We start from the raw sequence: 57,150 nt of genomic DNA, 5'->3' as shown, positions 1-57,150 counted from the left end.
CATCCCACATGCCCGCCGCGCGCACTCGCCTGATAGGCGGAGAAGCTGTCCCGCCCTAGCACCTCGGCCCAATAGGGCACCATCACCGCATGCGCCGATCCGGTCACCGGATCCTCGGGAATGTCGAAATAATCGGTGAATACCCGGCTTACCACCTCCGCTGTCTCGCCGCGCGCGGCGACGATCAGCACATAGGGGCCCAGCGCCTTCACCGCCCGGCCATCGGGTGCGGCGGCGCGCACCGCCGCCTCGTCATCGACGATCACCAGCGCATAGCCCTTGTCGTGCCAAAGCGTTTCGCGTGCTTCAACGCCAAGCGCCGCGATGATAGCGTCCATCTGCTTGGGGTAAGGCTTCCAGGCCGGCAGCGCCATTTCATAGCCCGCGCCGCGTCGCGCGACCTCCAGCACGCCGGCCTGCCGCGTCGCGAAGCGCACCCGCTCGCGCGTCGTGTCCGACGAGAGCACGAAATGCCCGCTCGCCAGCGTCGCATGGCCACATAGCGCCACCTCGGCCGCCGGCGTGAACCAGCGCAGCTCGAAATCGGCCGCCTCGCTCGCCGGCACGATGAAGGCGGTTTCGGACAGGTTGTTCTCCGACGCGATCGCCTGCAGCGTCGCATCGTCAAGCCAGGCCGATAGCGGCATCACCGCCGCCGGATTGCCGGTGAAGGCAGCGCCGGCGAAGGCGTCGATCTGGGCGAAAGGTATCCTCATATGCGCTTTCCGAACCCCTGGCGCATCAGATGCGCTTCCCGAACTCCCGGCGCATCAAATGCGCTTGCCAAACCAATGCGGCGTCACGTCCGCCTCGACCAGCGGATTGTCGGTATCGACATGACCCTCCGGGTCGAGGTGGATCAGCACCTCCACACGCGGGAACACGTCGCGCAGCCGTTTCTCGACATTCTCGACGATGTCATGCGCCGCCGCCACAGTCAGGTTGCGATCCACCTCCATGTGGAATTGCGCAAAATCATGCGTGCCCGCGCGCCGCGTGCGGAAATCGTGGATGCCGCGGATGCCCGGCTGCCGTGCGGCGACCTCGATAAAGGCGGCGCGCTGCTCGTCGGGCCATTCCTTGTCCATCAGCATGTCGATCGCCTGGCTCGACGCGCCGAACGCGCCCCAGGCGAGCCACAAGGCGATGGCGATGCCGAACACCGGATCGGCGCCCGAAATCCCCAGATATTGATCAAGCACCAGCGCGCCGATCACTGCCATGTTGAGCAGCACGTCGGACTGATAATGGACATTGTCCGCCATGATCGCGACCGATCCGGTGCGCCGGATGATGCTGCGCTGATACGCGAGCAACGCCATCGTCGCCCCGATCGCCAGCACCGACACGCCGATGCCGAGCGAGGCATCCTCGTTCACCTGCGGATTGTTGAACCGCTCCACCGCCTGCCATGCGATGCCGATCGCTGATACGGTGATCAGCGACACCTGGAACAGCGCCGCCAGCGCCTCCGCCTTGCCATGGCCGAAGCGATGGTCGTGATCGGCCGGCTCGGCGGCGAGCTTGACGCCGTAGAGCGTCACAAGGCTGGCGAGCAGATCGAGCGCGGTGTCGGCCAAGCTGCCCAGCATCGCCACCGATCCGGTGTGCCAGGCCGCATAGCCCTTCAGCGCGAGCAGGAAGAGCGCGGTCGCGACGCTCGCCAGCGCCGCGCGGAGCGCGAACGGAACGATGCGCCGGCGTTCCTCACGCGTCATGGGTACAGCAGCCCTTCGTTCCAGCCGTCGCCTTCGCGGGTGAACAGCCGCCGCTCATGTAGGCGATGCGCGCGATCCTGCCAGAATTCGATCCGATCCGGCACCACGCGATAGCCGCCCCAATGCGGCGGGCGCGGCACCTCGCTCCCTTCGTAACGGAACTGCATCGCATCGAACCGCCCCTCGAAGATCGATCGCGCGGGCAGCGGCCGCGACTGTTCCGACGCCCAGGCACCCAGCTGCGAGTCGCGCCCGCGCGAGGCGAAATAGGCGTCGCTCTCGGCATCGGTGACGAGGCTGACCGCACCCTCGATCCGGATCTGCCGCCGCAGCGACTTCCAGTGAAACAGCAACGCCGCCTGCATGTTCGCCTTGAGGTCGCCCGCCTTGCGGCTCTCGCGGTTGGTGTAGAAGACGAAGCCGTCCGGCCCATGCCCCTTCAGCAGCACCATCCGCGACGACGGCCGGCCGTCCGCATCCGCCGTCGCCAGCGCCATGGCATTGGGATCGTTCGGCTCGCTCGCCTGCGCCTCGGCATACCAGGCGTCGAAGAGGGTGAAGGGATCGGTGCTCATCGGCGCGCCTTAGCACCGGAATAGCCGCGGAACGACTCCCGCCCCCGCGAATTGAATCGGCCTCGCAACGACGAAGGCGTATGATCATGGCGGCACGGGCATATTGGCAGGGACAGATCCGCCTCGCGCTCGTCTCGATTCCCGTCGAGATCTATTCCGCGGTGAAGTCCGGCGCGAGCGTCAGCTTCCGCCAGATTCACGAGCCCACGGGCAAGCCGATCAAATATGAAAAGGTCGCGGAGGGCGTCGGCCCGGTCGATCCCGACGACATCATGAAGGGCTATCAGATCGACAAGGGCGAATATGTCCTGCTCGATCAGGACGAGATCGATGCGGTGAAGCTCGAATCGAAGAAGACGCTGGAGCTCACCCAGTTCGTCGACGCGAGCGACATCGACGTGCTCTATTATGAAAAGCCCTATTTCGTCGTGCCCGCCGACGATCTCGCCGAAGAGGCCTTTATCGTCCTGCGCGAGGCGCTGAAGCGGACCAAAAAGGTCGGGCTCGGCCAACTCGCGATGCGCGGGCGCGAATATGTCGTCAGCTTGAAGCCGTGCGGGCGCGGGATGGTGCTGGAAACCCTGCGCTACGCCGACGAGGTCAACCGCGCGCAGGGCTATTTCCGCGACATTCCCGACGACAAGCCGGATAGCGAATTGCTCGAACTCGCCGAAGCGCTGATCGAGAAGAAGAGCAGCGCCTTCGACCCGCAGGAATTCCACGATCGCTATGTCGATGCGCTGAAGGACCTGATCGAGCGCAAGCGCAAGCAGAAGGGCAACCGCAAGATCATCGACGACAAGGACGAAGGCGGCGGGCGATCTGCCTCCAACGTCGTCGATCTGATGGCGGCGCTGAAGAAGTCGATGGAGAAATCGGGCGGCACGGCGCCGGCTAAGGCGCCCGCCAAGAAGCCGGCTGCGAAGAAGACCACTGCCACCGCGGCGAAGAAGCCGGCGGCCAGCAAACCCGCGGCGCGCAAACGTGCCTGACGCTGCCCCCAAGGTCATCCCCGCGAAGGCAGGGATTCATAAACGCCAATGTCGCGGCCCTTGCGAAGACCTGCGCGTCTGGATTCCCGCCTCCGCGGGAATGACGAAGATCAGTTGGGCGAGCGTCGCGGAATGAGCACCGACCCCCTCGCCCTCTACAATGCCAAGCGCGATTTCGCGAAAACCGCCGAGCCCGCCGGTACGCTCGCGCCGGGCAACGGCAACAGCTTCATGGTCCAAAAGCACGACGCGACCCGCCTCCACTGGGACTTTCGTCTCGAACTCGACGGCGTGCTGAAAAGCTGGGCGGTCACCCGCGGACCCAGCCTTGACCCCCAGGAAAAGCGCCTAGCCGTCCGCACGGAGGATCACCCGCTCAGCTACGCCACGTTCGAAGGCACAATCCCCAAGGGCGAATATGGCGGCGGCACGGTGATGCTGTGGGATCGCGGCACCTGGTCGCCGATCAAGGGCAAGTCGGCGAAGGATCTGGAGAAAGGCCACCTTCACTTCGTCCTCGACGGCGAGCGGATGAAGGGCGAATGGCTGCTCATCCGCCTGAAGCCACGCGGCAAGGAAAAGCGCGAGAACTGGCTCCTGCGCAAGATTGACGATGCCCACGCCGGCGGCACCGACACGCTCACCGAAACCGCCCTAACCAGCATCGAAACCGGCCGAACGATGCAGGAGATCGAGGAGGGCAAGAAGGCCAAGCCAAGCGCCAAACGCGCGCCCACCCAAGCCACAACCAACACGCAAACCGCGGAAGCAAAGCTCCAGCCGACGCCCAAGCCCGCCACTTCCAAACGCACACGCAAGTCGGCCAAGCCACCCGCCTTCACCGAACCCCAGCTTTGCACACTGGTCGACGCCGTCCCCAGCGGCACGGCCTGGATGCATGAGGTGAAATACGACGGTTACCGCGCCCTGATCGCGATCGGCGGCGGCACCGCCAAGGTCTACACCCGCTCCGGCCTCGACTGGACCGACAAGTTCCAGGCCATCGCGGACACGGCCGCCGCGCTCCCCGTCGACACCGCGCTCATCGATGGCGAGATCGTGGCTTTCAAGAACGGCCACCCGGACTTTTCGACGCTGAAGGACGCCATCTCCACCGCCGGCGACATGACTTTCTTCGCCTTCGACGTGCTGGAGCTGGACGGCGAAGACCTCCGCCCGCTCCCGAACGTCCAGCGCAAGGAGCGCCTCCGCCCGCTCATCCCCGGTTCCGAGCGCGTCCAGTTCAGCGAACACGTCCTCGGCTCGGGCGAACAGCTCTTCGAGAAAATGTGCCAGCAGGGCCTCGAAGGCATCGTCTCCAAACAGGCCGACGCCCCCTATCGCGGTGCGCGCACCAAGGCGTGGCTCAAGGTCAAATGCACCCGCCGCCAGGAATTCGTGATCGTCGGCTGGACCAAGTCGGACAAATCGCGCGGCTTCCGCTCGCTCCTCCTCGGCGTCCATGAGGACGGCAAATTGCGCTACGCCGGCAAGGTCGGCACCGGTTTTTCCAACGACCTGATGATCGAGCTCAGCGCCAAGCTTGCGAAGCTCGAACGCAAGACACCAACGGTAGAGATCCCCAAGAACCTCGGCCGCGCCGCCGTCCGCGGCGCACGTTGGGTCACCCCCAAGCTCGTCGCCGAAATCGCCTTCACCGAGGCCACCCCAGACAAGCTCCTGCGCCATCCAAGCTTCCTCGGCCTGCGCGGCGACAAGGCTGCCCAGGACGTGGTGGTCGAAGCGCCACAGCCCGTCCCCCAAGCCCCCGCGACTACGGTAAAGGTCAGCAGTCGCGACCGCCTGATCTTCCCCGAATCAACCGTCACCAAAGGCGACCTCGCCGATTATTACGCCACCGTCGCCGGCATCATGCTCCCGTGGAGCGGGCGCCGCCCGATCAGCCTCGTCCGCTGCCCGCAAGGTCGCGGCAAGAAATGCTTCTTCCAAAAGCATGACGCCGGCTCGTTCGGCGATCACGTCCATCAGGTGCCGATCGTCGAAAAAGACGGCTCGACCGAAAACTACCTCTGGGTCGATGCCGCAGACGGCCTCGTCGCTTGCGTCCAGATGGGCACGATCGAATTCCACGGCTGGGGCTCGACCGTCGACCATCTCGAACAGCCCGACCGCCTCGTCTTCGATCTCGATCCCGACGAGGGCCTCGACTTCGGCGATACCAAGAATGCTGCCGAGCACCTCAAGAACCAGCTCGCCGAACTCGGCCTCACCAGCTTCCCGATGCTATCGGGCGGTAAGGGCGTCCATGTCGTCGTACCGCTAACGCCGCAGGCAGAATGGCCCGCGGTGAAGAGCTTCGCCGACCGCTTCGCCCGCGCGCTCGCCCAGGCCGAACCTGACCGCTTTGTCGCCACGATGAGCAAGGCCAAGCGGACGGGGCGGATCTTCATCGACTGGCTACGCAACCAACGCGGGGCCACCGCCATCATGCCCTACGCCGCCCGCGCCCGTGCTGGGGCCCCGGTCGCCGCGCCGGTCTCCTGGACCGAACTGCGCGACATCGACACGGCGGCAAGATGGCACGTGACGGATGCCGCGGAACTGATCGACCGCGCGACCAGCCGCGCACTGGCGGGATGGGGAGTCGCGGACCAGATACTGCCGGATCTCTAGCAAACTCGGCCCGTTCGTGCTGAGCCTGTCGAAGCACGTGTGCTACAGGCGGCATCGTATGAGGCACGCCCTTCGATAGGCTCAGGGCGAACGAAAGATCTTCAACCCTCATCCCGTTCGTCCCGAGCGAAGTCGAGGGACAAGCCGCAAGCGTTACCTTGACTTGGCACGTACCTCGACTTCGCCCGGCACGAGCGGAGGAGGGGTGACCACCTTCCTTCCATCACGTGGAGCCGCCGCCCACACTTAACCGTTGCACCCCTGCCCCACCCCGCTAGGGTCCGCGCCGCCCGAGGGAGCCCGTTTTGGCGACACAGCCCGCCCTGTTCGATTCCGCCACCCACGCCCGTCGCTGGATCGACGACTATAAGGCTCACGCGGCCGCGCGCGGCGACGTGCTGTGCGGCGCCGAGGAAGCGCCTTGGCTGGCGATGTTCGAGGAACTCGCCGCTTTGGTCGGCGACGATCTCGCTCACGCCCGCGAACGCGTGCAACGCCACGCGGCCGACATTGGCACCGGCTTCCGCATCATCGGCGAGGCGGACGAGCGCCCCTGGCCGCTCTCCCCCGTGCCTCTGCTGATCGACGGCGACGAATGGGGCAGCATTGAACGTGGCGTTATTCAGCGCGCGGACTTGTTTGAAACGATCCTGGCGGATCTCTACGGTGAAGCGAAGCTAGTCGCGCGTGGCCTGGTTCCCGCCGCGCTCGTCGCCGGCAGCCCGTTCTTCCTGCGCCAGCTCGTCGGCCTGAACCCGCCGGGTGGCCACCAACTCCACTTCCTCGCCGTCGATCTCGGCCGCGGCCCAACCGGCGAGTGGCGCGTCCTTGCCGATCACCTGCGCTCGCCGACCGGCGCGGGCTATGCGCTGGAAAACCGCCTCGCCGTCAGTCGCACGCTCGGCGGCCTTCAGGCCCGCCTCAATGTTGCCCGCCATGCCCCCTTCTTTGCCGCCTTTCGCGACGGCCTTGCCGCCTCGTGCCGCCGCTCGGACCCGCGCATCGGCCTGCTCACCCCCGGTCGCTACAATCCCAGCTACCCCGAACAGGCGCATCTCGCGCGCTACCTCGGCCTGCTGCTGGTCGAGGGCGCCGACCTCGCCGCGTTGGAGGACAAGGTCTATGTCCGCACCATTGGCGGGCTGAAGCGCATCGACGCGCTCTGGCGCCGGCTCGATCCGCGCTTCCTTGATCCGCTGGCGTTTGACACCCATTCGAAGATCGGCGTTCCCGGCCTGATCGACGCCTACGCCGCCGGCAACGTCCTCTTGGCCAATACGCCGGGCGTCGGCGTGCTCGAATCCACCGCCTGGAACGCCTTCCTGCCGCAGCTCTCCACCCGGTTGACCGGCGCGGACCTTTCCCTTCCCAACATCGCCACCTGGTGGTGCGGCCAGCCGAGCGAGCGCGCCCGGGTCGAGGAGGATCTCGCCAACCTCCTCATCGCCCCCGCGTTTGGCAATGGCACGCTTGGCCTTCCCGCCGACGCTGCGATCGCCGGCAGCGACCTGACCGCCGAGCAGCGCGCCACGCTCCTTGCCGATCTCGCCCGCCGACCGCAGGATTATGTCGGGCAGGAGATCGTCCGCCTTTCCACCATGCCGGTGGTCGCTGGCGACACATTGGTCGCCCGCCCCTTCACCCTGCGCGTCTTCGCCGCCCGCGGTCCTGACGGCCGCTGGACCGTCCTGCCCGGCGGGTTCGCGCGAATCGGCGAGCATCCCGATCCACGCGCCGCGGTGATGGGGGACGGCACTTGGTCCGCCGATGTGGTCGTCCATGGCAGCAAGCCGGTCGATCTCGTCTCGCTGCTCCCGGCTTCCGATTCGCACCAGATCCGCCGCAATCCCGGCACGCTGCCGAGCCGCGTGGCGGACAATTTCTACTGGCTCGGCCGCTATCTGGAACGCGGCGAGGCGTTGCTCGCGGTCATCCGCGTCATGCTCGGCAATTCGATCGACGCCGATGGGGGCGCGGCGCTCGGCTCGGAGACGATCGGCCGCCTCGCCGGTCTGGTCGCCGCCGCCGGCGCTGCGCCCCTCCCGCTCGCGCTCCGCCGGTCAGACCTGACGCAAATGGCGCGCACCGCCATGGAGGCGAGCGATGGCTGGCAATCGGTGGCGGAGATCAACCAGCAGGCGCGACGCATCGGCAACGGCTCGCGCGATCGACTGTCGGCGGACATGGTGCGCCTGCTCGACGCGCCGTTCCCCTCGCACCGCGGCATGCTCGATCGCGCCGGCTCGCTCCAGCGCCGCTACGCCGCGATCGCCGGCCTCTGCGCCGAACATATGAGCCGCACTGCCGCCTGGCGCTTCCACGATCTCGGCCGTCGCATCGAGCGCGCGACCGCGATCGTCCGCGCCACCCGCACCTTCGGCCTCCCCGGCGCCTCGCTCGACGATCTGTCCACCCTCCTCGATCTCGCCGACAGCCAGATCAGCTATCGCCAGCGCTACCTCACCGGCCTCGCCCGCGTGCCGGTGGTCGATCTCGTCGCGCTCGATCCAGGCAACCCGCGCGCGCTCGCCTTTCAGGTCGAGCGGATCTGGGAGCATCTGTGTGCGCTCCCCGTGCTCGACGACGACGGCATGGCGGAGGAGCAGCAGGCCGAAGCGACCGAACTGAAGGCGCTGGTCTCGATCGCCCGAGCCGCCACGCTGGACGACGAGACGCTGGGCGCGATTGAGCGCCGCTTGTCGCGCCTCTCCGACGCGATCGCGCGCCGTTATTTCCTCCAGGGCGCCGAACCCTTGCGCGCTGGCGGGCTGACGCTGGCGTGACCCCGTTTCGTCATGCCAGCGAAGACTGGCATCGCCTGCCACCAGAGCGGGTCCCTGCGGCACGAGACCCCAGCTGGTGCTGGGGTGACGGTTAACCCTCATGATCTACGACATCACTCACGTCACTCGCTTCGATTACGGCACGCACGTTAAGTTCGCGCGCTGCAACCTGCGCCTCGAACCGATCGACTGGCCCGGCCAGCGCCTCGAATCCTACATGTTGCGCGTCTCTCCCGCCGGCCGCACCACGCCGGCGCGCGCTGAGGCCGGCCTTGCCAACGTCACTCGCCTCACCGTCGATGAACCGGTCCGCAAGCTGACGATCGAGAGCATCGCGCGCATGATGGTCGATCGCCGCGTGCCGGTCCCCGAAGCCGGCGACCCGACGCTCGGGGAGATTGCCGCGCTCGCCCGCGCCAGCCGCGATCTCTCCCCCGCCGGCCCTTCCAGCTACCTCTTCCCCTCCCCGCTGATCCCGCTGGACCACGCGATCGCCGCTTATTGCGCCCCCAATCTCGATCCTGCCCGCAACGCACTCGAGGCCGGCATCGAACTCGCCCGCCGCATTCAGCGCGACTTCGAATTCGACGCCGCCGCGACCTTGGTCGATACTCCCCCGCACGAGGCGTTCGCAAAGCGGCGCGGCGTGTGCCAGGATTTCGCGCAGATCATGATCACGGGCTTGCGCGCCGCTGGCCTCCCGGCCGCCTACGCCTCCGGCTATATCCGCACGATTCCGCCCGCCGGCCAGGAGCGCCTCGTCGGTGCTGACGCCACCCACGCCTGGGTGTTGCTATGGTGCGGCCCGGCCAAGGGCTGGGTCGGCCTTGATCCCACCAACGGCATTTGGATGGCGAGTGACCATATCGTCATGGCCATCGGCCGCGACTACGCCGAGATCGCCCCGGTCGATGGCGTTGTGCTCGGCTCCGGCGCACAGGAGATGGCGGTTTCGGTGGACGTCGCCCCGGTTGACGAGGGCTAGGCCTGATTAGCCTCAACACTCCGTCACCCCGGACTTGGTCCGGGGTCCCGCTTTCTCGCCGGTGACAGAAACGAAGCGGGATCTCGGGTAAAGCCTGGGATGACGATGGGGTGAACAACCCACACAATCGCTTGTCCTCGCCGCTTACCCCGCCGATACGGCCCCGCATGACCAGCCACCCCGCACCCTCCGGCATGCACCCCCGCGAATTCGTTGCCTTTGTCGCGGCAGTGATGGCGGTGAACGCGTTCGGCGTCGATCTGATGCTGCCGGCCTTGGCTGACATCGGACACGATCTGGCGATCAGCGCCGCCAACCACCGGCAGTGGATCATCACCGTTTATATGGTCGGCTTCGGCGCCGGCCAGCTCGTCTATGGCCCGCTTGCCGATCGCTACGGCCGCCGCCCCGTGCTGATCGTCACCCTTGCTGGCTTCGTCGCTGCCAGCATTCTCGCGGCCAGCTCCGCAAGCTTCGGCGCTCTGCTCGGCGCACGCCTGCTGCAGGGCCTCATGTCCGCTTCCACCCGCGTGCTGGCGGTCGCCATCGTGCGCGACGGGTCGTCTGGGCGGCAAATGGCCCGGACCATGTCGGTGGCGCAGATGATTTTCTTCTTGGTGCCCATTCTTGCGCCCTCGCTGGGGCAATTGCTGCTCGCTTTCGGCCCCTGGCGGTTCATTTTCTACGTGCTCGGCGCATTTGCCGCCTTTGTGCTCGCCTGGACTTTGATGCGCGTGCCCGAAACACTGCCGCCGTCGCGCCGGGTGCCCATCTCGCTCACCGCCTTGCGCGCAAGCTACCACCTGACGCTCACCAACCGTTATTCGATCGGCTATTCAGTTGCGGCCTCGCTCACCTTTGGCGGGATCATCGCCTTTGTCTCCCTATCGCAGCAGATCTTTGTTGATGAATTCGGCGCCGGCGATCGCTTCACCCTGCTGTTTGCGCTGTGCGCTTGCGCGATGGGCGCTGCCTCCTTCCTCAACAGCCGGTTGGTGGAGCGGCTCGGCACCCGGCTGATCACCCAGACCGCGCTGCTGATCCTGATCGCGCTGTCGATCGCGCATGTCGCCGTGATCGCTGCCGGCTGGGAAACTTTGTGGAGCTATGTCTTCTTTCAGGCGCTCAGCATGACCTGCATCGGCCTATGCGGCGCGAATTTCGGCGCCATGGCGATGGAGCCGGTCGGCCATATCGCCGGCACCGCTTCCTCGGTTCAGGGGTTCATCAGCAGCATCGGGGCGGTGATCGTCGGCTCGGCGATCGGGCAATCCTATGCCGGCACCACCACCCCGCTGGCGATCGGGTATCTGTGCATCGGCCTTGCCGTGCTCGCCATCGTCTGGGTGGTCGAGGGCGGCCAGCTTTTCCGCGCCCGCATGTCGTAGTCGGGGCTCTCCGTTCCTAGATCGCGCGCTCCAGCCTTGAGGGAGCACCAGCATGAAGCAGAGCGGTAACACGATCCTCATCACCGGCGGCGGATCCGGCATCGGCCGCGCACTGGCGCATCGCTTCCACGACGCGGGCAATACAGTGATCGTCGCAGGCCGGCGCCGCGAAGCGCTCGAGGAAACGATCGCCGGGCGTGACAACATGCACGCGATTGAACTCGATGTGGAGAGCGCTGGCGGCGTCGCCGATTTCGCCCGACGCCTCCTGGCCGATCATCCGGCAGTCAACGTCCTCATCAACAACGCCGGCATCATGCGCTTCGAGAAGCTGGATGAGCCCCGCGATCTCGCCGATGCCGAAGCGACCATCGCCACCAACCTTGCCGGCCCGATCCGCCTCATCGATGCTCTGATCGACCATCTCGTTCAGACGGCCGACGCTGCCATCATCAACGTCACGTCGGGCCTCGCCTTCGTCCCCCTCCTGGCGACGCCCACCTACAACGCCACCAAGGCCGCAATCCATTCCTACACCGTCGCCTTGCGCGAGGCGCTGGCCGGCAAGGTCGAGGTGATCGAGCTCGCCCCGCCCGCCGTCCAGACCGGCCTCACCCCCGGCCAGGAAACCCGCCCCGGATACCAGCCGCTTGATGAGTTCGCCGACGAGGTGATGGCGCTCTTCGCCCAGCAGCCGACCCCGCCCGAAATCCTCGTGGAGCGGGTCAAGTTCCTCCGCAACGCCGAAGCCGAAGGCCGCTTCGACGCTACCCTGCGTCAGCTCAACGACTTCGCCACCAAAACCCGCGAAGCCGAAGCACGTTGACCTTCGCGTAACACCGCTGGTCTAAGCGGCGGACATGCAGCTCGTCGCCTGGATCCTTCTCTTGTTGCCGGTGGCGATCTTCGCGGGCTACCCCGCGCTGGTGATCGCCGCCGCGGCAACACGCCCGCCACGTCGGCGCCCACCCGCCATCAGCCAGCAGCCATCGATTACCATCCTGATCGGTGCGCATAACGAGGCAGCGACGATAGGCGAAAAGCTCGCCTCGGTTACTGCCGCACTCACAACATGGCGGGGCAAGGCCGAGGTGATCGTAGCCGACGATGGCTCCGCCGATGCCACCGCCGCCATTGCGGAGGCGCAGGGCGCGCGCGTGATCCGCTGCCCGCGCGGCGGCAAGGCACGCGCACTCAACGCCAGCGTGGCGCACGCCAGCGGCGATATCCTCGTCATGACCGATGCCGATCCGCTGTTCGATCCCGATACGGTTCCTGCGCTCCTCGCCCCCTTCGCCGATCCGACGGTCGGCGCGGTGGCGGGCCGGGTCGAGACGATCGGGAAGCGCGGTCGCTTCGCCGCAGCAGATCGCGGGTTCCGCCGCTACGAATCCGCGTTGCGCGCCGCAGAGGATCGGCTGTTCGGCTGCATTTCGGCCGATGGCGGCCTCTACGCCATTCGCCGTGCGCTGATGCCGTTGGTGCCGCCCGACGTAACCGACGATTTTCACATCAGCACCGCTGCCGTCGCCGCCGGCTATCGCATCGCATACGCCGATGGCGCGCGCGTATGGGAGCATAGCATCGGCGGCGGCCGCCAGCAGTTCCGCCGCCGCGTGCGAATAACCGTGCGCGGCCTCACCGCTCTGTGGCGCCGCCGCGCCTTGATGAACCCGGCACGCACCGCCTGGTATGCTCCCGCGCTTCTCCTCCACAAGGTCGGCCGCAGACTCGCCCCCTTGTGCATCCCGCCGCTCTGGCTGGTCAGCATCCTTCTAGCCGCGCAAGGCTCGCTCTGGTGGGCGCTGGTCGCCGCGGGCATCACCGCCGCGGTCGGGGTCGCGCTCGCCGGTGCGGCCGGACTCAAGCTGCGTGGCCCGCTCAAGCTCGTCCACGGCGCGATGCTTCACCTCGCCGGCCTGTCGTTAGGCACGATCCTGTTCCTCGCCGGCCGCCGCTACGCGCAATGGACGCCGCAAAAACAGCCATGAAGCGCCTCCTTCCCCTGCTTCTTATGGGGGCGGCCAGCCCCGACGGCTTTTCCGAAGATTTTGAACGTCCAGTCCGCTTCGGCGCCGGCCCCTGGGCGCTCGCGCAGCAAGTGAACGGCCGCGTCGAGCGCGCGCCGGCTCCCAAGCGCGGCGGCCATGCCATGCTCGCCATCACCGGCCCTAAGCAAGGCGGCACCATCGCCAAGGCCGATCTCGTCGCACGCCCCGCGATGATGCCCGCCGGCACGCAGCTGACCGTCACCTTCGATATCCGCATGCCGGCGGACAGCCCGCGCAACTCGCTACAGCTCGTCGATATCGAATGCGCCACCTGTGGCGAGCGCGGCAACCCCGGCGCGCGACTATACCTGCGCCACGGCCGCCTGCGCGTTGATCGCTCAAAGATCGGCATCAAGCACGCCTGGACGCGCGACGATGCGCCGGCCCTCGCACCCGACCGTTGGCACCGAGTCACCTGGCAGCTACACCTCGACCCCGGCGATCAGGGGAGCAGCCGCGTGCTGCTCGACGGGGACGAAGTCCTCGCCGCGACAGGCGCCACGCTCGCGCCGCTCCAGCGAATCGGCGCGGATCGTATCCAGATCGGAATCACCGCCAATTCCAACCCGGTTCCGGCACGCGCCTGGTTCGACAATATCGCCGTCGCGATCACGCGCTGAGGCAGCCACCCACCGTTCGTGTCGAGCGAAGCCGAGACACCGGGCGCGGCGCGCGGCACCTCCCCCGACGACGCTCGGGGCGAACGAACATCGCAATTGCCCTCCTACTAATCAGCAGGCGCCGTCGCCCTTCTTGACGGCGTTGATAGTGCGCATGATCAGTTCCAGGTCCTGCTTGGCCGACAGCCCCTTGATATAACGCACGTCCAGCTCCGACCGCTCGTCGAAGTCGATGTTCGCCCGTCCGGAGACCTGCCACAGCCCGGTCAGCCCTGGCCGCACCGCCAGCCGCGGCAGATGCGGCATGCGATAGGTGCTGGCGTCAAACGAGGTCGGCCGCGGCCCCACCAGCGCCATCTCGCCACGCACCACATTCCACAGGTTCGGCAGCTCATCGATGCTGGTCTTGCGCAAAAATCGCCCGAGCCGTGTCACCCGCGGATCGTCCGCAAGCTTGAAGTCGGGTGAGTCAGCCGCATGGACGTTGTGCGCTCGCAGCTTCGCTTTCAGCGCCTCCGCATCCACCACCATGGTGCGAAACTTGAACAACCGAAACCGCTGGCCGAGATAGCCGGTGCGGTTCTGAATAAAGAGCACCGGCCCGCCGTCGTCCAGCTTGATCGCAATCGCCACGATCACCAGCAACGGCGATAGCGCAATCAGCGCCGCCAGCGCCACCGCCCCGTCGAACGCCGGCTTCAGCCGCCGCGCATAGCTGCCGCGCTTCACCTCCAGGTGCAGCGGCACGCCGCGCATGTCGCATTCGAACCGCACGCGCCGCGCCAGATCCTGGCGACGCTCGGGCCGGGTAGCAGCGGGGGGTGCGATATCGGTCATTGCGAAACGTGCTGTCCTAAATGGTCGATCGGGCCGCCCGCTCCTGCCGACTCTTGCGGCGCAAGGAACCCGAAAAGTGGGTTAACGGCCCCAGTCACGCGAAATTGGCGCCAAAACGATCGCGAAGTCTGAAAACAATCTTCCGCGCCACGTGCATCGGCGCGAGCAACAGGTACCAATAATGATTGCCCTGCATCAGCCGCACCGAGGCGCGCAGGTACAATGCCTCCGCTGCAAGCCACCGGAAACCCAGTGCGCGATCGTCCACATGAATGCGCGACAGCACCTCGGCCGATTCATCCGCGCCATTGCGACCTTGGCCGCCAGTGGTTGCACGATACCCCAGCCGCCGTGCGATCTGCCGCCCTTCGGGGTGCAGCTTGTTCTCGGGCCAGCAGAAGATCTGAGGCGCTTCGCCGAAGCGTTCCACGAACGCCGCGCGGCAGGCGGCCAGATCGCGCTCGATCCGCCCGGTCAGCGCCCCTATGTCTTCCTTCGCACCCCCACGCCACGCGCGCTCTGCCAGCGCCAGCCCGGAAGAAGGGATCGCGCTGCCCAGCGGCACCGCCGCCGGACTCGTCATCTGGAACCAGTCATGCTTCGGCCCCGGCGTCGCAGCCCATTGCAGCCACGCATGCTTGCGCCAGTTGGCGGCATTGAGCGTGCCGATCGCCCGATCGGATGTGGGAACCCGGGCGTGATCCACGCCGTGCGGCTCAACTTCGAACCCAGCCTGCCGAAGCTCGGCAAGTTCGGTCCACGACATATAGCCGGCGTCCGAACCGTCACGCCGCATGCCCGCGTAGGGCGAAATGAAGTCGAGCGACGGAAAAAAGGTGGCCGGCATTCCCTCGCGAAGTAGCAGCGGCATGGCGTGGCGATGATTGTCGAGATAGCCGTCGTCGAAATGCAGGATCACCGCGCGATCCGGCACCGCATCTGCCGCCGCGCGCCGCGTCACAAAGTCGCGAGTCGCGATCACCGCCGCGCCCATCCGCCGCAACGTTTCCAGATGCCTCTCGAAAGTGCGTGGATGGACCGCGATTTCGCGTGACCACGGCAGCCAGCCCGGCTCCGGGCTCACCGAATGATAGGTAAGGATCGCCACGCCGGGCGGCGCGATCATCGCGCCATGTCCAGCCACCACCCCTAGCAATACGGCCAGTGCCGCCGCGACCAGACCCAGCGTGCGCGGCAACAGCAGAGCGATCACCACCGCCGCGATCAATCCCGCCGCCACCATCGTCGCCCAGCGCAGCACGCGCGCCTGACGTTCCGCCTTGCGCGTCATGCCGCCGCCTCCCGCCGGCGGTCGCGCCACGCCTTGGCGCGCGCGCGCGCAACATCGCGCCCGTGCAGCAGCGCACCGCGCAGCCCCGGCGCATAAATCGTGGCGCGATACAAGGTGTCGCAATGATCGGCGAAGCGCAGCTTGTATTCGGCGGGGTGCATGCCGTTGCCCATCTTGTCGTACCAATGGATCGCCGGCTGTTCGCAGCAATGCCGGATGTGTTCGGCGGCCAGCAGATAACCGACGGACAGATCCGCATAACGCTCGTCATAGCCGACCTTCAACAGGAACAATCGTCCCTCCCCGATCACGCCGAATTCAAAGGCTGCCAGCGTGTCGCCATGCCACAGCAATGCGACCTTCAGCGCGCTGGCCGCCGCCGCGCGCTGCACCAGCGCAGTATAGAAACGCAGCTCGTCCGCATTGTCCCGGATCGCGGTGCCGCCGCGGCCCTTCCAGCCCGATTGCTCCACGTCCAGTATGCGCTCGAACAGATCGCTTTGCGTCGGATCGCCGCTGCGAAACTCCACCGTCATCCCCAGCGCGTCGAATACCTGCTTGCCGTGCCCGCGCAGCCGCTGGCGTATTCGCTTGCTGCGCGCCGCGAACCAAGTGTCATAGGACTGGCGGCAATCCACCACTGGCGTCAACGCATGCGGCGCGATGCGCACGCGAAAATTCGCGCTCCACCCCCGCGCTGCAGACAGCAATGCGGCATTCTCCGGCAGATAATCGATGCGGATGGAGCCGATCGCGCGCCCGGCGAACAAGCGCGCCGGCAGATCGCGCGGCAGCGCAGTTCCGGGCGGCGCATCATATCGCGCGCTGTGCGGATTGGTGGCGCTGCGCAAGCTTGGGATCTTGAAAAGGCCGATCCGCTCATGCGTTTCGCGCAGCGCGAGTGTTTCGGCGGTGATCACCGGGCCGAACCCGGCGGACCAGCAGGCGAACCAATCAGCGCTGAGATGAAATGGTATCCTCACCGCCGCCCCGACACTTAACTTCTCCGCAATCGACCCTTGTTAAGCGACGACCTACCCCTGGCGTCCGAAGATTTGATGAATGTCGCAGCTTCCAACATCAAGTCCGCTATCAGCCGCCGCGATGACGATTCGCTCGCACCTCGCTCACCGGCTCGACAGCGCCCAAGTGTCGCACGTCGCTGCCTTTCTGCGCGACAGCCCGTTCGGCGCCTATCAGCAATCATTGGCCTGGCCGCTCGTCGCGCCGCGAAACTCGCGCCGCGATTGGCGCTACTTCACCGCGTTTGACGGTGACGAGCTGATCGGCGCCTGTGTCGTGCGTACAACGCGGCTGGCGCTCGGCGCATGGCTGGGCACGGTTCAGCGCGGGCCAGTGGTCCATGATCCCGCGCGGCTGGGGCTGGTGCTAACCGAACTTCGCCGCACGCTGCGCCGGGCTGGATGCTGTTCCTTGACGATCGGCCCGCGCGTGCGCGGCCGCGCCTTGCCCGACATGGCCGAAGCGATGCGCGCCTCGGGCTTTGCGCCGCTGCCCGGGCACGAACAATCCCTGCACCATGTCACCGGCATCGTCTGGCTCGACAAGCCGGAGGAGGAGGTGCTCGCCGGCTTCAAGCAGCGCACCCGGCGCGCGCTGCGCCAGGCGGAAAAGGCGGGGATCACCGTGCGCACGGCGGAAAGCGCCGACGATCTCGCCACTTACCAGCGGCTGCTGGACGCCTTTCACAGGGCCCGTCCGGATTACGATCGCTCGGGCCAGCCGGATGCCACGGGCCAAGCGCAACTGATCGCTGCCTTAGGCGGCGCCATGCTGATCGCCGAGCGCGACGGCGTGCCCATCGGCGCCCATGCCTTTGTCCGCCAGGCCGATGAGGCGATCTGGCTGTCGCTCGCCACCGTCGATCGGGATGGCGCCTCGCCCGGCTATCCGCTGCTATGGGCAGGGATGCGCCAAGCCCGCGCCATGGGGGCGGTCGGCTATGATCTCGCCGGGCTGCCCGATGGTGAGCCCAGCGACCCCGGCGAGGCCGGCCGGCTCCAGTTCAAGGCCGGCTTTGCGCCGCATCGCCGCCAGATGCCGCCGATGCAGATCGCCGCACTCGATCCGCTGCGCCATGCGATGCTGCTTGGCGCGCGCCGCGCCTATCGCACCGTCCGCCGTCTGCGCCGCGCATATGGGTGACGGAAAGCTGCGCCGGCTGCGCCGGCTGCGCCGGCGCCTGGTGCGTGAAGGGCTCGGCGAGACGCTGCGCAAGGCCGCCGGCGATCATCTCTTTCGCAGCAGCGGCAGCGTGGTGATGGAACTGGATCTCATCGCGGCGCGTCTCGGCGCCGTGCGGCCGGGGCCCGGCATCACTTTTACCACGTTGGGCACGGGCGATCCCTTGCCGCCATTGTGCCCTTTCCTTGCCCCCCGCCGCAACGATTTCGCCGCCATGCTGGCCGCGGGCAAGATGGGCCTGTTCGTGCTCCGACAAGGCATTGCGACTGGCTGCGCGTGGATCGCCCTCACCGATCATCACGACGCACGCGTCCGCGAATTCTATCCGGTCGCCCCTGGCGAGGCCTATGGTTACAGCTGGCTGCTCGATCCCGCGGAGCGCGCGCGCGGCACGGCCTTGCTGTTCGTGCGCTGGGCGCTCTGCCTCTTGCAGAATATGGGGATCCGCCGCGTGTTCAGCGTGATCGATCGCAGGAACCGTACCTCCTATCTTATCCATCAGCATTTCGGCTATCGCGAGGCCGGCATGCTCGTCCGCCATTTTCACCTCTTCCGTGTCCGCTGGACGCGCATGTCCCCCTACGCCGGGACGCTCGGTCTCGCCGATCCCCGGCCTTCGCGATCGTACCGCCGCCCGGCATGACCGACGCGTCGGCAGAAGGACGACGGGCGCAGGCCACGTCGGGCAAGGCACTGGCGCGCTCGGCCGGCGTGGTGGTGGGGATTCGTGGCCTCGATTTCGGCCTGTCGTTTCTGGTCTCCGTGCTGCTCGCCAATCGCTTCGGCGCGTCGGGCCAGCTCGACGCATTCTTCCTTGCGCGTCGCACCACGGTCGGTTTCGCCGACACGATCCGAAAACTCGTCGGGCAGATCGTGCTGCCGCCAGTGCTTGCCGCCGTCGATCGTGGCGAGGCGCCATCGCTTCGGCATCTGCCGCGTCGCATGGCCTGGTTCTTTGTCGTCTTCGCTGGCGTGATGCTCGCCGGCATGCTCGTGCCAACTGTCTGGGCGAAGCTGTTCGCGCCGGGCTTCCGGGGTGAGCAGCAGGCGCTGACCGCCACCATGATGCGAATCATGCTGCCGCTGCTGCCGCTTGCGCTTGTCGCCTCCTTGCTCGCCGCCGTTCTCCAGGCCCGCCGCCGCTATCTGCTCAGCGAAGGCACCAACCTCGTCCAACGCGCCTTGCTGGTGTTGGTGCTTGCATTGTTCGTGCCGCCGCTCGGCATAATCGCCGGCGCCTGGACGATGCTGATTGCGGGCGTGGTGGGCTTCTTCATCCTGCTCGCGGGCGCTTGGTCGATCGTCCGCCCCCCGCCCGGCCACGCCCCTGCCGAACCGCCGGCCGACGTGCCGGAAACAAAGGGCGGAGGCCTCGCCGCAGCGGTCGTCATCAACGTCTATTTTCAGGCGACCGCCCTGCTCGATTTCGCCTTCGCCACCACCGGCGGCGACGGCGGGGTCGCCTCGCTCGAATATGGCTCGCGCCTCGTCTCGTTGGTCCCTGGCCTTGTCATGTCCAGCCTCGCCACCGTGCTGACCCCCGAACTGATCCGCGCCGTTCAACAGCCCGATCGAGTCGCTGCGGCGGCGGGCATCCAGCGCTTTCAGCGAATCGGCGTCTTCGCCCAAGCCCCGGTCTCGGTCGGCATGATGCTTGGCGCGCCGCTGATGGTCAGCGCCCTGTTCGGCCACGGCGCCTTCGGCCCGCAAGCGATCGCTTCCGCCGCCGCCTGCACCGCCGGCTATGCGGCCGCGGCGATCTTCCTCGCGCCGATGAGCGCCATTACCACGTCGATCTACGCCGATCCGCACGCCTCTGCGCTGCGCGATCTCGCCATCATCGCCGTGATCGGCACGGTGGTTCGCGTGATCGTGCTGGCGATCGCCGCGCCGATCTGGGGCGCACCGGGCATCGCTTATGGCGCCGCCGTGGCGACCGCGCTCACCTTCGTCGTCGCGCAGATCATCGCCGCTCGCCGCTTCCACCATTTTCACATGCGCGCGCAGCTCGCTGATCTCGCGCAGACCTTCGCCTGCGCCGGTATCGCGGCCGCAGCCGGGTTCGCGCTGCTGTGGCTGGTGCCGAACCCGCACAAATTGTTCGGCGAACTGGCGTTGCTATGCGCACTCGGCGCGCTGATCGTGGTCGTCCACTTCGCCGCCGCCGTGATGCTTCGGGTGCCGGAGATGGCAGCGCTGCGTGACATCGCGATGCAGATCCTGGCCAAGCGCCGATCCCGCCGCAAATGACTGCCCGCCGCATCGCCTTTCTCCTTCCCCACTTCCGCACCGGCGGGGCGGAGCGGGTTATCCTGCACTGGATCGAAGCGCTCGACCGAACCCGTTGGGCGCCCACCCTGCTGCTCGGCCGAGTGGAGGGCGATCTGCTCAACAAGGTACCCGCAGACGTTCCCGTCGCGGCGATCGGCGGCGGCCGTGCGCTGAAACGCCCGCTGCGCATCGCCCGCGCGCTCGCCGCGCACCGTATCGACATCGCTTATTCCGCGACCTCGGCGATGAACCTGGCGCTGCTCGCCGCGCCCACCCGCGTGCCGCGGATCACCTCCGAACACACGCCGCCTGACGCCTTCCGCCGCGAATCCAAATGGCCCCTCCTCCGTCGTACCGCGACTCGCCTCCTCACCCGCCGTGCCGTTGCGGTGGCGGTGCCGACCGCCGCAATTGGCGCGGCGGTACGCGGCGCGCCGGTGGTGGTGATCCGCAACCCTGTGTTGCGCGATCCTCCGCCCCCGCTTGCCGCCAAGCCGGACGGCACGCACCTCATCGCCGCCGGCCGCCTGGTTCCTGCAAAAGGCTTCGACACGCTGATCGACGCCGCCGCACTGCTCAAGGCACGCGGCCAGCGCTTCTCCCTCACCATCCACGGCGACGGCCCGCTGCATGCCGACCTCACTCAGCAGATTGCGCGTCACACGCTGTCGAACGAGGTCACGCTCGCCGGCCAAACCGATGCACTCGCGCGCCATTTGACCGCAGCGGACCTTCTCGTCTCCTCCTCCCGCCGCGAAGGATTCGGCAATGTCCTGATCGAGGCGATGGCGGTCGGCACGCCCGTTCTCGCCACCCGTGCCGGTGGCCCCGAAACGTTCATCGAGCACGACGGGAACGGCTTCCTCACGCCCCCCAACGATCCCCCCGCTCTCGCCGACACGATCGCCGCCCTGCTCGCCAACCCCGCCCGCCGCACCGGCGTGCGTTCGGCCGCCCGCGACACGGCCGCCCGCTATACGGTCGCCGCGTCAATAGCGGAGCTCGAGGCGCTGCTGGCGCGCCACGCCCCTTAACCGTAAAGTTACACGCCCTCCCGCATAGCCGCGATCGGCTAACGAGAGTCTCGATGCGTCAGATCCTGTCTACCTCCCTTCTCGCGATCGCGATTGCCGGCTGCGCCGGGCCGGTGCGCTATGCGCCCGCGCCGGAGATCCCGCTGACCACCGGCTCGCTCGATCTTGCGCGCGCGGCGACCCGCATGGTGGAGGCGCGGCTGGATCAGGACGGCGACTTCCACCCTGGTGATCTCGTTCGCCTGTCCTTTCCCTTCACGCCGCAGCTCAACACCGATCAGCGCGTGCAGCTGTCCGGCGCGATCAGCCCGCCGCTGCTGCCGCCGCTGTCGGTGAAGGGCATCAGCGCCGCCGATCTCCAGGCGAAGCTCACCGCCCTGTACCGCCCCAAGCTCGCCCGCCCCGACGTGTCGGTTGCGCTCCTTGAATATAACCGCCCGCCGCCGCCGCCCGAAATCTTCGTCCTCGGCGAGGTGATAAAGCCTGGCAATTTCCCCTATCGCGACGGCACCACCCCATTCGAGGGGCTGGCACGCGCCGGCGGCGGCAACCGCGATGCGGACCTCCAGCGCGTCGTGTTGATGACGCCGATCGGGGACAAGCTCGTCGCGCGTATGCTGGATCTGTCGGCGACACTGCACGGCAGCGCCGCCCCGATCGACTACCTCCCGCCCTATTCGATTCTGATGGTCCCGCCGCGCGGCATCGCCCGCGATGTCGATCGCGCCCGTGCGATCCGGCAGATCATCGGCTTCAACGGCGTCAATGTCGGCTCCGCCGTCACCTTGATCCAGCCCTGATGGTGCTGGGCCTCATCTATCTTCGCGTGATCCTGTCGCGCTGGAAGCTGGTGTTGGCGCTGATCGCGCTGTGCACGCTGACGGCTTGGGCGGTGAGCGTCTTTTATCTCGCCACTAAGCCCAAGTTCGAATCCTCGGCACGGCTGAACATCGTGCCGACCTCCGAAGAGCTCGGCTACGCCACGCGCTTCGTGCGCGGTTCCACGTTTGACGGCGGCAGCGTGCTGCTCGGCACTTATGCCGAATTCGCGCACACGCGCCCGGTCGTAGAGCCGATCGTCGATCGCTACATCGCCGAAGCGGCTGCCGCGCAGGGCCAGACTCCGGCGCAATGGCTCGCCGCCAACACTGGCACGCCAGGCTTCTCCCCCGGCCGCATCCTCGCGATCCTCAATTATGGCGAAGCGCCGGTCGTGCCGCTGCGCGAGGAAATCATCGAGGAGGTGATCAAGGCCACCACGATCGAGACGGTTGAGGGCACCTACCTCCTGCAGTTGACGGTCGAGTGGGAGGATCCCAAATCCGCCGCCTGGTTCGCCAATGCGCTGTCCGATGCGATCATCGCCCGCGCCGAACGCGCCTCGCGCAGCACCGGGCAGGAGATCGCCGGCTCTTTGGAGGCGCGCCTCGCCGCCAAGCGTGCCGAACTCGCCGGCACGTTGCGCCAGAGCCGCGGGCTCAAGTCCTCGATCGGCGTCGTCGATCTCGATCGCCAGAAAACAGCGTTGCTAGAGGCCCGCCTTACGGAACAGGCGCAGCTCACCACCGATCGCGCTGCGCTCGATGCGGCGAAGAGCCAGGTCGCCGCGCTGCGCCGTCAGTCGGGCGGCAAGCTCACCGGCGCGCAGAATACGGTGGAGCAGACGCTCGCCGTCGAGGCGCCGCGCGCCGCCGGCCTTGAACAAAGCGTTGCCATCCGCACGGGACGGATCGGCCAGATCGACCGCCAGATCGCCAGCCTCGGTACGGTGGAGGATCGCGTCAAAACGCTCGACGATCGCGCTGCCTTGCTGCAGCAGGAGGTGAACGCCCTCACTGAACGCGTCAGCTTCAGCCAGACCGAGAACCTCGCGAACGGCCCGCGCATCCAGCTGATCGAACGCGCCAAGCCGCCACTCACCCGATCGAGCCCCAAGATCTTCTTCAACACAGTGCTCGGCTTCATCGCCGGTTGCGCACTCGCCGCCTGCGCGTTGCTTCTGCTCGGCCCGGCGAAGCCGAAGGACGAGGATGAGGCATCGCAGCCCGAGCGTACTGCGCAGGATCGCCCGGTCACCGCCGAACCGCTACCAACCACTAACACCGCATCCACAATGTCGGACCACCCCGGCGAAGGCCGGGGTCCAGTATCGGACGGCCCGCAGCTGGCCCCCGATCTCCGCCAGGATGATGCGGAAGAGAAAATCCCAGAGCCGGCGCCAGCGCGTCCGCAGCCTACCCCTCTTTCACTCGTCACCCCGGGCTTGACCCGGGGTCTCGCTCCTTTCTCGCCGAACGCCGGCGAGGGTAGCGGGGCCTCGGATCAAGCCCGAAGCGACGAAGAAAGCGACGGCCCCCTCACCATCGGCAACACCGCGCTCAAGCCCTGCCCGCGTCCAGAGCCGATCGCCGACTTCCACTTCCCCGGCACGCTGCCCCGCCCGAGAAACGGCCAATCCTACACCGGTAATGAGATCGCCGCGATCAAGCGCCAGTTCGGCACCTGGTTGTTTGAGCAACTCGCCGCCGACGCGCGTGGGCTGTACATCGCTGCCATCGGGCAGGAGCAGGACGCGCGTCAGCTTGCCCAATTGACCCATTCGCTGCTGCTCAAGGCCGGCATTCAGCTTGCCGTGGTCGATGGTCGGCAGGGCGGCGCGCGGGCAACCAAACCGGGCAAGCCCTTCGTATATCTCGGGCGGCTCGATGCCGTCGCGGCGCGCGACGGTCTTGCCGCCATGCCCGATAGCGCGCACCTTCTGCTCGCAACGCGCAGCGGCGATCCGGCGGACTGGCGCCACGAACTCGATTGCTTCCTGCCGCGCCCGGCGCATGTCGTCGCTTTCGACTGACCGCCCGGCACTGACGCCGGCCGCCACCGCAGCGGCGACTCGGATGGTGGCGATGGTACCGCTCGTCGCTTATGCGGTGCTGGCGCAGCTCGACGCCATCGGAAATCGCCTGTCCGGCAATCTGCCGATCGGCACCACAGAACTGACGCTCGCGGCGCTGCTCGGCACGACGATGCTGCTGTTCCTCGTCCCTGCTCCACCGCCCCTCCACGCCAGTCACACCGGCGCACGGCTGATGGCCGCCATGTTCTGCTGGGCGGTGTTCAGCTGGACCTTGTCGGAGCACCGCAGCGAAGGCGCCGATTATCTCAAGACTTTGGCCATCGCGCTCCTACCCGCCTTGTGCCTCTTCGTGATTGTCGACACGCCCGCCAAGATGCGCTGGCTGCTCTGGTCGATGATCGGCGCCGGTGCCGTTTCGGCCGCGATCGTGGTGGTCGAGCAGCGCACCGGCACCCGCATCGTCTCCACCTCCGTCGCGGCGACAACGGCGGGCTTTGAAGGCGTGGCGCGTTCGGCCGGCGGGTCGGACCAGAATCCCACCACCGCCGCGCAGATGCTGCTCGTTTCGGTGCTGCTCGCCGGCGGCTGGCTGTTCGCGGGCAAGCGCCGTGCGCTGGGCAAGGTACCCGCGCGCCCGCTCCTCGCCGGCGTGGTCGCGATCGGCGTGCTGGCGCTGGTATTCACCTCCGCTCGTTCCGCACTGATCGGCCTGATGGCCGGCGCCGGCATCATCGCGCTATCGTACCGACGCGAGCGTTTCTTTCCGCTGCTGGTGGTTTGCGGCGCGGTGGCGATGATCGGCGCCATCCCCTTCCTCCCGCCGACGCTGGTGGATCGCTTCACCGCGATCGGTGATTTCGCGCAGGACCAGACGCTGTATCGCCGGATCACCTATCTGCGGATCGGCGGTGACCTCGCCAGCCAGTCGCCGATCTGGGGCATCGGCCCGGGTAACTTTCCGCTCTATTACGTCACCGATGTCTATCGCTGGATGCCCGGACGCGAACCCTTCCCGCGCGAGTTGCACAACACCTATCTCGACGCCCTGACCGAATATGGCGCTGTCGGCTTTCTGCTGTTCGCCGGCACGCTCGGCTATGCCCTGCTCTCAGCATGGCGCGCGTGCCAGTCACCACGGCCCGAGCTGGCCCGGCTCGGGCTGGCGGCCGGCGTTGCGCTCGTCGGCCTGCTGGTCGCCTGTTTTTTCATGCCGCACAAGAATCTGCGCTATCTCTGGCTGCTCGTCGCTATCGCGATCCAGTGCGGCCGGTTGCGTGCCAATGAGGAGCCGACGTGAAGCTCGCCGTCATCGTTACCGAATTTCCGAAATCCACCGAAACCTTCATCTATCGCGATCTCGTCACCTTTCTTGAGGCCGGCGTGGATGTGCGGCTCTACCATGTCGCGCCTTATCGCCACGGCCAGACGCTCCACGGCTTTGCCGCGCCCCTGAAGGAACGCGCGGTCGATCCCGGCTTCTGGACGCCCGGTGCGCTGCTCCGCGCCGCCCTGCGCAGTCCTGCGCCGGTGCTCGGCGGGATCGCGCGTATGCTCTGGGCCTATCGCCGCCACCCGAAGATCGCGGCCAAGTCGCTCGCCCTCGTGCCCAAGGCGCTCGCCATCGCGGAGGATGCGCGTGCCTGGGGCGCTACCCACGTCCATGCCGAATTTGCTGGCCACCCCGCCACGGCCGCCTGGCTCGGACATCGCGCCGGCGGCCTGCCATATTCGGTCAGCTGCCGCGCGCACGATCTGTTCCGCACCCAGGCGCTGCTCCCGGAGAAGCTTGGCGAGGCCGCTGCGGTCCGCACCGTCAGTGATTTCGGCGCCGCGTTCGTCCGGGGCCGGGTTGCAGGCATGGCGTTACGCGACATCCACGTCATCCACTCCTCGGTCGATGTCGGCCGCATCGCGCCGGTGGATGACCTGCCCTCCACCACACCCTTCCACATCCTCTACGTCGGCGCGCTCGAACCCAAGAAGGGTGTCGGCCATCTGCTTGAAGCACTCAGGATCGCCGGCGGTCGCCTCGGCGATTGGCGCTGCACCCTGATCGGCCACGGCCCTGACGCCGATGCACTTCGCGCCCACGCCGCTCCCTTGGGCGATCGCGTCCATTTCGCCGGCATGCAGCCGTTCGAGACAGTGGCGGAGGCCTATCGCACCGCCAGCGTCTGCGTCGCGCCGAGCGTGATCGGCCCCAACGGTCGGCAGGAAGGCATCCCGAACGTGATGATCGAAGCACTGGCCTATCAGCGGCCTGCGATCACGACCAACATCTCCGGAATCCCGGAGCTGATCCGCGACGGCGACACCGGCCTGTTGGTTCCCCCCGGCGACCCGCAAGCGCTGGCCGACGCGTTGCTCCGCGTGCGGAACGATCCGGAAGGCGCGCTGGCGATGGCGCGCCGCGGGAGAGCGCATGTGGCGAAAGAGTTCGACCTCGCGGCAAACGCCCGCCGCCAAATGGCGCTGTTCTTCCCTGCCTAGGTTTGATCCGTAAGCACCACCCACGCCGTCATCCCCGCGAAGGCGGGGATCCATACGCGCAGAGCACTCGGCTCCATTGCAAGCGTTGGCGTTTATGGATTCCCGCCTTCGCGGGAATGACGAAGAGGTCGATGCAGTGAAGGCGGCGGACCAGCATCGCTCCTTGCTACGCCGGACGATCGTGCTCTTTTCTCGCGGCGCGCCCTCACCACCAACGCCCCGTCATCCTGGCCTTGCGCCGGGATCCAACCCTCCGCGCACGCTGCCGCCCGAGCTTCCAGCCTCAGCGCCCGCGGCACCATGGATCCCGGATCAAGTCCGGGATGACGTGCCTGGTTCCGCAATCCGTTCGGCCACCCCTTCAATAGGCCGCGCGATCCCGCTCCCGGCCAACTACCCGCCGCGCCGCCGCCACTGCGCCCTTGAACGCCCGGTGCCCCGCCACCTTTGCTGCGTCTACCCCCGGCGATGCCCCCGGCACTCCCGGCTGAAGCCCGAGCCCGCGCATCCGCTGGTTCACCCGATGGAGCCGCGCCTCGCCGTCGCTCATCCGCGACCGCCACGTGATGCTGAACGAGATCGACGGCACCGGCCCGTTCTGCACCCAATGCGGCGCCTTGACCGGCACGTACACCGCCTCGCCGGGCCCCATCACGAAATCGCGCGCCTTGGCATCGAAGGCGGGGTCATGCCGCATGTTGCGATGCACGCCGCCGCGATGGAACGCCTCGTGCACCTCTTGCGGCACGATCGACAGGTCGCCCGCCGGATAGGTGCGCATCGTCTTGCTGCCTGCGATCTGGAGCAGGATGTTATGCTCCGGATCCATGTGGAAGGGCGTCACCGAATTGGGCGCGGACAGGAAGATGAACGCCTCGCGCCGCTTGTACGCGCCCGTCGCTGGCGTCACGGCAGGCGCGATCTCGGCAAGGCAGGCGTCGATCAACGCCGCATAGGCCGGATCCACATCGACCTTTTTCAGCACCATCCAGCATCCATTGTCCGCGATCGTGCGCACGATCTCGCCCGGCGACATCGCCGCGCGCTGGATCGCGTCGGGGCGCTGGTCCACCGCGAGGTTGCCGAGGTTTTGCTCGACGTGCGACGCAGGGAGCCGCTCGGCAAGTGCCGCCAGCGCCTCCAGCTGGAAAAGGGCATGGTCGTGCAACTGGTGCCGAACCGGCGCTGCGTCGCCGGGATAAGCGGCGGCGAATTCCCGAAGGCCATCGGGCGCGAAGCAGGTGAAGCCGGTCATGTCTTCGAATCTCCCATGTCGCGGTTAAGCTGAGGTTGCCGCCGCGCACGCCACGCCATCTGCGCGCGGCAGATCAGCCGAGACCAGGGCGTCGCATGCGGCACGATCAGCGACACGATCCGCCGCCGCTCGGGCCAGATCCGGTCGATCATCGGATGTCCGGCCCGCGCGCAACTGTCGACCCGCGCCAGTCCGCGCTTGTCCAGCGCATAGGTGAGATACGCCATTTCGATCAGCACCCCGGGGGAAAAGCTCGCCCATTCCTCGTCATAGGCGATCTTGAGCTGGAAAGCCTCTCCCCCGCGCTCCAGGTTGGCGAGCATCGCGATCACCTGTCCGCCGACGGTCATGCGATGGAAGTCGAGATCGCCCGCGGCATGCGCGCTCTCGATCATGCGGCGAAAACACGCTTCGGTGCCCGCATCAGCCGACGCCGCGACACCCTCGCGCCCCTTCCACCCGGTCTCTTCGAGACGGAACAGATCATCGATCCAAGGCGCGACAGTCGCATCACCGCTTAGCCGCTCGAACCTCAACTCTCCGCGATCCGCCAGCCGAGCGCGCAGCCGCCGATGTTCTTTCAACACCTTACCGCGGATGTGCTGCGCCGCGTGTTGCTCGCTGGTCAGGCCGTGCAGCAGCACCGCCCGCTCATAAGCACGCGTCTCGTAGCACGGCCGCCCGCTCGCTCGCAGCAGAGCGACCAACGCGCGCGTCGCCGGGCTGTGCGGGTCCAGCGCCGACAGCCGTAGCCACCAGCCCGGCAGTCGCCCTGCGCAATCGAGCGCCGCCCGCCAGAACTCCGGCTCCCGCCCGGGAAGTACCAGCGGCTCGCCGAGGGCGCGGAGCCGCTGATCCCAGTTCTCAACGCTGATCGCCACGCCGCGCCGGCGCTGCGCAGCGATCGGCAACAATCCGATCAGCGTATCCGCATCCCACACCAGCAACAGACGCGGGCGCTGCGCCTCCGGCAGCAACATGCCAGCGGCGACTCCATCGGGGGCATAGAAGGGATTGGCCGTTCCAGCTTCCGCCGCGAGCCGACACCATGCGTCGCGCCATGTGGCGGCTGCATCGGCGTCAATGATCTGTGCCCGTATCCCGGCTTGCGCGTGCCTGCCCATGTGCCGCCGTTTATCAGCAACTGCTGACCTAATGGTTCACGATCTGCACTGGCGCACGGCAGACCATGCGGTTCAGTGCGGCACCACGCCCAGTTCCACCCCCGTCTTGTCGTGCATGGCGAAGCGATCGACCAGGTCGGCGCTGGCGCGATTGTAACCGATCACCTGCACCGGCGACCCTTCGCGCCGCAGCCGTGCGACGATCTTGTCTAGCGCGCCGACCCCCGAAATGTCCCAGAAATGCGCCGCCGACACATCGATCGTCACGGCCTGCCCCGCTTCCGGTTGGAACGCGCGCGTGAAGCGATCGACCGAGGCGAAGAAGATCTCCCCCGCGACCCGATACGTCACCCCGTCCGCGCCCGGCGTCCGCTCAACCGTGAACATCCGCTGCACCTTGCCGGCAAAGAAAATGCCAGACAGCAGCACACCAGCGAGCACGCCCTGCGCCAAATCATGCGTTGCAACCACCACGGCAACCGTCACCAGCATCACGATCGAGGACGTCGGCGGATGGCGGCGCAGGTTGGGAATCGAGTTCCAGCTGAAGGTGCCGATCGATACCATGATCATCACCGCGACCAACGCCGGCATCGGGATCCGCCCTACCACCGGGCCGAGCACCGCGAGCAGGAACAGCAGAAACGCGCCCGCCACAAAGGTTGACAGCCGCTTGCGCCCGCCCGAGGTGACGTTGATCACCGATTGGCCGATCATCGCGCACCCACCCATGCCGCCGACCAGCGCGGCGGCGATGTTGGCGCCGCCCTGCCCGATACATTCGCGGCGCTTGTTGCTGTCCGTCTCGGTCATGTCGTCGACGATCTGCGCGGTCAGCAACGATTCGAGCAGGCCCACCGCCGCCATGGTCAGCGAATAGGGCAGGATGATGCGCAGCGTATCCAGCGTCAGCGGCACGTTCGGCAGCGTCAGGCTGGGCAGCCCCTCGGGCAGGCGCCCCATGTCGCCCACCGTGCGCACCGGCAGGCCCAGCGCGATGCTCGCCACGGCCAGCACGATGATCGCCACCAGCGGCGACGGCACGGCTTTGGTCACGCGTGGCACCAGATAGATGATCGCAAGGCCCGCCGCGACCATGGCATAAGTATGCCAGGTCACGCCGCCGAATTGCGGCAATTGCGCCATGAAGATCAGGATCGCCAGCGCGTTGACGAAGCCGGTGATCACCGATCGCGACACGAATTGCATCAACAGATCGAGCCGCAGCAGCCCCGCGGCGATCTGGATCACCGCCATCAGGATCGTCGCCGCGAACAGGTAGTCTACACCATGGTCGCGCACCAGCGGGATCACCACCACGGCGACCGCGGCGGTCGCGGCGGAGATCATCGCGGGCCGCCCGCCGAGCAGCGAGATGACGATCGCGATCGCTACGGAGGCGTACAGGCCGACGCGTGGGTCGACGCCCGCAATGATGGAAAAGCCGATCGCCTCGGGGATCAGCGCAAGGGAAACGACGATGCCGGCGAGCACGTCGCGGCGCGCCTCGGCGGCGCTGGCGAACCATTCGGTCCGGTAACGGGATAATGCGGTCATGGGCCTGTGGAGAACAACGCACACGGACACGGGCGCACCATGGAGGGCGCCGGATCAGGAAACATGTGCGAGTTGCCCGGCGGATCGGCGGCCGGGATAGCCACCCGGGGTTGCACCGGGTCCTTGCGAATGGCGTGCTGCTTAGCCGCAACCGTGCGGCGAGTTCAAGTCGCGATGGCTCAGCCGCCCGATTTGGACAGAACAAACGCCAGCAGGAAACCCGTAACGGCGATCAGCCCCGAATAATCATGCGTCGCCTCGGTCGCCTCGGGGATCATCGTGTCGACCAGCATCGCCAGGATCGCTCCCGCGGCCAGCGCGGTGACGGCGGCGATCGCATCGGGGCTGGCGCCCGCCAGCGCGACATTGCCGATCATCGCCGCCACGCCGGATGCGAGCGCGATCCCGCCCCACACGCCGAACACATAGGCCGCGCTTCGCCCAGCCTTCTTCATTCCCGCCGCGCTCGACAGGCCCTCGGGCACGTTGGACAGGAACACCGCCGCGACGGTCACCGCATTAACCCCGCCGCCGTCGAGCAGGCTGACGCCGATTACGATCGATTCGGGGATCCCGTCGAGCAGCGCGCCGATCGCGATCGCCACGCCCGAACTCGCCTCCGCATGCGGCTGCCGCGCATCGGGATTGGAGCCCGAACGCTTGCGGTGCCGCGCGCCGCGCCGCGACACAATGATGTTCGCCGCGGTGTAGATCACCGCCCCGCCGAGGAATCCGATCGCGGTGGAATCGAACCCGCCCTGTTCGAACGCCTCGTCCATCAGGTCGAACGCGACGGCGGAGATCAGCACGCCCGATCCGATCGCCATGATCGCCGCGATCAGCCGCTGCGGCAGCGAGGCAATCCAGGCGATCGCCGCGCCCAGCACCAGCGCCGATCCGCCCACCGCGCCCCAGAAGCCTGCTCCCCAAACGCCCTGCATCGCCGCTCCTGCCGTTCCAAGGGGGAAACGCCGCTCCGGCAAAAGCTATCCTGCCTGACCCGCACCGCACCGGAATCCACCGAAAAAGGCGGCATGGCGCGACAGGATGCGGTTGATATCGTCGGGCTGCGGCTCGGCCGCATATTCGCCCTTCTCGAACGTGCCGCCGCACAGGATGCCGTCGGCGCGCGGGAACATATAGCCCATCCGTCCGCCAAAGGCGTAGCGCACCTCGGGCTGCGGCAGCAGCACCGCCAATTGCCCGCGGACCGGCACCAGTTCGGCGTCACCGAACAAGGCGGCAGCGCCCAGCCCGGTGCAGTTGAACACCAGCCGCTCGGGCAAGGCGGCGACATCAGCCTGCGTCGCGAGATCGCGCGCCACGATCGTGCCGCCGGCGATCAGCACGTCCTGTTCCAGCTTGCGCAGCAACCGCCCCGTCTCGGCATACATGGTGTCGAAACGGATGACATGGCCGTCGATCGGAAACGGATGCGCGGCGCGATCCAGATAGTGCAGGCCGGGCATGTAGCGCGCCAGCGCCTGCGGCTGTCCCGGCGGCGTCCCGGTCTGCTGGTAGGTCGGCACCCAGCGAATGCCGTAATCGTCGCCGACCATGATCTGGAATCGCCGCCAGCTGTAATCCAGCGCGCGGGCATATTGATCGCGCCATGCCGGGGTCACCGCCTCCTCGGCGAAATGGCTCGCCGGCTCCCACTGCCCGCCCGCGATGTTGGACGTGGTGTGCGGCGGCCGCGCCTTGGCATACAGCGTCACCTGATAGCCCGCCTCCTGGCACAATCGGGCGGTGGTCAGCCCCATGATGCCCGCGCCGAGCACCGCAACCGGCCCGGCATGGCCCGGCAGGCCAAGGTCGATCGCCAGCCGCGACGTGCCCCACGACAGGGTAATGCCGGCGCCGCCATGGCCGTAATTGTGCACGATCTTCTTGTCGTCGAGCCGATCGGCCCGCACCACGAAGCCGGAGGCGCGATACGGCCGCAAGCCCGCGATCGTGCGGATGACCCGTTCCGGCGCGACGTGCACCCGCGGCAGGCAGGCGGGCGCGGCGGCGGCCGCGCGGGGGCGTGACACGGTGCAGGCGGGCAACAGCAGCGGCGCGGCAGCCAGCAACTGCCGACGGGGGAGGATCATTCAGGCATGCCGTCGAAGAAAGGTGCCGCCACCTCCGGACGGATGCGCACCAGCCGCCCGCTGGCGCGGTCGAGCATCGCCCAGGTGGTGACACCTTCGACAAGCACGCGCCCATCCTCTCCGGTGAAGCGGAAATGGCGATCGAAGCGCGCGCCGCGTGGCGGTTCGGGCACCCACGTCTCCCCGCTCGCACGGCCGCCGACGACGAGATTGCCGCGATAATCGATCTCGTGTCGGGTCACGACCCACACGAACGCCTCGCGGTGCTCGGCCGGCGCGACCGCGTCCCAATGCGCCACGGCGAGATCTTGGATCCAGCGCACCCACACGGCATTGTTGACGTGGCCGAGTTCATCGATGTCGTCGGGCGCGGCGGTGAAGCTGGTCGTGAAGGTCATCGCGTGCGCCACCATCGCACGATCTGAAACAGCGCGAAACCGCCGCCCAGCACTGCCACCCCCATCAGCAAGGTATGCCGGCTGGGCCGCAGCCGCCCCGCCATCTCGGTCACCGCCTCGCCGAACCAATAGCCAAGCCCGGTGAACAGCGCCGCCCAGACGAACGCGGCAATGCCGTTGATCGCGAGGAAACGCGATGCCGGAACCTGGCTGGTGCCGATCGCGATCGGGCTGACGGTGCGGAAACCATAGAGAAATCGGAAGGCGAAGATGAAGCCGGTGGGATAGCGTTCGAGCAATTGCAGCGCCTTGGCAAAGGCGCGCTTGCCGATCCAGCGCTGCACCAGCGGGCGGTCGCGATAGCGGCGGCCGGCGGCGAAGAAGAATTGATCGGCTAGGAACGAACCCAGCGCCGCCGCAGCGAGCGCGAGCGGCCAGGCGATCAGCCCCTGGTGCGCGATCAGCCCGCCCGCGATCACCGCGGTTTCGCCCTCCAGCATGGCACCAGCGAATACCGCTGCGACGCCCCAGCGGGCGATGATCGCTTCGATGGTCAACTCAATGCGCCGGCCATGGACGGATCCCCGACCGCCGACCCGTTCGCGCCGTCATCCCGGACTTGATCCGTGATCCATGGTGCCGCGAGCGCTGCGGCTGGATTGGAAAGCGGCAGCGCCCGTTGAGAGTTGGATCCCGGATCAAGTCCGGGACGACGATGTGGGTCGGGCCGACCGCCTGCAAAACCGAGACGCGCCGTCCTCACCCCTCCACGCCCAATTGCCACAGCACGAAGGCATGTTCCTCCGCCGCCTCGCGCAAGCTCTCGAACCGGCCGGACTTGCCGCCATGCCCCGCGCCCATGTTTGTCTTGAGCAGCAGCACATTATCGTCCGTCTTGGTGGCGCGGAGCTTCGCCGCCCATTTCGCCGGCTCCCAATAGGTCACGCGCGGATCGTTGAGCCCGCCAGAGATGAACAAGGGCGGGTAATCCTGCGCTCGAACATTGTCATACGGGCTGTAGCTGCGGATCAGCTGGAAGGCAGCTGGATCGGTGATCGGATTGCCCCATTCGGGCCATTCGCCCGGCGTCAGCGGCAGACTATCGTCCATCATCGTGTTGAGCACATCGACGAACGGCACGTCGGCGATCACCGCGCCCCACAGCTCGGGATCGGAATTGACCACCGCCCCCATCAGCTCGCCGCCCGCCGAACGCCCGGCGATCGCGATCCGCCCCTCGCTGGTCCAGCGCTGCTCGATCAGCCCGCGCGCGACATCGACGAAATCGGTGAAGGTGTTGGTCCGCTTGGCGAGCTTGCCGTCATGATACCATTGCTGCCCGAGATCGTCGCCGCCGCGGATATGCGCGATGGCATAGGCAAAGCCGCGATCGAGGAGGCTCAATCGTCCGGTCGAGAAGCCCGGCGGGATGGCATGGCCGTAGGCGCCATAGGCATAAAGGAACAACGGCCGGCTGCCGTCCTTCGGAAAGTCCGCAGGATAGACGATCGAGACGGGCACCTGCGTGCCGTCGCGCGCGGCGATGTGCAGCCGCTCGGTACGATATCTGTCCCCATCATAGCCGGAAGGGATTTCCTGCACCTTGAGGATCGTCAGTTCGCGCGTGGCGACATCATAATCATAGACGGTGCCGGGCGTGACCATCGATTCATAGCCGATGCGCAGCACCGTCATGTCATATTCGGGATTGTCGCCCAGACCGGCGGCGTAGCTCGCCTCGGGGAAGGCGATCGGCTCCGCCACGGTCGGCGCGTCGTAGCGGTGAATGGCGACCTGATCGAGCCCATCCCTACGCCCTTCCACGACGAAGAAGTCGCGGTAGCATTCGACACCGGTCATGTAGAAATGGCGATCGGGCGCGATCAGCTCGGTCCACTCGCCCGGGGCAGTGATCGGGGCGGTGACGAGCCGCCACATCGGATCCACATCGTTGGTATGGATGAAGAGCGTGTCGCCATGCGTCTCGACATCATATTCGCGGCCCGGCTGACGCGGGGCGACAAGGATCGGCTTCGCAAGCGGATCGGTGGCGGGGAGCAGCCGTACTTCGCTGGTCACGTGATCGCCGGTGCCGATGACGATCCAACGCCGGTCGCTAGTCTCCGCCACGGCGACGCGATAGCCTTCGTCATCCTCATGATAGAGCTCGACGTCCTCGGCGGGATCGGTGCCCAGCCGGTGCAGCCGGGCATTGTCGGTGCGCCATTCCTTGTTGGCGAGGCCATAAAGAAAACCCGTGTCATCGGCGGTCCACACGATGTCGGACAGCATGCCCGGGATCGTGTCGGGCAGCAGGTCACCGGTGGCGAGGTCCTTCACATATATGGTGAAGCGTTCGGAGCCATTGTCGTCGATCGCATAGGCCAGCTTGGTCGCATCGTTGGACACGGCAAACGCGCCCAGCCGGAAATATTCCTTGCCCTCGGCCAGCGCCGGCTCGTCGAGCAGCAATTCGTCTGGCCCGCCGGCGACCGGCTTGCGCCACCATTTGCGATATTGGCCGCCGGTCTCGAACGCGGTCCAGTACAGCCAATCCCCGTCCTTTTGCGGCACCGACGATTCGTCTTCCTTGATGCGCGCCTTCATCTCTTCGTACAGCCGGTCGATCAGCGGCTGGTGCGGCGCCATCACCGCCTCGAAATAGGCGTTCTCGGCCTCGAGATAGGCGAGCACCTCCGGGTCGCTCACATCGGGGTAATTGGCATCCTTCAGCCACGCCCAAGGATCGTCGATCGTCACGCCATGGGCGGAAAAACGATGCGGGCGGGTCGCGGCAACGGGAGGAGAAAGCGTCATTCCCCTTCCTTACCCTGCCTCGGCGCCAAGTCGATGTATCGCCGACGATTGCATCAAATGCATGCGGTATGAATACCTTTGCACTTGCGGCAAATTATGCTGCGATGCACAAGGACCACGCCTTTCAGGCATCCTCTCCTAAAAACTTTCATGGCCGATCCCTTTCGGGGTCGGCCTTTTTTCTTGCGTGTAAACGTTTCCGGGTGCGGCGCTTGCCCCTCCTGTCGCGTTAGGCGACACGGCGCACGACGCTGGTATCAGAGGGATTGTATCGCATGGCTGGTGGCCTGGTTGCGCTGCTCGACGACATTGCCGCTTTGGCCAAGCTGGCCGCGGCCAGCCTCGACGACGTCGCGGGCGCGTCCGCCAAGGCAGGGTCGAAGGCGATCGGCGTCGTGATCGACGATACCGCCGTCACCCCGCGCTATGTCACCGGGCTCAGCCCCGCGCGCGAACTGCCGATCATCTGGAAGATCGCACTCGGCAGCTTGCGCAACAAATTGCTCCTCCTGCTGCCGGCAGCGCTGATCCTGTCGGCCTTCGCGCCCTGGGCGATCACCCCCATCCTGATGGCGGGCGGCGCGTTCCTGTGTTTCGAGGGCGCCGAAAAGGTGATTGAGGCGCTGACCGGCGCCCACCACGGCGAGGAAGCGTGCGAGCTTACCGATCCCAAGCAGCTGGAGGATCGCCAGGTGTCGGGCGCGATCCGCACCGATCTGATCCTGTCGGGCGAGATTATGGCCATCGCGCTCGCCGAACTGGCGGGCCAGAGCATCGTCAACCAGGCGATCGCGCTGGCGCTGGTCGGCGTGGCGATCACCGTCGGCGTCTATGGCGTGGTCGCGCTGATCGTGAAGATGGACGATGTTGGGCTGGCGATGGCCAAGCGGGACAATGCCGGTACGCAAGCGCTCGGCCGCGGGCTGGTGGCGGCGATGCCGGTGGTGCTCAAATGGCTCGGCATCATCGGCACCGCGGCGATGCTGTGGGTCGGAGGCCAGATCATCGTTCACGGGCTGCACGAATTTCACCTGACGCCGATCCCCGTGTGGATCGAGCACGCCGCGGCGAATGCTGCGGCGGCGATGCCCGCGATCGGCGGCATCGTCTCATGGGTGGTCAATGCTGCGCTGTCCGCCGTGCTCGGCATCATCATCGGCGGCGTAATCGCCGGCCTGCTCCACCTCAAGCCCAAGAAGCATTGAGGCTATTTCGTCATGCCGGGCTTGTCCCGGCGTGACGAACCTCGATCAGGCGACACTCCGCGTCAGGCTGAGGAACACGTCCTCCAGATCCGCCTCGCGCGTCGAAACATCGACGATCCCGAATCCAGCCCCCTGCACCGCCGCCAGCACCTCGCCGGCGTTCACCTGGTCCTTGGAATAGGTGATCTCCAGCGTGCGCTCGCCCACCAGCGCGATCTTCTGGAAACACACCTCCTGCGGCAGCGCCTCGATGTCGCGCTCCACCGTCACCGCGACCACTTTCTCCTGTGCGCGGCTCAGCAAGGTGCGCGTCGGCTCGTTCGCCACCACCGTGCCGTGGTTGATGATCGCGATCCGGTCACAAAGCTCCTCGGCTTCCTCCAGATAATGCGTCGTCAGCACCACCGTCACGCCGCCGGCGTTCAGCTCGCGCACATAGGCCCACAATTGCTGGCGAAGCTCGATGTCGACCCCAGCGGTCGGCTCGTCGAGTACCAGCACCGGCGGCTGGTGGACCATCGCCTTGGCCACCATCAGCCGCCGCTTCATGCCCCCCGATAGGGTTCGGGCATAGGCATTGGCCTTGTCCGCCAGATGCACCGCCTGCAGCAGCTCCATCGACCGGCGCTCCTTCTTCGGCACGCCATACAGCCCGGCCTGGATCTCCAGCGTCTCGATCGGCGTGAAGAACGGATCGAATAATATCTCCTGGTTGACGATCCCGATCGACGCCTTGGCGTTGCGCGGGTGCGCACCGATGTCGAATCCCCAGATCGATGCCGTGCCGCTGGTCTTGTTCACCAGACCGGCGAGGATGTTGATCAGCGTCGATTTGCCTGCGCCGTTCGGCCCCAGCAGCCCGAAGATCTGCCCGCGCGGCACGTCGAACGTCACGCCATCGAGCGCGCGCTTGCCGCCCTGATAGGTCTTGCACAAATTGTGGATGGCAATCGCAGCGTCGGTCATGGTTTCGCGAGTTAGGCCGGTGCCGGGACGATTGCTAGCGGGCCTGCGCCTTGCTAACGCACGCGCCATGTTGCCGCCGCCCCAGATCAGCCGTGTCTCGCACCACCGCGTCGCCTGCGACGGCGCGCATGACGGTCTCCCCGCCGCCCTCGGCCACCCGCGCGTATGGCTGGAGATCAGCGAATTGGGCTATGTCGATTGCGGCTATTGCGACCGACGTTTCGTGCTGATCGGCGGCCCGGCGGACGGCGTGGACCAGACGGAACTGCGTGATCACGGAGACGGTGCGGGCCGCTAAGCCGAAGGTCGTGTGTCCGCGCCACCGATCGACCGGCCGCCGGGCGCATCAGCGACCGAGCCGTCCGACGTCACGACTGCCGTGACGCTTGCTTACCCTTTCAACTACGTCATGCCGGGCTAGTCCCGGCATTCAGGGTGCCGCGCATTTCCGGCATGAGAGCTCGCGGACGGCTGGATGCCGGGACAAGCCCGGCATGTCTGGGTGGTTTGCCTTGGCGAACGAACACCCTACATCAATGGCATGACCGCCACCGATCCCCGCTCGTTCCTGTACCGCGACTCGCTCGACCCCGACGCCGCAAAGGCGCTCACCGCTGACGCGCTCGGCCGCGCGGACGACGGCGAGCTCTACCTGCAGTACAAGAAGTCCGAAGCATTCGGCTTTGACGATGGTCGGCTGAAGACGGCGAGCTACGACACGCATTCCGGCTTCGGGCTGCGTGCGGTGTCGGGCGAGACGACGGCCTTTGCGCATGCCAGCGAGCTTTCCGAAGCCGCGATCAAGCGCGCTGCGGAGACGATGCAGCTGATCGACCCGTCGGTTGGCGCAAAGGCGGGCCCGCCGACCCGAACCAACCAGCGGCTCTACACCGACGGCGATCCGCTCGACCTCGTCCCCTTCGCCGACAAGGTGAACCTGTGCCAGACGATCGACGCCGCCGCTCGCGCGCGCGATCCGCGCGTCGCGCAGGTGTCGGTCAGCCTGTCGGGCACGTGGAGCGTGGTGGAGATCGTGCGCCCGGATGGCTTCGTCGCCACCGACGTGCGCCCACTGGTGCGGCTCAACGTCTCAATCGTGGTGGAGCAGAACGGCCGGCGCGAGACGGGCACCTTCGGGATCGGCGGGCGCTATCTTTACGGCTCTCTGTTCGAGCCTGCGACTTGGAACCGGGCGATCGACGAGGCGCTGGCGCAGGCGCTGGTGAACCTCGATTCGGTGGCGGCGCCGGCGGGTGAGTTCACCGTCCTCGTGGGGCCGGGCTGGCCGGGCGTGCTGCTGCACGAGGCGATCGGCCACGGGCTGGAAGGCGACTTCAACCGAAAGGGCACCAGCGCCTTCTCCGGCCGGATCGGCGAGCGGGTCGCGGCGCGCGGCGTGACGGTGGTGGATGACGGCTCGATCCGTGATCGCCGCGGTTCGCTGACGATCGACGACGAGGGAACGCCGACACGCGAGACGATCCTGATCGAGGACGGCTTCCTCAAGGGCTATATGCAGGATCGCCTCAATGCGCGCCTGATGGGCGTCGAACCGACCGGCAACGGCCGCCGCGAGTCGTTCGCCCACGCGCCGATGCCGCGGATGACCAACACCTTCATGAAGGCTGGCAACGACGATCCCGCCGAGCTCCTGTCGCGCGTCAAGAACGGCATCTTCGCCAAATCGTTCGGCGGTGGTCAGGTGGACATCGTCTCGGGCAAGTTCGTCTTCTCCTGCACCGAGGCGTACAAGGTCGAGAATGGCAAGATCGGCGCCCCGATCAAAGGCGCGACGCTTATCGGCGATGGGCCCACCGTGCTCACCAAGGTGCTCGGCGTCGGCAATGACTTCGCGCTAGACGAGGGCGTGGGCGTCTGCGGCAAGGGTGGGCAGAGCGTGCCCGCCGGCGTCGGTCAGCCAACCCTGCTGGTCGGCGGCCTGACGGTGGGTGGCACCGCGGCCTGAAGACTCGATAGGTGCCGGTCAGCGTGTCTAGCGCTCGTTGCACTTCATACTCGTGCTCGACAAGCGACGCTATCGGCGATCCCAATGCACGGCTCGGCACTGCACCACCGAGGTGAGTCGCCATCAAATAAGGCTCGCCAAGGACTTCGAAAATTGGGTGGAGATCTGAAATTATGGCGCCCGCTTCATCTAGCGGGAGCAGCGGGACGGTAAAACGCGACAATAGATGGTTGAGTTGATCGGACTGACAATCAAGCGCGAGCGCGCCGCCTTGCACGCGGTGAACGTGTAGTCTCACCATCACCAGAGCCGATGCTCGGCATATGGCAATCCGTTCCGCTCGGGCCAGCGGCTCCAGTCGTCCACCGCTTCCCGGTTCTCTTCCTTCCAGCGACGTGCCTGCTCCGCACTAGTCGCGGCGCGGATGGCAGCCTCGCTCACTTGCGATAGGTTAACCCCAGCCTCTCGCGCCGCAGCGACGATTCCGGTATCGATCGACAGATTGCCGGCTTCCGCTTACCGGAGGCGATAGGATCATGTTTGATGCGCACAAGCTATGCGCACGGACATTATGCGTGAACGAGGAGCACCCGACATGGCCGAGTTCTTCCCCGCGCTCACTCAGGCGCATCGTGATTTCATCGCCCGCCAGCCGGTGTTCTTCGTCGCCACCGCCGCAGCGGACTCGCGAATCAATCTCAGCCCCAAGGGCATGGATACGTTTCGCGTCATCGGCGATCGCACGGTCGCTTATCTCGACGTGATCGGATCGGGGAACGAAACCAACGCGCATCTGCTCGCCGACGGGCGGATCACGATCATGTTCTGCGCTTTTGATCAGCCGGCCCTGATCTTCCGCATCTATGGCCGCGGGCGGGCGGTGCTGCCGCAGGACGCGGAATGGGCGGCGCTGCACGCGCAATTCACCCCTCTGCCGGGCACGCGGCAGATTTTCGTCGTGGCGATCGATCAAGTGCAGACGTCGTGCGGTTGGGGCGTGCCGCAGATGACACTGGATCATCCGCGCGAGACGCTGAACAAGTACAACGTCAAATATAGCGACGAGGATCGGCTGCAATGGTGGCGGACCAACGATGCGACCAGCATCGATGGCTTGCCGGTCCGTCAGCCGGACGCCCTGCCCAGCTGATCCGCTGACGATCCCCTCCAGCGGGGGCGATTTCGCGCCTGGGTCGTTGAGCGAGCATGAGCCTTGTCGAACTCGGCCGCTATGATCGCAACCTCGCTAACATCCTGGTCGGCCGGCTGGAAAGCGTGGGCATACCGGCGCTCGCATTCGACGCCGGTGCCTCGATCGCCGACGGTAGCTGGCTGCTGATCCCAGTACGGTTGATGGTGGACGAGGAGGACCTCGAACGCGCGCGAGCGATCATCGAATCTGCCTGATTATTGGGCAGCGGCTCGCATCTGCATAAAAACTGATACGCGGTAAGCCCCAATAGAGCTGCGTTACCGTGGCGCAGCCGTTTGGCATGGCGGTTGCGAGGCATGTCCCCGGGATCACGGAAGGGGGCGCGATGAAACTGGTCATAGCCATCATCAAGCCGTTCAAGCTGGACGAGGTGAGGGAAGCGCTCACCACGATCGGCGTGGCGGGGATGACGGTCACCGAGGTGAAGGGGTTCGGGCGGCAGAAGGGCCAGACCGAAATCTATCGCGGGGCCGAATACAGCACCAACATGGTGCCCAAGATCAAGATCGAGGTCGTGTGCGCCGGCAATCTGGCGGACCGGGTGGTGGAGGCGATCCAATCCTCCGCCAACACCGGCGCGATCGGCGATGGCAAGATCTTCGTCCTCGATGTCGGCCAGGCGGTGCGCATCCGCACCGGCGAAACCGATGACACGGCACTCTGAGGGGGTGGTGGAATGAAGCAGTTTTTCAAAGCAGCAGCCGCTGTCGGGATCGGTGCGGCCCCCTTCGCCGCCCTGCCCGCCTGGGCGCAGGACGCCGCCGCCGCGACGCCCGTGCCCAACAAGGGCGACACGGCGTGGATGATGATCTCCACCGTGCTGGTGATGACGATGATCGTGCCGGGACTGGCGTTGTTCTACGGCGGGCTGGTGCGCGCCAAGAACATGCTGTCGGTGCTGACGCAGATCTTGGCGGTCGCCAGCCTCGCGATGATCATCTGGGTGATTTACGGCTACACCATGGCGTTTGGTGACGGCGGCAATGCCTTTATCGCCGGCTTCGGCAAGCTGTTCCTCGCCGGCGTGACGTCCGCTTCGACCGCGGCGACCTTCACCGACGGGGTGGTGATCCCGGAATATGTTTTCATCGCCTTCCAGATGACCTTTGCCGCGATCACGGTGAGCCTGGTGGTCGGCGGCCTCGTCGAGCGGATGAAATTCGCCGGACTGATGGTGTTCGCGCTGATCTGGCTGACGATCGTCTATTTCCCGATCGCGCACATGGTGTGGGCGGGCAACGGCCTGCTCTTCAACTGGAGCCCGGCCGCGCTCGACTTCGCGGGCGGCACGGTGGTTCACATCAACGCCGGCATCTCGGCGCTGGTCGGCGCGGTGATCCTGGGGCCGCGGATCGGCTACAAGAAGGAGATCATGGCGCCGCACTCGCTGGTGATGACGCTGATCGGTACCGGCCTGCTGTGGATCGGCTGGTTCGGGTTCAACGCCGGATCCGCGCTGGAGGCGAATGGTTCGGCCGCGCTGGCGATGATCAACACCTTTGTCGCGACCGCCGCGGGCGTGCTGTTCTGGATGCTGACCGAGCGGATGCTGGGCCACAAGGGATCCCTGCTCGGTGCCTGTTCGGGGGCCATCGCCGGCCTGGTCGCGGTGACGCCGGCTGCGGGCAATTCGGGGCCGTTCGGCGCGATCCTGCTCGGCGCGATCGCCGCGGTGGTCTGCGCTTGGTTCGTGGTCTCGGTGAAGCCGAAGCTCAACCTTGACGATTCGCTCGACGCCTTCGGCATCCACGGGCTGGGCGGGATCGTCGGTTCGATCGGCACCGCCTTCACCATGCTGCCGGGGCTCGGCGGGCCGGGAGCGGCGGATTACGCACTCGGGCCGCAGCTGATGACCCAGGTGATCGCGGTGGTGATCTCGCTCGCCTGGGCGGCGGTCGGTTCCGCCATCGCCTTCTCCATCGCCAAGGTGGTGACGGGGCTGCGCGTCAGCGAAGAGGTGGAGCGCGAAGGGCTCGACCTCGGCGAACACGGCGAGCGCGCCTACAATTATTGATGAATTTGGGGGCCGGTTGCCGCCGGCCCCCTCACGATGTTCCTCCTGCGGACGCACTCAGGCCCGGTACGAAAGTACCGGGCCCTTTTTTCGTTCATGGTGAGATCCTGGAACCCGCTACCTTCCGGCGGGGAACAAGAAGGCGGCCCCCGGCTCAGGGCCGGGGTGACTGGTGGATTCAACCGCGCCGCACGCCGCGCGGGAGGCTCAGGCGCAATTCGCGATTGGCGAAATCGATCTGGACGCGGGTGAAGGATTTCAGGACGTCCATGCCGAGCAGGATCGCCGGCTTGTTCTCCAGCCCGAAGGCGCGGAACGGCGGCACATCGGCAAAGGCGACGGGCATGTCCTGGATCTCGACGTCGCCGATCTTGACCGAGCGCACCGAGCCGTAATCGGCGACCAATTGCCCACCCGTGACGCTGATCAGCGTGATTGGCGAGACCTTGCCGCGCTTCGCCAGTCGCTTGCGTAGCGCCAGATTGCCCACCGTCACCACGCTGCCCGTGTCGAGGATCACGCGGACCCGCTCGCCCGCGACGCGCGCATCGGTGACGACGAGCTGGCCGAACAGACTTTTGGCCTGGATGACGATCTCGTCGGGGGCACGGCGCACCCGCTCGCCACGCTTGCGCGCTGGGGTAACGGTCATGCGCTGCGCATCGAAGTCGATCGCCAGCGCATGGCCCTGGAGCGCGTCGATGCCGAGCATGCCCGAGGCGCCGAGATGCGCGGCGGCAAGTGCGGGCGCCTCGATCCGCTCGCCGCCCAATGTGCTGACCGAGATGGAGGGGATGACGACGGTGCGGACATCCTGCGTGCCCGTCATGCCGGTCAGGCGAACGGTGCGGCCGGTAGGCAGGCCGAGCCGGCCGGCCAGTTCGCGGCTGATGACGGTGCGCTGCGCACCGGTGTCGATGATGAATTCGAAAGGCCCGGCGCCGGCGATCTGTACCGGCACCGTCATCCGCGGCCCCTCGTCGCCGAAGGCAAGCTGATCGGCGAGCGGGGGCGCGGCAGGATTGGTGACGGGCGCTGGCGCCGCTGTGGGTTGCTGCGCATTGTTGGCGAGCAGTGCGAGGAGCGGCAGGGCGAGCCAGCGGCGCATGGCAGAGGGAAGCGCCCGATCCGGACCTTTGTCAATGAGGATGTGGAGGAGGCGCGCTTCCATGGAGCGGATCGTTGGGGGAAACGCCCCTCCGCCAGCCTGCGGCTATTCCCCTCCCCATGCCGGGAATGATAAGCTCAATCCAGCCGCATCGCTTCTCCGGCAAGCGCCTCGGCCTCGATGAGCAGGGCGTCGTCGGCGGAGCCGGTGGTTACGCGTTCGCGGCCGATCAGGACTAGAACGGGCACCGCCAGCGGCGACACGCGCGGCAGATCGATGTGGAGCATCGTGTCGGCGGCGCGATCGAGCAGACCGGCGAGTCGGCCGACGTCGGTCATGCGAGCGCGGGCGTCGGCCCAGGCGGCTTCGAGCAGGATGTGGCTCGGCTCATATTTGCGCAGCACGTCGTAAATGAGGTCGGTGGAGAAGGTGACTTGCTTGCCGGTCTTGCGCTTGCCGGGATGCTGGCGCTCCACCAGCCCCCCGATCACCGCCACTTCGCGGAAGGCGCGCTTCAGCAGATGCGATTGCTGCACCCAGTCAACGAATTCATGCTCCAGGATGTCGGCGGAGAAGAGCGCGGCGGGGTCGGTGACCGGGTCGATCGAGAAGGTGGCGATGGCGTAATCGTTGGCCACGAAGCCGAGCGGCTTGAGCCCAGCTGTCTCCATGCGGCGGGTGATCAGCATGCCGAGCGACTGGTGCGCGTTCCAGCCTTCGAAGCTGTAGGCGACCATGTAGTTGCGGCCTTCCCGCGGGAAGGTTTCGACCAGCAGCTGGTCGGGCCGCGGAAGCGCGGAGCGGCGTTCCTGGATCTCCAGCCATTCGCGCACGTCGTCGGGAAAGCGTTGCCATTCGGTGGGCGTGTTGAGGAAGCCGCGCACGCGATCGGCGAGATTGGTGGAGAGCGGCATGCGGCTGCCGCCATAAGTGGGGATACGCGCGGGGCGGCTAGTGGCGCGCACGATCAGGTCCTCGGTATCGATCTTCTCCACCTCCAGGCTGAGCCCGGCGAAGAAGAAGGTGTCGCCGTGGCTGAGCGTGGAGGCGAAGGCTTCCTCCACCTTGCCCAGCGCGCGGCCGTTGCGGAAGCGGACCTTGAGCATCGTCGCCTCGACAATGATACCGGCGTTGAGGCGGTGCTGCGCGACGAACTTGGGGTGGCTGACGCGCCATAATCCGTCGGCGTCCTGCGTCAGCCGCTTGAAGCGATCATAGGCGCGCAGGGAATAGCCACCGTCGCGGATGAAGCCGAGCACCTTGTCGAACAATTCATCGGTGAGCGCGGAATAAGGGAGCGCCGAGCGGACCTCCGCCAGCATCGCCGCCTGATCGAACGGCGCGGCGCAGGCGCAGGCCATGACATGCTGCGCGAGCACGTCGAGCGCGCCCATGCGGAACAGGTCGGTATCGAGCTCACCCTTCTCCACCGCGTCGAGCGCGGCGCGGGCCTCGAGATATTCGAAGCGGTTGCCCGGGACGATGATCGCTTCGGAGGATTCGTCCAGCCGATGGTTGCTTCGCCCGATCCGCTGCAGCAGGCGCGAGGACCCTTTGGGCGCGCCCATCTGGATCACGCAATCGACGTCGCCCCAGTCGACGCCCAGGTCGAGGCTGGCGGTGGCGACCAGCGCGCGCAGGCGGCCGCCGGCCATCGCCGCCTCCACCTTGCGGCGCGCTTCCTTTTCGAGACTACCGTGGTGGATGCCGATCGGGAGCTGCATCGCATTGGCCTTCCACAGATCCTGGAAGATCAGCTCGGCAAGGCTCCGGGTGTTGCAGAAGACGATGGTGGTCCTGTGAGTCTCGATCTCCGCCATCACCTGCGCCGCGGCGTAGCGGCCGGAATGGCCAGCCCAGGGAACGCGATCCTCGGGCAGCAGGATGGCGATGTCCGGGTCGACGCCGGCCTCGCCTTGAATCAGGCTGACCGTGTCGATATCGCCATCGGGGGCGAGCCAGGCGCGATAGCCGTCGGGATCGGCGACGGTGGCGGACAATGCAACGCGGCGCATCGCAGGCGCGATCGCCTGGAGGCGGGCCATGCACAGCGACAAAAGATCGCCGCGCTTGCCGGTGGCGAAGGCGTGGACCTCGTCGATTACGATCGTCTTGAGGCCAGCGAACATCGTGAAGCTGTCGGGATAGCTGAGCAGCAACGACAGCGATTCCGGGGTGGTGAGCAGGATCTGCGGCGGCTTCACCCGCTGGCGGGCCTTGCGATCGGAGGGCGTGTCGCCGGTGCGGGTCTCGACGCGGATGTCCACGCCCATCTCGTCGAGCGGGGTGACGAGGTTGCGCTGAATGTCGACCGCGAGCGCCTTGAGCGGCGAGACGTAAAGGGTGTGAAGGCCCTCGCCCGGTTGCTCGATCAGCTCGGCCAATGTCGGAAGAAAGCCGGCGAGCGTCTTGCCCGCGCCGGTCGCGGCGACGAGCAGCGCGTGGCGCCCTGCCCTGCCCTCGGCCAGCATGTCGAGCTGGTGGCGGCGCGGCGTCCAGCCCCGCGTGGCGAACCAATCGGCGAGCGGGGGTGGAAGGACGGGGGTCATCTGGTGGCGGATATAGGGTGCCGGATGGGGGAGCAGAATGGGTGGGTCGGGTGGCGTTTCGTCGGGACACCTACGCTTGGGTGACACACACGACTGGCGTCATGCTGAACTTGTTTCAGCATCCACCGTGCCGCAAGCGGCGGCTATGCCCGCGAAGGGGTGGATCCTGAAACGAGTTCAGGATGACGGCTGGACGGGGTGGTACGCCGCCGTCCCTGCCAGATCACGGTCGAAACGCCCGCGCCTTTCACCCCCGCATGGCATCGTCGCGTGATTGTTCCTTGTACAGATCGTGTGTCGCCTGTTCCGTGCGCGCGTCCTGCGCCGGGGTCGTCTTGTTGCGGAACTTCGCAAAAGCGAGCGCGAGGCCCAGGATGATGAACCCGCCGATGACGACAAAGGCCCACATGCTGTCGCCGGTTGCCTGATGTTCCATGCCGAACTCTCCTTGATCGTTGCCGACAGAACGTTGGCGTTGGGCGTTTCGATCCGGTCGTGCGTATGTGCCGCATGGCGAAGCTCGGCGATTGGCTCGAACCCCATCCCCACGGCATCTACGTCCGCCCCGCCGATGCGTGGATCGATCCCTCGATCCCGCAACCACGCGCGCTGGTGACGCATGGCCATGCCGATCATGCGCGCGGCGGGCATGGCGCGGTGTGGGCGACGCCCGAGACGCTGGCGATCATGGACACCCGATATGGCGAGCAGGCCGGGCATCCAGTGGCTTATCGCGAAAGCGTGCGACTGGGCGAGGTGGAGGCGAGCTTCGTGCCCGCGGGCCATGTGCTCGGTTCCGCGCAAATCCTGCTGGAGCATCGCGGCGAGCGAATCGTGGTTTCGGGCGATTACAAACGCCGTGCCGATCCGACCTGCGCGCCATTCGAGCCGATCGCCTGCGACGTATTCATTACCGAAGCGACGTTCGGCCTGCCGGTGTTCCGCCATCCCGAGACCGGCGACGAGATCGACAAGCTGATCGCGCGACTGCATGCCAATCCCGATCGCTGCGTGCTGGTCGGCGCCTATGCGCTGGGCAAGGCGCAGCGGGTGATCGCGGAACTGCGCGCACGCGGGCACGAGGCGCCCATCTACATCCACGGCGCGCTGCAGCGCTTGTGCGACCTGTATGCGGAGCATGGCGTTCGGCTGGGCGAGCTGATCCCGGTGGCGGGCGTCGCCAAGGCAGCGATGGCGGGGCATGTGGTGATGTGTCCGCCATCGGCGCTCAACGATCGCTGGTCACGCCGACTGCCGGATCCAATCACGGCAATGGCGAGCGGCTGGATGCGCGTACGCCAGCGCGCCCGACAGAAGCTGGTCGAGCTGCCGCTGATCATGTCCGACCATGCCGATTGGGACGAGCTGACCGACACAATCGAGGAAATCGCCCCGCGCGAAGTATGGGTCACTCACGGGCGTGAGGATGCCCTGATCCACTGGTGCGAAATGCGCCAGATCAAGGCGCGCGCGCTGGCGCTGATAGGGTTCGAGGACGAGGATGACTAAGAGCGTGCGCCAAACGCTTGCGCCGGGCGATCAAGCAGCCTAGGGCGCGCTTCTTCCCGGTATGCGGAGCGGTGGCCGAGTGGTCGAAGGCGCTCGCCTGGAAAGTGAGTATACGTCAAAAGCGTATCGAGGGTTCGAATCCCTCCCGCTCCGCCACCCAGTCTCAAGTTTCTGAACTTCGCCGACAAGCGGCGCAGAATCCGCGCGGTTCCCTGGGATTGTCGAGCCGGTACGGCACCGCGGAGAGCAAAGACCTATGCCCGGTAGAATGATCTTCACTGATTTTCTCCGGCCGGCACTGGGAAGGTACGGAATGCCATTATGCGGCATCCATGCCTCGATTCGACGCCATCGTTGCTCGGCCCCCAACCTACCGCGCGCTAGCAATGCGGCAGTCCGCCACGAAATGAATTCCCTGCAAAACCGAAAAGCAGCGATTGCGGACCGTTTTGTTGGTTCGAGTACTCCAGAAAGCCACCTCTTTCCGTTGGCTTAGCGCCAAATTCCCTGCAGCGCCTGAGCAGGGAATTTTGTGCGGACATGCACGGACATGTGCAGGGTACGAGCGAAGCGAAGCAGGGACGAAAGCCGCGGTCTCAGCAAAATGTAAAAAAAAGGGCTTGCGTCGAAGAGGGAGAACATATCCCTTAATAGCAGACAACGCGTGACCGATCCCTCCAGTGTCACGGAGCCTAGTTTACTGGTGCGGCGTCTTCATCATCGGCAAGGCACAGAGCGGCCTCAAGTATGTCAGGGGGATCTATGTCCAAAGATAAAAGCACCGGCAAAGACTCGGTCACGAGCAGAGTTCAAATCAAGATGGTGCGCCGTGGGAAGGTCTTGGCTGCAGAGACATCGCTGCTTGGATCCGCGGCCACATCGACAGGCGACCTTTTGCCAGCGCTTCGTATCGTGATGCGCCGTGTTGCGGACCTCAAGCAAGCTAAGCGTCGTGTCCGGAAGCGTTCTGCTTCTCAGGTCGAGAACATTGTTCGCTCGATCAAACAGGTCGGACTTTGCCTCCCTCTCATTATCGACGCCAAAGACCGTATCATCAGCGGCCATCTGGTCGCGGAGGCGGCCAAGTCACTCGGGTTAAGCGAAGTTGCCTGCATCCCACTGGAACATCTCGATGAACGCCAGGCGGACTTCCTCCGGGTTGCGCTAAACCGGTTAGGGGAAACCGGAGAGTGGGACCTTGAGGAACTAAGGCCCGTCCTTATCGACCTCAGGTCTGCCGGATTCGAACTTGCTGATACAGGGTTCAGCATACCCCAGCTCGATGCAATCATGCTCGACGATGCCCCAGTCGCAACCGAGCTATCGCAAAAGACTGAACCGGAGGGTGAGCCGGTGTCGCGGCTCGGCGACATCTGGGTGCTTGGCAAGCACCGTTTGCTCTGCGGCGACGCATTGAATGCAGGCAATTACGAGTTGCTACTGGAAGGTAAGCCGGTGGCAGCGGTGCTAACTGACTGCCCGTGGAACATCCCGATTGAGGGCAATGTCAGTGGCCTTGGCAAGAAGGTGCACAAGGAGTTCAAGATGGCGGCCGGTGAGATGGGCGCTGAGCAGTTCGTCAACTTCACTGACAGCTTCACGGCGCTCGCCGCGGGCCACCTGATGAGCGGGGGTGTGTTCTTCTCCTGCATAGATTGGCGATCAGTTGCGCAGATCGTGGAGTCAGGCCGTCGCGCAGGACTTACCCTTATCAACATTATCACCTGGTATAAGGGCTCGGGTGGAATGGGCGGGCTGGTGTTGTCAAAGCAACGCGGCACGGGCTGATGAACGCGAGTTCCTGCCTGTTCAACCTCTACATCGGAGGTCAAACCAAGGCGCATCCAGGAACGAGCCGGACGAGTTCGCGAGTACTGACAGCCCCCGCTGCATAGCCTGCCCCGTTGGTTTGACAATGCCCTCCTGGATCCTAGGGGTGCCCAGCTTTCGCTGAGAGACGCCTATCAATCGGTGCCAATCCACACCACCCTTGTCTCTCTAACCACTCCAGCACCACCAAATGCCGCCGTAAGGGAGTTCCGCCTCGCCGTGGCCGATATTGTGATATACTCTGCACCTTGACTGTTGACCCCGTGCTCGACGCTCGCTGCAACGCTTCTTGCGTCGACCCCAAACACTGAATCCGCAACGGTCTTCTTGATTATATCGTCGGAAGGGATCGGAAACAGAGTGGCTGACCTGGCAGCCTCGTTTACAGCGTGAGCAACTCCCGCGTTGCTCATGAATTGCCCTCCCAATTCCGTCGCCACCATCGCTGCAAGCAAAAAAATGGGTAAGGTCATCGCGAATTCAGCAGCACCTGCTGCGCGCCTATCCTTATAAACCGCATAGATATCGCTGAAAGTCATTGGACTCTCACCAGTGCTGAACCACCAATATCGATTGTCGAACCAAACAAGTACGCTGGAAACATCGGATAATAGACGTCGCTTACTGTAACTCTTACGTATCTGAAGGGGAGGGCTCCAGAAGGACAGTCAGTGGTGAAATCCTTCTGTTCAACGAAGTTGCATTCCAGCCAATAGTCTACCGTCACATTGGCGCTCGTACTTCCTGCGCTAGCTTCACTGCGCAGGTATTCGTAGCCGCCGTTCACGGCCCCGCGTGACAAAGCAAGTTCGACTGCGCGATTAGCGTTGCGGGTGAGTGAATAACTGCTCGCTCCCGCAAAAGCCAGGTCTGACATACCCAGGATAAACAGAACAAGCACTGGAAGAATGAACGCCAACTCCACCAAAGAGGCGCCTCTATGACAAGCAAAAAGCCGCCTCGCCGTTAGTTGAAGCCGCCGCATCATGATACAAGGCGAACTTTACTAAGCGAAAACCGCTCGTCCTTCGCGGGGCAGTTGTTCGAGACTTGGGAGTTTCCCGTCATGGTGATCCGCCGGGCTACCATCTTGAAGCAGCCCAAGTCTACCCCAGCATTTCCAATGAATAATAGATCCTGCGACGGAAAATACAGGTTTCCCGCAAGTCTAGAAGACGAGTTTCCCGTTATCACATTCGTATATGATTTATTCCCGGGCGCCACGACCCGGCTCTGGTAGAACAATAAGTTGCGATATGGTCCATGCTGCGGCGCTGACAATTCCAGGGTGGCTCCCCCATTCACCGTCAAGGTCGGTGCGACAGAGTTCCATCGAGAAGATACTAGAACAATCGTTATATCACTTCCGGTTACGACAGCATTTGCGCCAATCAACAGGTCTCCCGTGACGTAGTATGTTCCCGGAGACAGAGAAACGTTCCCATGCAAATCCATCCCGGTGTAACAGCCCGGCGTTAGCGGAGTCACTGTTCCTCTGAGGGATTGGGCCATGGGATTGCATGTGGAAGGCGGCTCCGGATCGGGAACGTCGCGCAAAGGATCAGGCTGCGGTGGGCTGTACGGCTTTAGCCGCGTCTTGCCTGCATAACGACCCGTGATTCCGCCGACAGCTGATAGGACTGACGCTGACACGGTGCTTGCGCCGCCCGCCGATATCGAAGAGTTTGCGGCGGAATTGCTCTGAACACCGCAGTCAATATCGAGAGTACTGCTGCCGCCAAACGAAATGGCTGGTGCAGCGGATGGATCAAGAGCAAAGACGCAGCTCTCCTTTCCGCCAAAGAGTGTAGCCGTGGCGTTCGCGCCTATAACGACGGGCGATCTAAGAAAGAAGTCCGAGAACGGGAGACTTGTCTTCTTCGTAATGGTTATACGTACCGCGTTCGAGTCTTCGGAGAACGGACCATCGGAAGGCGAGTTCTCGTATACCATAGTGGCTTGAAGGTATTTGAAAGCCTTGCTTTTCCTGAAATCGTGCCGCGCGGCCTTCTCCCCTTGATAGCGATCCTGCTGTATCGTGAGCGCGCCGGCGATTGCAGCAGAGTCCGCAGACCGCTGCACTTCTCTCTTCCACAGAGTCCATATGACGGTATCGGTGGCCATGCCGGCAGCACCGATGAATAGCGGCATCAGAATCGCCGCGAGTATCGCGATATTGCCGGCCGAGCAGGACGCCAGTCCCCTTGCCGTCGCAAACTCGAGCGCCCAAGCGAAAAGGCGGACTCTAGTCACGTAAGTCCCTAGGCGTAAAACGCTTTTTCTGTAGCGTGTCGAGGGAGTTGATTCCTCGCTTCGACCTAAGATAGTCCGGCATGACTGGCAGAGTGCTTGTTGACTGACTGGGGCGACGAACATCGGACAGATCAATCGCCGCAGAGAACTCTACCCCGGCGAGATTTGCTCTCACCCATCGGACTTCGGCGTCATAAGTCGGTCCGGCAGACAAGTGGACGGTGATGTGCGCCCCGATTGGAGGCACTTCCTCACATTCTAATAGTGCGCCTCCCGACGAAATATTACGCACTCGTGCCGGAATGGTTTTTCCGGAATGTTTGACCTCGGCAGCACGGATAAGCCGCCGGCGCTCGTTGCGGAAACGAAGGAAGCCGTTTGCCGCCGGCGTCGCCCCCTCATTGGCGAGCAAGCGAGCCTCGGTCGCGGCCATTGGCTTGCCGTAGATGTACCCTTGTACATAGTCGCATCCGAGCTGACGTACCAAGGCAAGCTCATCTTGGCTCTCGACGCCCTCCGCAGTACTCTCCATCCCGAGCTCAGATGCTAATGACACTACCGCGCGTATGATCGGTGCATTCTTAGAACCTGGAGCGACAGCCCCGGCCACAAACGACTTGTCGATCTTGATCTTGTCGAAGGCGACGGTCCGAAGGTAGCCAAGGCTTGAATAGCCCGTGCCGAAGTCGTCAAGTGCGATCTTGACACCTAATGACTTCAAGCTGGCTATGTTCGAATAGGTTTGCTCGTTGTTCGCAAGCACCACCCCTTCGGTTATCTCGAGTTCTAGGCGGTTAGCGGGCAGTCCTGTGGATGAAAGTACACCGGCTATCAGCGCGGGGAGAGATGCGGAGCTGCACTGCAGCGGTGAGAGGTTCACAGCCACTCGCAGGTCTTGCGGCCAACTCGCAGCCTCGGCGCACGCGGCGCGAAGCACCCATTCTCCGATCGGTGCTATCAAGCCGATCTCTTCCGCCAGCGGAATAAATACGTCGGGCGAGACGGGCCCTCTATCTGGATGGTTCCAGCGGATCAGCGCTTCGAAACCCGACAGCCGCTGAGTCCCGATGTGCACACTCGGCTGATAAACAACAGAGAACTGGTTCTCAGCGAGCGCAGATCGGAGGTCAAACTCCATGTTTCGCCGCTCCTGGGCGTCAGCAAGCATTTCAGGAGCGAAGAATTTGAATGTTCCGCGTCCCGCCGCCTTCGCCGAGTAGAGCGCTAGATCAGCGTTCCGAACGATCTCATCAGCGTCGGTGACATCATATCCACTGACGGCTAAACCGATCGTCGCGCCGATAGATATCACGTCGCTACCGATGTAATATGGCTTCGAAAGAGAGGTAATAACTCGCTTGCAAAAGGCTCCGAGATCCTCTTCATCGTAGATATTCGGTAGTATAATTTCGAACTCATCACCGCCGATCCGTCCAACGCGCCCAAGATTGCCGACTGTCTCTTTTAGTCGAGAAGCGACCAGCTTCAGTAGAGCGTCCCCTACGGGATGACCTAAGGTGTCATTGACTGCTTTGAAATGGTCGAGGTCAAGGAGTGCGAGCGTGAGATGCTCTTTCCGGCGAGCCGCGCTCCGCAGCGCTTCGATAAGCGATTGCTGCATGACGTCGCGATTTGCCAATCCGGTGAGCGAGTCGTAACGGGCGAGACGGTGGAGGTGAATCTCCGCCTGCCTAGCCGCAGTGAGATCCACTACGAAGCCGGCGTATCCCAGAAAACGGCCGACATGGTCGAACGAAGGTGATCCGGAGATAGACCACCATGTCTCGGCGGGTGTTCGCGCCCTCATGACTATCTCTTCGAAGGGCACTCTCGTAGAGAGATAGAACGCTAGACTGCGGTGACCTGACCCGACCTCAAACGGCTCGTCGGGCGCCAAACAAGATGATAAAGACTGACCTATGAGCTCGTGCGGCTCACGACCAAGAGCATGAGCCGCTTTATCACTTATATATGATATGGTTGAGTCTGCTTGCGTTTGCCAGAACCACCCTTTTCCGCTGGACTCAAACTCACGAACCAGCCGTTCCCACTGCGGACCTTCGTCCTTCAATGGCTCCGAACCTGCCGCTGCCGAAAAAAGGCGAATTCTGCCCATGCAATCTCCTGCCGAGGAGCATGCGCTGTGTCGCTGAATATTCGGTTAAACCGTGCACCGACCATGCTTCGGGGGGGGGGCGATACGAGCTGCTGTAGTCTGCAGAGTGCATTGCGATTTGGCTGACGGGTGTTGTCAAAGCAACGCGACACGGGTGGATGAACGCGAGTTCCTGCCTGTTCAACCTCCACATCGGAGGTCAAACCACGGCGCATCCAGGAACGAGCCGGACGAGTTCGCGAGCACTGACAGCCCCCGCTGCATAGCCTGCCCGGTTGGTTTGACAATGCCACGGCTCGCCACAAGTATACCATCTCGCCGTTGAGCTTCACGTAGATCTCGTCGAGGTGCCACCGCCAATGCCGAAAGCCGCGCATCCGCGACACACGCTGCCGACGTATGTCACCGGCCAACAGCGGGCCAAACCTGTTCCACCAGTGACGTACCGTCTCATGACAGATGTCGATCCCACGCTCGAACAGCAGGTCTTCGACGTTGCGAAGCGATAGCGGAAACCGCACATACATCATCACGACAAGCCGAATGACCTCTGGTGACGAGTTGAACCGGCGGAACGGGCTGGGCGGCTTGGCTCTCGATCGGCGGCTCATCCAAGGCCGCTAGCAGCGCCCGCGCGGCCCTGCCACGTTAGTCTGACAGAGCCCCGCCACGGTGCGGCTGCCACCTTGGTCTGGCAGCTTCCTCAACCGTGTACACCGGGCGGGTAACTGTATCTGCACTCATGAGGCGAGCGCCCTCTGCACCTCTGCCTTCAACGCGGGCAGCACCTCCGCTTCGAACCAGGGATTGTTCTTCGCCCAGAAGCGCGAGCGCCAGGACGGATGGGGCAGCGGGAAATATTCGGGCAGATACTCCCTGAAGCTGCGCACCCGATCGATCATCGTACTTGGGCCCAGCGCGTCTGCCTGCGCATAGGTGCCGACCAGCAGCGTCAGGCGCAACGCCGGCATTGCCGCGATCAGGTCCGCCCGCCACAAGGGCGCGCACTCCCGTCGGGGCGGCGCATCGCCGCCACCGCGCCGGCCGGGGTAGCACAGGCCCATCGGCAAAATGGCCACGCGGCTAGCGTCATAGAATACGGCCGGCGGGACGCCCATCCATTCGCGCAGCCGATCACCGGAGTCGTCGGAGAAGGGGATGCCCGACGCTTGCACGCGGGTTCCCGGCGCCTGGCTCGCGACCAGCAGGCGCGCGGTCGGCGACACCTGGAACACAGGACGTGGCTCCATCGGCAGGGCGGCAGCGCACGCCCGACAAGCGCGAACTTTCGCTGCAAGATCGTCGAGTGTGCTCGTCTCCATCATCGTGAGAACGCTTGCGGGCAGATCGGAGGTTCCTGGCGACTTCGTCTGCGCAGACCTGATCACGATGGAACCAACATTGATGCGGTGAGTCGGAGTTCTGTACTAGGGATGGAGGCCGGCCATGAACGTCACAGCGATGCTTCAAGCAGCGACAATCCTATTGCTGCTGACTGCAGCGGGAGGCGCAGCTATGGCTGTGCGACGGCTTGCGGGCAAGGCAAACCCCCCTGATTGGTTGGCGATGGCGCACGGCTTCCTGGCGGCGTCGGCATTCACGCTCATCGTCTACGCTGCCTTCCAACAAGGCATCCCCCCGAGCGCGAGTGCCGGGATAGCTATCCTCCTGATCGCGGCCGCGGGCGGAGTCGTGATGAACTTGCGGTATCACTTGGCCCACCAGTTGATACCGCAATGGCTGTTGCACGTGCATATTCTGTTGGGCCTGGTCGGAACGGCGCTGATCGCCTGGGCGGCGTGGGGCACGCCCGCGGCTTAGGTCGGCGCGCCCCTTCATCGCGGCTCGGTACGAACCTAGGTCGTCTGTCGTGGTCGCCTCAGCGAGCCGTGGCGCCTGAGCGCTTTCTGGGGCATCGTCAAACCAACGCGGCAAGCTATGCAGCGGGGGCCGTCAGTGCTCGCGAACTCGTCCGGCTCGTTCCTGGATGCGCCTCGGTTTGACCTCCGATGTGGAGGTTGAACGGGCAGGAACTCGCGTTCATCCACCCGTGTCGCGTTGCTTTGACAACACCTCGTCTTGCCTGTGCCGGGCGTGCCTTCGATCAGGTACATGCGCTCTGGTGTCAGGCCCCCATGCAAGATTTCGTCAGACCGGCGATGCCGGTCGACGCCAGAGCGGGCGGTTGGTCGTTCGGCGTCAATGATTATCCTGACTTCGTAGGTGCAACCGGCGGAGGCAAGGTCGCACGACGGCTGCTTTCCGCTCGGTTCTTAGCGTTGTTATGCGTCCGAGGCGACCGCCGAACGCCAAAAATGCGTTAGGTGCGCTCCCGGTTGGGCGCAGCATGGCCTTGGAAGTTCGCCGGAAATGATCGAGGTTCAGCGGCTAACGGCCAAGGCCGCTCCGGCTTATGTGTGAACCGGACTCGAGCGGCTCCGACGCC

At 65.5% G+C, this 57,150-nt stretch carries 50 protein-coding genes, 1 tRNA gene, 2 pseudogenes and 1 other annotated feature (1 of these 54 cut by a window edge); of the genes and pseudogenes, 27 read left to right on the top strand and 26 right to left on the bottom strand.

Annotation, left to right across the window (positions count from 1 at the left end; all coding sequences use genetic code 11):
• The 3 genes in view from SPHI_RS08525 to pdxH are tightly spaced (at most 54 nt apart) and all read right to left on the bottom strand, a layout consistent with a single transcriptional unit that may run on beyond the window.
• Window positions 1-716, bottom strand: the 5' portion of a protein-coding gene (locus tag SPHI_RS08525; RefSeq protein WP_076744496.1) for a PhzF family phenazine biosynthesis protein. The gene continues 76 nt to the left of window position 1, outside the view; 716 of the gene's 792 nt are visible here — the first part of the coding sequence; the start codon lies at window positions 714-716; its stop codon lies off the left edge, out of view.
• A 54-nt stretch (window positions 717-770) separates the two neighbouring features.
• A complete protein-coding gene (locus tag SPHI_RS08520) occupies window positions 771-1,718 on the bottom strand; it encodes a cation diffusion facilitator family transporter (protein WP_076744495.1) in 948 nt (315 codons plus the stop codon).
• Window positions 1,715-2,293, bottom strand: a complete 579-nt coding sequence (gene pdxH, locus SPHI_RS08515; protein ID WP_076744494.1) for a pyridoxamine 5'-phosphate oxidase — start codon at window positions 2,291-2,293, stop codon at window positions 1,715-1,717. Before pdxH ends, SPHI_RS08520 begins: the two co-directional genes overlap by 4 nt.
• An 86-nt stretch (window positions 2,294-2,379) precedes the next feature.
• On the opposite strand from pdxH, the gene ku reads away from it, so the two are divergent.
• The 8 genes from ku to SPHI_RS08475 all read left to right on the top strand — a co-directional run bounded on the left by ku (window position 2,380) and on the right by SPHI_RS08475 (window position 13,746).
• Window positions 2,380-3,285, top strand: coding sequence for a non-homologous end joining protein Ku (ku, locus tag SPHI_RS08510; RefSeq protein WP_076744569.1), 906 nt, complete (start codon window positions 2,380-2,382; stop codon window positions 3,283-3,285).
• 132 nt (window positions 3,286-3,417) lie between these two features.
• Window positions 3,418-5,919 carry a DNA ligase D gene (gene ligD, locus SPHI_RS08505; protein ID WP_076744493.1) on the top strand — a complete coding sequence of 834 codons (2,502 nt, stop codon included), beginning with the start codon at window positions 3,418-3,420 and terminating at the stop codon, window positions 5,917-5,919.
• 305 nt (window positions 5,920-6,224) lie between these two features.
• Complete coding sequence (locus SPHI_RS08500; protein ID WP_076744492.1) at window positions 6,225-8,702, top strand: circularly permuted type 2 ATP-grasp protein; 2,478 nt, start codon at window positions 6,225-6,227, stop codon at window positions 8,700-8,702.
• Between the two features lie 100 nt (window positions 8,703-8,802).
• Entirely contained in the window at window positions 8,803-9,687 is an 885-nt protein-coding gene (locus SPHI_RS08495; RefSeq protein WP_076744491.1) for a transglutaminase family protein, read from the top strand.
• A 194-nt stretch (window positions 9,688-9,881) separates the two neighbouring features.
• Window positions 9,882-11,075, top strand: a complete 1,194-nt coding sequence (locus tag SPHI_RS08490; protein ID WP_076744490.1) for a multidrug effflux MFS transporter — start codon at window positions 9,882-9,884, stop codon at window positions 11,073-11,075.
• 52 nt (window positions 11,076-11,127) lie between these two features.
• The gene (locus SPHI_RS08485; RefSeq protein ID WP_076744489.1) at window positions 11,128-11,901 is read left to right on the top strand and encodes an SDR family oxidoreductase; all 774 of its coding nucleotides are present in this window, start codon (window positions 11,128-11,130) and stop codon (window positions 11,899-11,901) included.
• 34 nt (window positions 11,902-11,935) lie between these two features.
• Window positions 11,936-13,066, top strand: coding sequence for a glycosyltransferase (locus tag SPHI_RS08480; protein ID WP_076744488.1), 1,131 nt, complete (start codon window positions 11,936-11,938; stop codon window positions 13,064-13,066).
• The gene (locus SPHI_RS08475) at window positions 13,063-13,746 is read left to right on the top strand and encodes a heparin lyase I family protein (protein ID WP_076744487.1); all 684 of its coding nucleotides are present in this window, start codon (window positions 13,063-13,065) and stop codon (window positions 13,744-13,746) included. The genes SPHI_RS08480 and SPHI_RS08475 overlap by 4 nt, the downstream gene beginning before the upstream one ends.
• Window positions 13,747-13,857: 111 nt before the next feature.
• Here the strand turns inward: SPHI_RS08475 and SPHI_RS08470 are convergent, their stop codons facing one another.
• The 3 genes from SPHI_RS08470 to SPHI_RS08460 form a co-directional block, all read right to left on the bottom strand.
• Complete coding sequence (locus tag SPHI_RS08470) at window positions 13,858-14,583, bottom strand: sugar transferase (protein ID WP_083719903.1); 726 nt, start codon at window positions 14,581-14,583, stop codon at window positions 13,858-13,860.
• A gap of 94 nt (window positions 14,584-14,677) precedes the next feature.
• Complete coding sequence (locus tag SPHI_RS08465; protein WP_144036173.1) at window positions 14,678-15,874, bottom strand: polysaccharide deacetylase family protein; 1,197 nt, start codon at window positions 15,872-15,874, stop codon at window positions 14,678-14,680.
• Window positions 15,871-16,857: a GNAT family N-acetyltransferase gene (locus SPHI_RS08460; protein ID WP_076744485.1), complete on the bottom strand. Its 987-nt coding sequence runs from the start codon at window positions 16,855-16,857 to the stop codon at window positions 15,871-15,873. Before SPHI_RS08460 ends, SPHI_RS08465 begins: the two co-directional genes overlap by 4 nt.
• Window positions 16,858-16,978: 121 nt before the next feature.
• Between SPHI_RS08460 and SPHI_RS08455 the strand changes: the two genes are divergently transcribed.
• Genes SPHI_RS08455 through SPHI_RS08420 form a run of 8 tightly spaced genes read left to right on the top strand, consistent with a single transcriptional unit; the run spans window position 16,979 to window position 26,728 of the window.
• Entirely contained in the window at window positions 16,979-18,040 is a 1,062-nt protein-coding gene (locus SPHI_RS08455; RefSeq protein ID WP_076744484.1) for a lipid II:glycine glycyltransferase FemX, read from the top strand.
• On the top strand, window positions 18,033-18,722 hold the full coding sequence (locus SPHI_RS08450; RefSeq protein ID WP_076744483.1) for a GNAT family N-acetyltransferase: 690 nt from the start codon (window positions 18,033-18,035) through the stop codon (window positions 18,720-18,722). The genes SPHI_RS08455 and SPHI_RS08450 overlap by 8 nt, the downstream gene beginning before the upstream one ends.
• The gene (locus SPHI_RS08445; protein WP_076744482.1) at window positions 18,719-20,329 is read left to right on the top strand and encodes a lipid II flippase MurJ; all 1,611 of its coding nucleotides are present in this window, start codon (window positions 18,719-18,721) and stop codon (window positions 20,327-20,329) included. Before SPHI_RS08450 ends, SPHI_RS08445 begins: the two co-directional genes overlap by 4 nt.
• Window positions 20,326-21,384, top strand: coding sequence for a glycosyltransferase (locus SPHI_RS08440; protein WP_076744481.1), 1,059 nt, complete (start codon window positions 20,326-20,328; stop codon window positions 21,382-21,384). The genes SPHI_RS08445 and SPHI_RS08440 overlap by 4 nt, the downstream gene beginning before the upstream one ends.
• Before the next feature lie 53 nt (window positions 21,385-21,437).
• Entirely contained in the window at window positions 21,438-22,184 is a 747-nt protein-coding gene (locus SPHI_RS15415) for a polysaccharide biosynthesis/export family protein (RefSeq protein WP_076744480.1), read from the top strand.
• Complete coding sequence (locus SPHI_RS14975) at window positions 22,184-24,235, top strand: hypothetical protein (RefSeq protein ID WP_076744479.1); 2,052 nt, start codon at window positions 22,184-22,186, stop codon at window positions 24,233-24,235. The genes SPHI_RS15415 and SPHI_RS14975 overlap by 1 nt, the downstream gene beginning before the upstream one ends.
• Entirely contained in the window at window positions 24,216-25,535 is a 1,320-nt protein-coding gene (locus tag SPHI_RS08425) for an O-antigen ligase family protein (protein WP_158049663.1), read from the top strand. Before SPHI_RS14975 ends, SPHI_RS08425 begins: the two co-directional genes overlap by 20 nt.
• Window positions 25,532-26,728, top strand: a complete 1,197-nt coding sequence (locus SPHI_RS08420; protein ID WP_076744477.1) for a glycosyltransferase family 4 protein — start codon at window positions 25,532-25,534, stop codon at window positions 26,726-26,728. The genes SPHI_RS08425 and SPHI_RS08420 overlap by 4 nt, the downstream gene beginning before the upstream one ends.
• A 361-nt stretch (window positions 26,729-27,089) precedes the next feature.
• Here the strand turns inward: SPHI_RS08420 and SPHI_RS08415 are convergent, their stop codons facing one another.
• The 8 genes from SPHI_RS08415 to SPHI_RS08380 form a co-directional block, all read right to left on the bottom strand.
• Window positions 27,090-27,983 carry a cupin-like domain-containing protein gene (locus tag SPHI_RS08415; RefSeq protein WP_076744476.1) on the bottom strand — a complete coding sequence of 298 codons (894 nt, stop codon included), beginning with the start codon at window positions 27,981-27,983 and terminating at the stop codon, window positions 27,090-27,092.
• Window positions 27,980-29,107, bottom strand: a complete 1,128-nt coding sequence (locus SPHI_RS08410; RefSeq protein WP_076744475.1) for a GNAT family N-acetyltransferase — start codon at window positions 29,105-29,107, stop codon at window positions 27,980-27,982. The genes SPHI_RS08415 and SPHI_RS08410 overlap by 4 nt, the downstream gene beginning before the upstream one ends.
• Window positions 29,108-29,179: 72 nt before the next feature.
• Entirely contained in the window at window positions 29,180-30,664 is a 1,485-nt protein-coding gene (locus SPHI_RS08405; protein WP_076744474.1) for a SulP family inorganic anion transporter, read from the bottom strand.
• Window positions 30,665-30,734: 70 nt separating this feature from the next.
• Window positions 30,735-30,790, bottom strand: a sequence feature (sul1 is cis-regulatory element that is thought to sense ions involved in sulfur or methionine metabolism; They are found in Alphaproteobacteria).
• A 53-nt stretch (window positions 30,791-30,843) separates the two neighbouring features.
• Window positions 30,844-31,605: a ZIP family metal transporter gene (locus SPHI_RS08400; protein ID WP_076744473.1), complete on the bottom strand. Its 762-nt coding sequence runs from the start codon at window positions 31,603-31,605 to the stop codon at window positions 30,844-30,846.
• Between the two features lie 45 nt (window positions 31,606-31,650).
• Complete coding sequence (locus tag SPHI_RS08395) at window positions 31,651-32,760, bottom strand: FAD-dependent oxidoreductase (RefSeq protein WP_096348742.1); 1,110 nt, start codon at window positions 32,758-32,760, stop codon at window positions 31,651-31,653.
• Entirely contained in the window at window positions 32,757-33,158 is a 402-nt protein-coding gene (locus SPHI_RS08390; protein ID WP_076744566.1) for an acyl-CoA thioesterase, read from the bottom strand. Before SPHI_RS08390 ends, SPHI_RS08395 begins: the two co-directional genes overlap by 4 nt.
• On the bottom strand, window positions 33,155-33,715 hold the full coding sequence (locus tag SPHI_RS08385) for a DedA family protein (RefSeq protein WP_076744472.1): 561 nt from the start codon (window positions 33,713-33,715) through the stop codon (window positions 33,155-33,157). Before SPHI_RS08385 ends, SPHI_RS08390 begins: the two co-directional genes overlap by 4 nt.
• A gap of 202 nt (window positions 33,716-33,917) precedes the next feature.
• A complete protein-coding gene (locus SPHI_RS08380) occupies window positions 33,918-35,975 on the bottom strand; it encodes a S9 family peptidase (protein ID WP_076744471.1) in 2,058 nt (685 codons plus the stop codon).
• Window positions 35,976-36,250: 275 nt separating this feature from the next.
• Between SPHI_RS08380 and SPHI_RS08375 the strand changes: the two genes are divergently transcribed.
• The gene (locus SPHI_RS08375) at window positions 36,251-37,180 is read left to right on the top strand and encodes a DUF808 domain-containing protein (RefSeq protein ID WP_076744470.1); all 930 of its coding nucleotides are present in this window, start codon (window positions 36,251-36,253) and stop codon (window positions 37,178-37,180) included.
• A gap of 45 nt (window positions 37,181-37,225) precedes the next feature.
• Here the strand turns inward: SPHI_RS08375 and SPHI_RS08370 are convergent, their stop codons facing one another.
• Window positions 37,226-38,146: an ABC transporter ATP-binding protein gene (locus SPHI_RS08370; protein ID WP_076744469.1), complete on the bottom strand. Its 921-nt coding sequence runs from the start codon at window positions 38,144-38,146 to the stop codon at window positions 37,226-37,228.
• Between the two features lie 67 nt (window positions 38,147-38,213).
• On the opposite strand from SPHI_RS08370, the gene SPHI_RS08365 reads away from it, so the two are divergent.
• Both SPHI_RS08365 and tldD read left to right on the top strand, forming a co-directional pair.
• The gene (locus SPHI_RS08365; RefSeq protein ID WP_076744468.1) at window positions 38,214-38,444 is read left to right on the top strand and encodes a zinc-finger domain-containing protein; all 231 of its coding nucleotides are present in this window, start codon (window positions 38,214-38,216) and stop codon (window positions 38,442-38,444) included.
• A gap of 243 nt (window positions 38,445-38,687) precedes the next feature.
• The gene (gene tldD, locus SPHI_RS08360) at window positions 38,688-40,112 is read left to right on the top strand and encodes a metalloprotease TldD (RefSeq protein ID WP_076744467.1); all 1,425 of its coding nucleotides are present in this window, start codon (window positions 38,688-38,690) and stop codon (window positions 40,110-40,112) included.
• Between the two features lie 28 nt (window positions 40,113-40,140).
• Here the strand turns inward: tldD and SPHI_RS15495 are convergent.
• A pseudogene (locus tag SPHI_RS15495) lies at window positions 40,141-40,413 on the bottom strand (CcdB family protein); the annotation flags it as partial.
• Window positions 40,413-40,595 carry a type II toxin-antitoxin system CcdA family antitoxin gene (locus SPHI_RS08350; protein ID WP_233130806.1) on the bottom strand — a complete coding sequence of 61 codons (183 nt, stop codon included), beginning with the start codon at window positions 40,593-40,595 and terminating at the stop codon, window positions 40,413-40,415. The pseudogene SPHI_RS15495 and the gene SPHI_RS08350, both read right to left, overlap by 1 nt.
• 112 nt (window positions 40,596-40,707) lie before the next feature.
• On the opposite strand from SPHI_RS08350, the gene SPHI_RS08345 reads away from it, so the two are divergent.
• The 4 genes from SPHI_RS08345 to SPHI_RS08330 all read left to right on the top strand — a co-directional run bounded on the left by SPHI_RS08345 (window position 40,708) and on the right by SPHI_RS08330 (window position 43,339).
• Window positions 40,708-41,262 (top strand): pyridoxamine 5'-phosphate oxidase family protein, encoded by a 555-nt coding sequence (locus tag SPHI_RS08345; RefSeq protein WP_076744464.1) that lies wholly within the window; start codon window positions 40,708-40,710, stop codon window positions 41,260-41,262.
• A gap of 56 nt (window positions 41,263-41,318) precedes the next feature.
• Window positions 41,319-41,519: a putative signal transducing protein gene (locus SPHI_RS08340; RefSeq protein WP_076744463.1), complete on the top strand. Its 201-nt coding sequence runs from the start codon at window positions 41,319-41,321 to the stop codon at window positions 41,517-41,519.
• A gap of 131 nt (window positions 41,520-41,650) precedes the next feature.
• A complete protein-coding gene (locus SPHI_RS08335) occupies window positions 41,651-41,989 on the top strand; it encodes a P-II family nitrogen regulator (protein WP_076744565.1) in 339 nt (112 codons plus the stop codon).
• Between the two features lie 12 nt (window positions 41,990-42,001).
• Window positions 42,002-43,339: an ammonium transporter gene (locus tag SPHI_RS08330; protein WP_076744462.1), complete on the top strand. Its 1,338-nt coding sequence runs from the start codon at window positions 42,002-42,004 to the stop codon at window positions 43,337-43,339.
• Window positions 43,340-43,517: 178 nt separating this feature from the next.
• Here the strand turns inward: SPHI_RS08330 and SPHI_RS08325 are convergent, their stop codons facing one another.
• The 3 genes from SPHI_RS08325 to SPHI_RS08315 form a co-directional block, all read right to left on the bottom strand.
• A complete protein-coding gene (locus SPHI_RS08325) occupies window positions 43,518-44,510 on the bottom strand; it encodes a retroviral-like aspartic protease family protein (protein WP_096348741.1) in 993 nt (330 codons plus the stop codon).
• A gap of 74 nt (window positions 44,511-44,584) precedes the next feature.
• Window positions 44,585-46,996 (bottom strand): ligase-associated DNA damage response DEXH box helicase, encoded by a 2,412-nt coding sequence (locus tag SPHI_RS08320; RefSeq protein ID WP_076744461.1) that lies wholly within the window; start codon window positions 46,994-46,996, stop codon window positions 44,585-44,587.
• 247 nt (window positions 46,997-47,243) lie between these two features.
• Window positions 47,244-47,432, bottom strand: a complete 189-nt coding sequence (locus SPHI_RS08315) for an LPXTG cell wall anchor domain-containing protein (protein ID WP_076744460.1) — start codon at window positions 47,430-47,432, stop codon at window positions 47,244-47,246.
• Between the two features lie 74 nt (window positions 47,433-47,506).
• On the opposite strand from SPHI_RS08315, the gene SPHI_RS08310 reads away from it, so the two are divergent.
• The 3 genes from SPHI_RS08310 (at window position 47,507) to SPHI_RS08300 (ending at window position 50,293) form a co-directional block, all read left to right on the top strand.
• Window positions 47,507-48,505 carry a ligase-associated DNA damage response exonuclease gene (locus SPHI_RS08310; protein ID WP_076744459.1) on the top strand — a complete coding sequence of 333 codons (999 nt, stop codon included), beginning with the start codon at window positions 47,507-47,509 and terminating at the stop codon, window positions 48,503-48,505.
• 65 nt (window positions 48,506-48,570) lie between these two features.
• Window positions 48,571-48,661 (top strand) — tRNA-Ser (locus tag SPHI_RS08305).
• Between the two features lie 606 nt (window positions 48,662-49,267).
• A complete protein-coding gene (locus SPHI_RS08300; protein WP_076744458.1) occupies window positions 49,268-50,293 on the top strand; it encodes a ParB N-terminal domain-containing protein in 1,026 nt (341 codons plus the stop codon).
• A 176-nt stretch (window positions 50,294-50,469) separates the two neighbouring features.
• On the opposite strand, the gene SPHI_RS08295 is transcribed toward SPHI_RS08300, so the two are convergent.
• The 6 genes and pseudogenes from SPHI_RS08295 to SPHI_RS08275 form a co-directional block, all read right to left on the bottom strand.
• The gene (locus SPHI_RS08295) at window positions 50,470-50,874 is read right to left on the bottom strand and encodes a TadE/TadG family type IV pilus assembly protein (RefSeq protein ID WP_076744457.1); all 405 of its coding nucleotides are present in this window, start codon (window positions 50,872-50,874) and stop codon (window positions 50,470-50,472) included.
• Window positions 50,871-51,260 (bottom strand): hypothetical protein, encoded by a 390-nt coding sequence (locus SPHI_RS14855; protein WP_158049662.1) that lies wholly within the window; start codon window positions 51,258-51,260, stop codon window positions 50,871-50,873. Before SPHI_RS14855 ends, SPHI_RS08295 begins: the two co-directional genes overlap by 4 nt.
• A gap of 59 nt (window positions 51,261-51,319) precedes the next feature.
• A complete protein-coding gene (locus tag SPHI_RS15490; protein ID WP_408640483.1) occupies window positions 51,320-52,588 on the bottom strand; it encodes a TadE/TadG family type IV pilus assembly protein in 1,269 nt (422 codons plus the stop codon).
• Window positions 52,581-54,704, bottom strand: a complete 2,124-nt coding sequence (locus tag SPHI_RS08285) for an EAL domain-containing protein (protein ID WP_083719896.1) — start codon at window positions 54,702-54,704, stop codon at window positions 52,581-52,583. Before SPHI_RS08285 ends, SPHI_RS15490 begins: the two co-directional genes overlap by 8 nt.
• 290 nt (window positions 54,705-54,994) lie before the next feature.
• Window positions 54,995-55,315 (bottom strand): annotated as a pseudogene (locus tag SPHI_RS15540) (DDE-type integrase/transposase/recombinase); the annotation flags it as partial.
• Between the two features lie 129 nt (window positions 55,316-55,444).
• Window positions 55,445-55,954, bottom strand: coding sequence for a uracil-DNA glycosylase family protein (locus SPHI_RS08275; RefSeq protein WP_233130793.1), 510 nt, complete (start codon window positions 55,952-55,954; stop codon window positions 55,445-55,447).
• Between the two features lie 196 nt (window positions 55,955-56,150).
• Here SPHI_RS08275 and SPHI_RS08270 point away from each other — a divergent pair, with 196 nt between their 5' ends.
• The gene (locus tag SPHI_RS08270) at window positions 56,151-56,525 is read left to right on the top strand and encodes a hypothetical protein (RefSeq protein WP_076744455.1); all 375 of its coding nucleotides are present in this window, start codon (window positions 56,151-56,153) and stop codon (window positions 56,523-56,525) included.
• Window positions 56,526-57,150 lie beyond the last annotated feature (625 nt).

Origin of the sequence: Sphingomonas jeddahensis (assembly GCF_001981525.1) — a bacterium.
GTDB classification, from domain to species: Bacteria; Pseudomonadota; Alphaproteobacteria; order Sphingomonadales; family Sphingomonadaceae; genus Sphingomonas; species Sphingomonas jeddahensis.
The sequence above is the reverse complement of the archived record's forward strand: the minus strand, read 5'-3'. Positions and strand labels throughout refer to the sequence as shown.

Bases quoted from the DNA above. Each gene is read 5' to 3' on its own strand.
- SPHI_RS08490 (WP_076744490.1), top strand. From the start codon at position 9,882: ATGCACCCCCGCGAATTCGTTGCCTTTGTCGCGGCAGTGATGGCGGTG.
- SPHI_RS08285 (WP_083719896.1), bottom strand. From the start codon at position 54,704: ATGGGCAGAATTCGCCTTTTTTCGGCAGCGGCAGGTTCGGAGCCATTG.
- SPHI_RS08325 (WP_096348741.1), bottom strand. From the start codon at position 44,510: ATGGAAGCGCGCCTCCTCCACATCCTCATTGACAAAGGTCCGGATCGG.
- SPHI_RS08450 (WP_076744483.1), top strand. From the start codon at position 18,033: ATGGGTGACGGAAAGCTGCGCCGGCTGCGCCGGCTGCGCCGGCGCCTG.
- SPHI_RS15415 (WP_076744480.1), top strand. From the start codon at position 21,438: ATGCGTCAGATCCTGTCTACCTCCCTTCTCGCGATCGCGATTGCCGGC.
- SPHI_RS08345 (WP_076744464.1), top strand. From the start codon at position 40,708: ATGGCCGAGTTCTTCCCCGCGCTCACTCAGGCGCATCGTGATTTCATC.
- SPHI_RS08495 (WP_076744491.1), top strand. From the start codon at position 8,803: ATGATCTACGACATCACTCACGTCACTCGCTTCGATTACGGCACGCAC.
- SPHI_RS08330 (WP_076744462.1), top strand. From the start codon at position 42,002: ATGAAGCAGTTTTTCAAAGCAGCAGCCGCTGTCGGGATCGGTGCGGCC.
- SPHI_RS08520 (WP_076744495.1), bottom strand. From the start codon at position 1,718: ATGACGCGTGAGGAACGCCGGCGCATCGTTCCGTTCGCGCTCCGCGCG.
- SPHI_RS08315 (WP_076744460.1), bottom strand. From the start codon at position 47,432: ATGGAACATCAGGCAACCGGCGACAGCATGTGGGCCTTTGTCGTCATC.
- SPHI_RS08390 (WP_076744566.1), bottom strand. From the start codon at position 33,158: ATGACCTTCACGACCAGCTTCACCGCCGCGCCCGACGACATCGATGAA.
- SPHI_RS14975 (WP_076744479.1), top strand. From the start codon at position 22,184: ATGGTGCTGGGCCTCATCTATCTTCGCGTGATCCTGTCGCGCTGGAAG.
- SPHI_RS08470 (WP_083719903.1), bottom strand. From the start codon at position 14,583: ATGACCGATATCGCACCCCCCGCTGCTACCCGGCCCGAGCGTCGCCAG.
- tldD (WP_076744467.1), top strand. From the start codon at position 38,688: ATGACCGCCACCGATCCCCGCTCGTTCCTGTACCGCGACTCGCTCGAC.
- SPHI_RS08405 (WP_076744474.1), bottom strand. From the start codon at position 30,664: ATGACCGCATTATCCCGTTACCGGACCGAATGGTTCGCCAGCGCCGCC.
- SPHI_RS08415 (WP_076744476.1), bottom strand. From the start codon at position 27,983: ATGACCGGCTTCACCTGCTTCGCGCCCGATGGCCTTCGGGAATTCGCC.
- SPHI_RS08475 (WP_076744487.1), top strand. From the start codon at position 13,063: ATGAAGCGCCTCCTTCCCCTGCTTCTTATGGGGGCGGCCAGCCCCGAC.
- SPHI_RS08395 (WP_096348742.1), bottom strand. From the start codon at position 32,760: ATGATCCTCCCCCGTCGGCAGTTGCTGGCTGCCGCGCCGCTGCTGTTG.
- SPHI_RS08340 (WP_076744463.1), top strand. From the start codon at position 41,319: ATGAGCCTTGTCGAACTCGGCCGCTATGATCGCAACCTCGCTAACATC.
- SPHI_RS08335 (WP_076744565.1), top strand. From the start codon at position 41,651: ATGAAACTGGTCATAGCCATCATCAAGCCGTTCAAGCTGGACGAGGTG.
- SPHI_RS08275 (WP_233130793.1), bottom strand. From the start codon at position 55,954: ATGGAGCCACGTCCTGTGTTCCAGGTGTCGCCGACCGCGCGCCTGCTG.
- SPHI_RS08320 (WP_076744461.1), bottom strand. From the start codon at position 46,996: ATGACCCCCGTCCTTCCACCCCCGCTCGCCGATTGGTTCGCCACGCGG.
- pdxH (WP_076744494.1), bottom strand. From the start codon at position 2,293: ATGAGCACCGATCCCTTCACCCTCTTCGACGCCTGGTATGCCGAGGCG.
- SPHI_RS08440 (WP_076744481.1), top strand. From the start codon at position 20,326: ATGACTGCCCGCCGCATCGCCTTTCTCCTTCCCCACTTCCGCACCGGC.
- SPHI_RS08410 (WP_076744475.1), bottom strand. From the start codon at position 29,107: ATGGGCAGGCACGCGCAAGCCGGGATACGGGCACAGATCATTGACGCC.
- SPHI_RS08365 (WP_076744468.1), top strand. From the start codon at position 38,214: ATGTTGCCGCCGCCCCAGATCAGCCGTGTCTCGCACCACCGCGTCGCC.
- SPHI_RS08445 (WP_076744482.1), top strand. From the start codon at position 18,719: ATGACCGACGCGTCGGCAGAAGGACGACGGGCGCAGGCCACGTCGGGC.
- SPHI_RS08270 (WP_076744455.1), top strand. From the start codon at position 56,151: ATGAACGTCACAGCGATGCTTCAAGCAGCGACAATCCTATTGCTGCTG.
- SPHI_RS08295 (WP_076744457.1), bottom strand. From the start codon at position 50,874: ATGACTTTCAGCGATATCTATGCGGTTTATAAGGATAGGCGCGCAGCA.
- SPHI_RS08300 (WP_076744458.1), top strand. From the start codon at position 49,268: ATGTCCAAAGATAAAAGCACCGGCAAAGACTCGGTCACGAGCAGAGTT.
- SPHI_RS08425 (WP_158049663.1), top strand. From the start codon at position 24,216: ATGTCGTCGCTTTCGACTGACCGCCCGGCACTGACGCCGGCCGCCACC.
- SPHI_RS08310 (WP_076744459.1), top strand. From the start codon at position 47,507: ATGGCGAAGCTCGGCGATTGGCTCGAACCCCATCCCCACGGCATCTAC.
- SPHI_RS08400 (WP_076744473.1), bottom strand. From the start codon at position 31,605: ATGCAGGGCGTTTGGGGAGCAGGCTTCTGGGGCGCGGTGGGCGGATCG.
- SPHI_RS08455 (WP_076744484.1), top strand. From the start codon at position 16,979: ATGACGATTCGCTCGCACCTCGCTCACCGGCTCGACAGCGCCCAAGTG.
- SPHI_RS08380 (WP_076744471.1), bottom strand. From the start codon at position 35,975: ATGACGCTTTCTCCTCCCGTTGCCGCGACCCGCCCGCATCGTTTTTCC.
- SPHI_RS08370 (WP_076744469.1), bottom strand. From the start codon at position 38,146: ATGACCGACGCTGCGATTGCCATCCACAATTTGTGCAAGACCTATCAG.
- ku (WP_076744569.1), top strand. From the start codon at position 2,380: ATGGCGGCACGGGCATATTGGCAGGGACAGATCCGCCTCGCGCTCGTC.
- SPHI_RS08485 (WP_076744489.1), top strand. From the start codon at position 11,128: ATGAAGCAGAGCGGTAACACGATCCTCATCACCGGCGGCGGATCCGGC.
- SPHI_RS08375 (WP_076744470.1), top strand. From the start codon at position 36,251: ATGGCTGGTGGCCTGGTTGCGCTGCTCGACGACATTGCCGCTTTGGCC.
- SPHI_RS08480 (WP_076744488.1), top strand. From the start codon at position 11,936: ATGCAGCTCGTCGCCTGGATCCTTCTCTTGTTGCCGGTGGCGATCTTC.
- SPHI_RS08465 (WP_144036173.1), bottom strand. From the start codon at position 15,874: ATGACGCGCAAGGCGGAACGTCAGGCGCGCGTGCTGCGCTGGGCGACG.
- ligD (WP_076744493.1), top strand. From the start codon at position 3,418: ATGAGCACCGACCCCCTCGCCCTCTACAATGCCAAGCGCGATTTCGCG.